Annotated in this window: 55 protein-coding genes and 2 pseudogenes (1 of these 57 only partly in view); 41 read left to right on the top strand and 16 right to left on the bottom strand. The window is 66.0% G+C overall.

The genetic code is table 11. The features are described from left to right. A protein-coding gene (locus RBB31_RS18120) for an LON peptidase substrate-binding domain-containing protein (RefSeq protein WP_306130662.1) crosses the window boundary here: on the top strand, nt 1-223 show its 3' end. The gene continues 422 nt to the left of window position 1, outside the view; the window shows 223 of its 645 coding nt (coding positions 423-645); the start codon falls outside the window, past its left edge; the stop codon is at nt 221-223. Further along, nucleotides 220-414, top strand: coding sequence for a Trm112 family protein (locus tag RBB31_RS18115; protein ID WP_306130661.1), 195 nt, complete (start codon nt 220-222; stop codon nt 412-414). Before RBB31_RS18120 ends, RBB31_RS18115 begins: the two co-directional genes overlap by 4 nt. A 226-nt stretch (nt 415-640) precedes the next feature. Here the strand turns inward: RBB31_RS18115 and RBB31_RS18110 are convergent, their stop codons facing one another. Further along, nucleotides 641-1381 carry a FadR/GntR family transcriptional regulator gene (locus tag RBB31_RS18110; protein ID WP_306130660.1) on the bottom strand — a complete coding sequence of 247 codons (741 nt, stop codon included), beginning with the start codon at nt 1379-1381 and terminating at the stop codon, nt 641-643. A 68-nt stretch (nt 1382-1449) separates the two neighbouring features. On the opposite strand from RBB31_RS18110, the gene RBB31_RS18105 reads away from it, so the two are divergent. From RBB31_RS18105 to murD, 17 genes and pseudogenes are all read left to right on the top strand, one after another. Further along, on the top strand, nt 1450-2286 hold the full coding sequence (locus tag RBB31_RS18105) for a DUF2182 domain-containing protein (RefSeq protein ID WP_306130659.1): 837 nt from the start codon (nt 1450-1452) through the stop codon (nt 2284-2286). Between the two features lie 3 nt (nt 2287-2289). Further along, on the top strand, nt 2290-2994 hold the full coding sequence (locus RBB31_RS18100; protein WP_306130658.1) for a DUF1326 domain-containing protein: 705 nt from the start codon (nt 2290-2292) through the stop codon (nt 2992-2994). Nucleotides 2995-3005: 11 nt separating this feature from the next. Next, on the top strand, nt 3006-3515 hold the full coding sequence (locus tag RBB31_RS18095; RefSeq protein ID WP_306130657.1) for a DinB family protein: 510 nt from the start codon (nt 3006-3008) through the stop codon (nt 3513-3515). A 4-nt stretch (nt 3516-3519) separates the two neighbouring features. Continuing rightward, on the top strand, nt 3520-3768 hold the full coding sequence (locus tag RBB31_RS18090; protein ID WP_306130656.1) for a hypothetical protein: 249 nt from the start codon (nt 3520-3522) through the stop codon (nt 3766-3768). Next, nucleotides 3768-4871 carry a dimethylsulfoniopropionate demethylase gene (locus RBB31_RS18085; RefSeq protein ID WP_306130655.1) on the top strand — a complete coding sequence of 368 codons (1104 nt, stop codon included), beginning with the start codon at nt 3768-3770 and terminating at the stop codon, nt 4869-4871. Before RBB31_RS18090 ends, RBB31_RS18085 begins: the two co-directional genes overlap by 1 nt. Nucleotides 4872-5080: 209 nt before the next feature. Then, a complete protein-coding gene (gene acuI / locus RBB31_RS18080; RefSeq protein WP_306130687.1) occupies nt 5081-6070 on the top strand; it encodes an acryloyl-CoA reductase in 990 nt (329 codons plus the stop codon). Further along, nucleotides 6057-6563: a GNAT family N-acetyltransferase gene (locus RBB31_RS18075; protein WP_306130654.1), complete on the top strand. Its 507-nt coding sequence runs from the start codon at nt 6057-6059 to the stop codon at nt 6561-6563. Before acuI ends, RBB31_RS18075 begins: the two co-directional genes overlap by 14 nt. A gap of 365 nt (nt 6564-6928) precedes the next feature. Next, nucleotides 6929-7297 (top strand): annotated as a pseudogene (locus tag RBB31_RS18070) (imm11 family protein); the annotation flags it as partial. Between the two features lie 829 nt (nt 7298-8126). Next, nucleotides 8127-8630 (top strand): division/cell wall cluster transcriptional repressor MraZ, encoded by a 504-nt coding sequence (locus RBB31_RS18065; protein WP_306130652.1) that lies wholly within the window; start codon nt 8127-8129, stop codon nt 8628-8630. 3 nt (nt 8631-8633) lie between these two features. Next, complete coding sequence (gene rsmH / locus RBB31_RS18060) at nt 8634-9623, top strand: 16S rRNA (cytosine(1402)-N(4))-methyltransferase RsmH (protein WP_306130651.1); 990 nt, start codon at nt 8634-8636, stop codon at nt 9621-9623. After that, nucleotides 9623-9967: a cell division protein FtsL gene (locus RBB31_RS18055; protein ID WP_306130650.1), complete on the top strand. Its 345-nt coding sequence runs from the start codon at nt 9623-9625 to the stop codon at nt 9965-9967. Before rsmH ends, RBB31_RS18055 begins: the two co-directional genes overlap by 1 nt. Continuing rightward, nucleotides 9964-11748: a penicillin-binding protein 2 gene (locus RBB31_RS18050; protein WP_306130649.1), complete on the top strand. Its 1785-nt coding sequence runs from the start codon at nt 9964-9966 to the stop codon at nt 11746-11748. The genes RBB31_RS18055 and RBB31_RS18050 overlap by 4 nt, the downstream gene beginning before the upstream one ends. 24 nt (nt 11749-11772) lie before the next feature. Next, nucleotides 11773-13272, top strand: a complete 1500-nt coding sequence (locus RBB31_RS18045) for a UDP-N-acetylmuramoyl-L-alanyl-D-glutamate--2,6-diaminopimelate ligase (RefSeq protein ID WP_306130648.1) — start codon at nt 11773-11775, stop codon at nt 13270-13272. Next, nucleotides 13269-14711: a UDP-N-acetylmuramoyl-tripeptide--D-alanyl-D-alanine ligase gene (gene murF / locus RBB31_RS18040; protein ID WP_306130647.1), complete on the top strand. Its 1443-nt coding sequence runs from the start codon at nt 13269-13271 to the stop codon at nt 14709-14711. The genes RBB31_RS18045 and murF overlap by 4 nt, the downstream gene beginning before the upstream one ends. Next, nucleotides 14712-15794: a phospho-N-acetylmuramoyl-pentapeptide-transferase gene (gene mraY / locus RBB31_RS18035; protein WP_306130646.1), complete on the top strand. Its 1083-nt coding sequence runs from the start codon at nt 14712-14714 to the stop codon at nt 15792-15794. After that, nucleotides 15794-16201 (top strand): ACT domain-containing protein, encoded by a 408-nt coding sequence (locus RBB31_RS18030; protein WP_306130645.1) that lies wholly within the window; start codon nt 15794-15796, stop codon nt 16199-16201. Before mraY ends, RBB31_RS18030 begins: the two co-directional genes overlap by 1 nt. Nucleotides 16202-16273: 72 nt before the next feature. Further along, nucleotides 16274-17671 (top strand): UDP-N-acetylmuramoyl-L-alanine--D-glutamate ligase, encoded by a 1398-nt coding sequence (gene murD / locus RBB31_RS18025; RefSeq protein WP_306130644.1) that lies wholly within the window; start codon nt 16274-16276, stop codon nt 17669-17671. Nucleotides 17672-17826: 155 nt separating this feature from the next. On the opposite strand, the gene RBB31_RS18020 is transcribed toward murD, so the two are convergent. Further along, complete coding sequence (locus RBB31_RS18020; RefSeq protein WP_306130643.1) at nt 17827-19008, bottom strand: NAD(P)/FAD-dependent oxidoreductase; 1182 nt, start codon at nt 19006-19008, stop codon at nt 17827-17829. A 126-nt stretch (nt 19009-19134) separates the two neighbouring features. Between RBB31_RS18020 and thpD the strand changes: the two genes are divergently transcribed. The 14 genes from thpD (at nt 19135) to recN (ending at nt 34318) form a co-directional block, all read left to right on the top strand. Beyond that, nucleotides 19135-20079, top strand: coding sequence for an ectoine hydroxylase (thpD, locus tag RBB31_RS18015; protein WP_306130642.1), 945 nt, complete (start codon nt 19135-19137; stop codon nt 20077-20079). A 109-nt stretch (nt 20080-20188) separates the two neighbouring features. Beyond that, nucleotides 20189-21355, top strand: a complete 1167-nt coding sequence (ftsW, locus tag RBB31_RS18010) for a putative lipid II flippase FtsW (RefSeq protein WP_306130641.1) — start codon at nt 20189-20191, stop codon at nt 21353-21355. Then, nucleotides 21352-22455, top strand: coding sequence for a UDP-N-acetylglucosamine--N-acetylmuramyl-(pentapeptide) pyrophosphoryl-undecaprenol N-acetylglucosamine transferase (locus RBB31_RS18005; protein WP_306130640.1), 1104 nt, complete (start codon nt 21352-21354; stop codon nt 22453-22455). Before ftsW ends, RBB31_RS18005 begins: the two co-directional genes overlap by 4 nt. Before the next feature lie 29 nt (nt 22456-22484). Further along, entirely contained in the window at nt 22485-23882 is a 1398-nt protein-coding gene (gene murC, locus RBB31_RS18000) for a UDP-N-acetylmuramate--L-alanine ligase (protein WP_306130686.1), read from the top strand. A 97-nt stretch (nt 23883-23979) separates the two neighbouring features. Further along, nucleotides 23980-24231: a DUF2484 family protein gene (locus tag RBB31_RS17995; protein ID WP_306130639.1), complete on the top strand. Its 252-nt coding sequence runs from the start codon at nt 23980-23982 to the stop codon at nt 24229-24231. After that, on the top strand, nt 24228-24497 hold the full coding sequence (locus RBB31_RS17990) for a DUF2484 family protein (RefSeq protein WP_306130638.1): 270 nt from the start codon (nt 24228-24230) through the stop codon (nt 24495-24497). Before RBB31_RS17995 ends, RBB31_RS17990 begins: the two co-directional genes overlap by 4 nt. A 69-nt stretch (nt 24498-24566) precedes the next feature. Then, nucleotides 24567-25499 (top strand): UDP-N-acetylmuramate dehydrogenase, encoded by a 933-nt coding sequence (gene murB / locus RBB31_RS17985; protein WP_306130637.1) that lies wholly within the window; start codon nt 24567-24569, stop codon nt 25497-25499. A gap of 96 nt (nt 25500-25595) precedes the next feature. Next, nucleotides 25596-26474: a D-alanine--D-alanine ligase gene (locus RBB31_RS17980; protein ID WP_306130636.1), complete on the top strand. Its 879-nt coding sequence runs from the start codon at nt 25596-25598 to the stop codon at nt 26472-26474. Continuing rightward, a complete protein-coding gene (locus RBB31_RS17975) occupies nt 26462-27343 on the top strand; it encodes a cell division protein FtsQ/DivIB (RefSeq protein ID WP_306130635.1) in 882 nt (293 codons plus the stop codon). The genes RBB31_RS17980 and RBB31_RS17975 overlap by 13 nt, the downstream gene beginning before the upstream one ends. 1 nt (nt 27344) lies before the next feature. Continuing rightward, nucleotides 27345-28679, top strand: a complete 1335-nt coding sequence (gene ftsA, locus RBB31_RS17970; RefSeq protein ID WP_306130634.1) for a cell division protein FtsA — start codon at nt 27345-27347, stop codon at nt 28677-28679. A 179-nt stretch (nt 28680-28858) separates the two neighbouring features. Further along, nucleotides 28859-30493 (top strand): cell division protein FtsZ, encoded by a 1635-nt coding sequence (gene ftsZ / locus RBB31_RS17965; protein ID WP_306130633.1) that lies wholly within the window; start codon nt 28859-28861, stop codon nt 30491-30493. A 223-nt stretch (nt 30494-30716) separates the two neighbouring features. Beyond that, on the top strand, nt 30717-31640 hold the full coding sequence (lpxC, locus tag RBB31_RS17960) for a UDP-3-O-acyl-N-acetylglucosamine deacetylase (RefSeq protein ID WP_306130632.1): 924 nt from the start codon (nt 30717-30719) through the stop codon (nt 31638-31640). A 163-nt stretch (nt 31641-31803) separates the two neighbouring features. After that, nucleotides 31804-32655, top strand: coding sequence for an outer membrane protein assembly factor BamD (locus RBB31_RS17955; protein ID WP_306130631.1), 852 nt, complete (start codon nt 31804-31806; stop codon nt 32653-32655). Between the two features lie 16 nt (nt 32656-32671). Then, on the top strand, nt 32672-34318 hold the full coding sequence (gene recN, locus RBB31_RS17950) for a DNA repair protein RecN (protein WP_306130630.1): 1647 nt from the start codon (nt 32672-32674) through the stop codon (nt 34316-34318). A 108-nt stretch (nt 34319-34426) separates the two neighbouring features. Here the strand turns inward: recN and RBB31_RS17945 are convergent, their stop codons facing one another. Next, complete coding sequence (locus RBB31_RS17945; RefSeq protein WP_306130629.1) at nt 34427-35803, bottom strand: FAD-binding oxidoreductase; 1377 nt, start codon at nt 35801-35803, stop codon at nt 34427-34429. Between the two features lie 135 nt (nt 35804-35938). Between RBB31_RS17945 and RBB31_RS17940 the strand changes: the two genes are divergently transcribed. Further along, nucleotides 35939-37603: a chloride channel protein gene (locus RBB31_RS17940; protein ID WP_306130685.1), complete on the top strand. Its 1665-nt coding sequence runs from the start codon at nt 35939-35941 to the stop codon at nt 37601-37603. A gap of 40 nt (nt 37604-37643) precedes the next feature. Here RBB31_RS17940 and RBB31_RS17935 read toward each other — a convergent pair whose 3' ends face one another. The 3 genes from RBB31_RS17935 to cobS form a co-directional block, all read right to left on the bottom strand. Beyond that, nucleotides 37644-38285 (bottom strand): imm11 family protein, encoded by a 642-nt coding sequence (locus RBB31_RS17935; protein WP_306130628.1) that lies wholly within the window; start codon nt 38283-38285, stop codon nt 37644-37646. 207 nt (nt 38286-38492) lie between these two features. Further along, a complete protein-coding gene (locus RBB31_RS17930) occupies nt 38493-39713 on the bottom strand; it encodes a lytic murein transglycosylase (RefSeq protein WP_306130627.1) in 1221 nt (406 codons plus the stop codon). A gap of 157 nt (nt 39714-39870) precedes the next feature. Then, the gene (gene cobS / locus RBB31_RS17925) at nt 39871-40857 is read right to left on the bottom strand and encodes a cobaltochelatase subunit CobS (protein ID WP_306130626.1); all 987 of its coding nucleotides are present in this window, start codon (nt 40855-40857) and stop codon (nt 39871-39873) included. 141 nt (nt 40858-40998) lie between these two features. On the opposite strand from cobS, the gene RBB31_RS17920 reads away from it, so the two are divergent. The 4 genes from RBB31_RS17920 (at nt 40999) to msrB (ending at nt 43443) form a co-directional block, all read left to right on the top strand. Then, nucleotides 40999-41547: a sigma-70 family RNA polymerase sigma factor gene (locus RBB31_RS17920; RefSeq protein WP_306130625.1), complete on the top strand. Its 549-nt coding sequence runs from the start codon at nt 40999-41001 to the stop codon at nt 41545-41547. Continuing rightward, the gene (locus RBB31_RS17915; protein WP_306130624.1) at nt 41544-42239 is read left to right on the top strand and encodes an anti-sigma factor domain-containing protein; all 696 of its coding nucleotides are present in this window, start codon (nt 41544-41546) and stop codon (nt 42237-42239) included. Before RBB31_RS17920 ends, RBB31_RS17915 begins: the two co-directional genes overlap by 4 nt. Before the next feature lie 105 nt (nt 42240-42344). After that, a complete protein-coding gene (locus RBB31_RS17910; RefSeq protein ID WP_306130623.1) occupies nt 42345-42899 on the top strand; it encodes a fasciclin domain-containing protein in 555 nt (184 codons plus the stop codon). 73 nt (nt 42900-42972) lie between these two features. Continuing rightward, nucleotides 42973-43443 carry a peptide-methionine (R)-S-oxide reductase MsrB gene (msrB, locus tag RBB31_RS17905; protein ID WP_306130622.1) on the top strand — a complete coding sequence of 157 codons (471 nt, stop codon included), beginning with the start codon at nt 42973-42975 and terminating at the stop codon, nt 43441-43443. 79 nt (nt 43444-43522) lie between these two features. Here msrB and RBB31_RS17900 read toward each other — a convergent pair whose 3' ends face one another. The 5 genes from RBB31_RS17900 to moaA all read right to left on the bottom strand — a co-directional run bounded on the left by RBB31_RS17900 (nt 43523) and on the right by moaA (nt 48113). Continuing rightward, entirely contained in the window at nt 43523-44146 is a 624-nt protein-coding gene (locus RBB31_RS17900; protein WP_306130621.1) for a DnaJ domain-containing protein, read from the bottom strand. A 106-nt stretch (nt 44147-44252) separates the two neighbouring features. After that, entirely contained in the window at nt 44253-44666 is a 414-nt protein-coding gene (locus RBB31_RS17895) for a DUF4177 domain-containing protein (RefSeq protein ID WP_371931344.1), read from the bottom strand. 78 nt (nt 44667-44744) lie between these two features. After that, the gene (locus RBB31_RS17890) at nt 44745-45785 is read right to left on the bottom strand and encodes a glycosyltransferase family 4 protein (RefSeq protein ID WP_306130620.1); all 1041 of its coding nucleotides are present in this window, start codon (nt 45783-45785) and stop codon (nt 44745-44747) included. A 34-nt stretch (nt 45786-45819) separates the two neighbouring features. Continuing rightward, nucleotides 45820-47106 (bottom strand): 3-deoxy-D-manno-octulosonic acid transferase, encoded by a 1287-nt coding sequence (locus RBB31_RS17885; protein WP_306130619.1) that lies wholly within the window; start codon nt 47104-47106, stop codon nt 45820-45822. Continuing rightward, entirely contained in the window at nt 47106-48113 is a 1008-nt protein-coding gene (gene moaA / locus RBB31_RS17880) for a GTP 3',8-cyclase MoaA (protein ID WP_306130618.1), read from the bottom strand. The genes RBB31_RS17885 and moaA overlap by 1 nt, the downstream gene beginning before the upstream one ends. Before the next feature lie 86 nt (nt 48114-48199). On the opposite strand from moaA, the gene RBB31_RS17875 reads away from it, so the two are divergent. After that, nucleotides 48200-48697 carry a hypothetical protein gene (locus RBB31_RS17875; protein WP_306130617.1) on the top strand — a complete coding sequence of 166 codons (498 nt, stop codon included), beginning with the start codon at nt 48200-48202 and terminating at the stop codon, nt 48695-48697. Between the two features lie 15 nt (nt 48698-48712). On the opposite strand, the pseudogene RBB31_RS17870 reads toward RBB31_RS17875, so the two are convergent. The 3 genes and pseudogenes from RBB31_RS17870 to glmU all read right to left on the bottom strand — a co-directional run bounded on the left by RBB31_RS17870 (nt 48713) and on the right by glmU (nt 52563). Then, nucleotides 48713-49388, bottom strand: a pseudogene (locus RBB31_RS17870) (DNA alkylation repair protein). After that, complete coding sequence (glmS, locus tag RBB31_RS17865) at nt 49385-51208, bottom strand: glutamine--fructose-6-phosphate transaminase (isomerizing) (protein ID WP_306130616.1); 1824 nt, start codon at nt 51206-51208, stop codon at nt 49385-49387. Before glmS ends, RBB31_RS17870 begins: the two are co-directional and overlap by 4 nt. Beyond that, on the bottom strand, nt 51208-52563 hold the full coding sequence (gene glmU, locus RBB31_RS17860; RefSeq protein WP_306130615.1) for a bifunctional UDP-N-acetylglucosamine diphosphorylase/glucosamine-1-phosphate N-acetyltransferase GlmU: 1356 nt from the start codon (nt 52561-52563) through the stop codon (nt 51208-51210). Before glmU ends, glmS begins: the two co-directional genes overlap by 1 nt. 146 nt (nt 52564-52709) lie before the next feature. Here glmU and RBB31_RS17855 point away from each other — a divergent pair, with 146 nt between their 5' ends. After that, nucleotides 52710-53387 carry an HAD-IA family hydrolase gene (locus tag RBB31_RS17855; RefSeq protein ID WP_306130614.1) on the top strand — a complete coding sequence of 226 codons (678 nt, stop codon included), beginning with the start codon at nt 52710-52712 and terminating at the stop codon, nt 53385-53387. A gap of 85 nt (nt 53388-53472) precedes the next feature. Further along, complete coding sequence (locus RBB31_RS17850) at nt 53473-54672, top strand: DegT/DnrJ/EryC1/StrS aminotransferase family protein (protein ID WP_306130613.1); 1200 nt, start codon at nt 53473-53475, stop codon at nt 54670-54672. A 170-nt stretch (nt 54673-54842) separates the two neighbouring features. On the opposite strand, the gene RBB31_RS17845 is transcribed toward RBB31_RS17850, so the two are convergent. Together RBB31_RS17845 and RBB31_RS17840 are read right to left on the bottom strand one after the other, a co-directional pair. After that, nucleotides 54843-55310: a CreA family protein gene (locus tag RBB31_RS17845; protein WP_306130612.1), complete on the bottom strand. Its 468-nt coding sequence runs from the start codon at nt 55308-55310 to the stop codon at nt 54843-54845. After that, a partial coding sequence (locus RBB31_RS17840) for a pyridoxamine 5'-phosphate oxidase family protein (RefSeq protein WP_306130611.1) occupies nt 55310-55704 on the bottom strand: 395 nt, incomplete at its 5' end. The genes RBB31_RS17840 and RBB31_RS17845, both read right to left, overlap by 1 nt.

The following is a 55704-nucleotide window of genomic DNA, read 5'->3' as shown; positions in this document are numbered from 1 at the left end:
GTCGCGCTATTTCGATGCGCGGGAGTTGTCGACCGACTGGGAGGCGCTGAAGGAGGCGGAGGATGAATTGCTGATCAATTCGCTGTCTATGCTGCTGGGGTTCGAGCCGGAGGACAAGCAGGCGCTGCTGGAGGCGCCGAGCCTTTCGACGCGCCGCGAGACTTTGGTCACGCTGATCGAGTACGATCTGCGCGGCGGGGATGACAGGGAGATGATGCAATGAGCGATGCGGACATGCCTGCGCCGGAGTTCGACCGGCACATGCTGGAGGCGCTGATCTGCCCGCAGACGCATTCGGTGCTGGAATACGATAGCGAAGCGCAGGAACTGGTGAGCCGCAACGCCGGGCTGGCCTTTCCGATCCGGTCGGGGATTCCGATCCTGCTGATCGACGAGGCGCGCAGGCTGGACTAGCGGGGTGCGCGCGCGGCGCGCACGCTGGTTGTCTCGGCGTCGGCCGGGGGCCGCCGCCTCGGGGCTGGTTCAGGCGCGACGCTGCATCCGGCTGGTGCGCCGGCCGCAGGCGTCTGAGCCTCCGGCGGGGATATTTATGGCCAGAAGAAGAGGGGGGCGCGCCACGACGACGCCCGTCTTTTCATTGCTGGAACCACTCACACTCCGAAGCGTGCGGTGCGCGGTGTCATTTGCCGTGTCGCGACCGGCTGGCCATCACGTCGCGGCCCAACGTGAGGGTGTAGGCCTCGAGCCGGTGCAGCGCGGTGTCGGCGGCGGCGGCGTCCTGAGCCTCGAGCGCGTCGGCGAGGGCGGTGTGCAGGCCGACGATTTCGCCGCGCGAGCGGGCGGTGAAGGTGATCATGTTCATCAGCGGCTGCATGGCCTCGACCGCGCCGGCCAGTTGGTAGCTGAGCACGGGGTTGCCCGCGGCGTCGACGAAGGCGCGGTGCAGGGTGACGTCGGAGGCGCAAAAGGCTTCGTCCGACAGGTCCGGCTGCGACTGGCGAGCGATCTCGGCGCGCATGGTGGCGAGGTACTCGTCGGTGCGGCGCCGGGCGGCGAGGGGGGCGCAGGCGCGTTCGAGCGTGTAGCGGGCCTCGCAGGCGGTCTCGAAGCTGACGGCGTTCATCGACAGAAGCAGCGTGGAGGTGGTGATCTGCTGGCTGTAGGCGCCCTCGTAGCTGAGGCGGTTGACGAAGGCGCCGCCGAAGGCGCCGCGCTGGGTGCGGATCAGCGATTGCGCGGCCAGGCGTTTGAGGGCCTCGCGTACGGTGGAGCGGGAGACGCCGAATTGCTCGGCCAGTTCCGCCTCGGAGGGCAGGCGTTCGCCGGTGATCATCCGGCCCTCGACGATGGCGTCGCGGATCGCCTCGGCGATCTGGGCCGAGAGGTCCTGGCGCGGTGTGGCGGGGCTGGCGGTTTTCATTTGTCAGACCTTTAATTGTCTGACATTCATAAGGGCAATCGTGACTCGAACCAAGGGTGTTCTTCGGCATGTCGGCTCTTTCCCTGCGCACCGTGGCCTGGCTGGCGTTTTTCGCGGCGATCCTGGCGGCATGGGTGGTGATGTACCTGATGGCGACGGGGATGGACCTGGACCTGATCGGGCGGCCCGGGCCGATGGGGGAGAAGATGCGGGAGATGCGGCCCGGCATGGAGATGGGCATGGGCGCCGGGATGTCGGGCGGGATGTCGGGCGGCATGGACATGATGGCGATGGACCGGTTCGGGCCGCTGTTCGCCATGTGGGCGATCATGATGGCGGCGATGATGCTGCCGACCATGGTGCCGACGCTGCGCTGTTACGACGACCTTATCCGCAGTGCCGATGGCACGACCGCCGGATGGCTGGGCGTGCTGACGGGCTATTCCGTCGCCTGGGTCGGCTTTGCCGCCGTGATCGCTTGGGTACAGGTGGCGCTGCTCTATGGTGGGGTGATCGACATGCTGGGGATCGCGAAGTCGTCCGCCATTGCCGGCGGGCTGCTGATCGTCGTGGGGGCGTTTCAGTTTACCCGGGCCAAGGAGGTGTGTCACGGGGTCTGTCACAGCCCGATGACCTATTTCCTGGGGCATTGGCGCACCGGCTTTCGCGGGGGTGTGCGCATGGGGCTGGGGCTGGGCGCGTTCTGCGTGGGCTGCTGCTGGGGCTTCATGGCGCTGGGGTTCGTGGGCGGGGTGATGAGCCTGCTTTGGATGGGCCTGGCGACGCTTTTCATGGTATTGGAGAAACTGCCGCAGATCGGGCACCGGGTGATCCGGCCGATGGGTGTGGCGCTGATCGCGGGCGGGGTGGCGGTTCTGGCCGCGCCGCTGGTAAATGGAGGATAGAGCATGGCTTTGACACGCCGGAAGGACGCCGACAAGCTGCCGGTGTCGCAGCGGATCGACAACCGGATGGCCAACCCCAAGCGGCGCAAGATGACGCCGACCGAATGGGCGATCAAGGGCGAGCTGTTCCTGAACTGTTCCTGCACGGTGTTCTGCCCCTGCGTGGTCAGCCTCGGGGCGCATCCGCCCACGGAGGGGCATTGTCATGCGTGGATGGCGATTGCGATCGACGAGGGGCATTACGAGGGCGAGGACCTGTCGGGTCTGAACGTGGGGCTGCTGGTGGATATCCCCGGGCGCATGGGCGAGGGCAACTGGAAGGTGGCGGCCTATGTGGACGAGCGCGCCTCTGGCCGCGCCTATAACGGAATTTTGCAGATCTTCAGCGGGGCGGCGGGGGGCACGACGGGCCTCTTCACCATGCTGGTGAGCGAGATCATCGGGGCGGAGCGCGAGAAGGTCGAGATCGTGCGCGACGGCAAGAAGCGCGGGCTTTATATCGGGCGCAAGATCCAGGGCGAGATCGAGATGATCGACGGGGCAAGCCCCGATCACCCGGTGATGGTGACGAACTCGAAATACTGGATGGGGCCGGATATCATCGCCGCAAGGGGCACCAAGAGCCGGGTGCGGGATTACGGCCGGGTCTGGGATTTCGGCGGCATGTCGGCGGAGGTGTGTCCGATCGACTGGAAAGGGCCGAAGTAGGGGCGCCGGCGATGATCACTCCCGAATATTGCCGCAGGATGGCGCGGTACAACGCGTGGCAGAACCGGCAGCTGACCGAGGCGCTGGACGGACAGTCGCTGGAGGTGCTGACCGAGGATCGTGGCGCGTTTTTCGGTTCGATTCTGGGGACGCTGAACCATCTGCTGTGGGGTGACCGGATGTGGATGGCGCGGTTCGATCCATCGGTCGAGGCGCCGAAGGTCGGCGTGAAGCAGAGCGTGGAGATGCATCCGACGCTGGGGGCGTGGAGCGCGGAGCGGTATCACGTGGACGGCAAGATCGGCCATTGGGCCAATTCGTTGCGCGCGATGGATCTGACCGGCGAGTTGCGGTGGTATTCCGGCACGCTGGGGCGGGACATGGTGACGCCGCGCGCCTTGTGCGTGAGCCACATGTTCAACCACCAGACCCATCACCGGGGGCAGGTGCACGCGATGATGACCGCCGCCGGGCTGGAGGCGCCGGTGAGCGACCTGTTCCTGATGCCCGGGGAGGGCTGAGCCGATGCTGGCCTTTGTCCTGGCGCTGGTGGTGATCGTGGCTGTCGCCCTGAGCCTGGGGCGGGGCCACATGGGCGAGCGCCTCGGCGGGCCGGGGAAAAAGCCGCCCAAAAGGGCGTGCAAGTGGAGCGAGACAGGCAACAGCAATGGCCGGTTCGTCGAGTATCGCTGTGCGGCCTGCGGGGTGTCGGCCTATTCCGCCACCGGTGCTGCGCCGGCGATCTGCAAGAGCAACCTGAAGGGGTCTGCCTGATGCCGATGATTTCCCTGTCGCGCCGGTTGCGGCGAACGCCTTTTTCCGACGGGGTCGAGGCCGCCGGGGTCAAGGGCTACACGGTCTACAACCACATGCTTTTGCCGACGGTGTTCCGCTCGGTCGAGGAGGATTACCGCCACCTGAAGGACGCGGTGCAGGTCTGGGACGTGGCCTGCGAGCGGCAGGTGGAGTTGCGAGGGCCGGATGCGGGGCGGCTGATGCAGATGCTGACGCCGCGCGACCTGCGGGGGATGACGGCGGGGCAGTGTTATTACGTGCCCATCGTGGACGAGACGGGGGGCATGCTGAACGACCCGGTGTCGGTGAAGCTGGCCGAGGATCGCTGGTGGATTTCGATTGCCGACAGTGACCTGCTCTACTGGGTGAAGGCCACGGCGCATGGCTGGCGGCTGGACGTGCTGGTGGATGAGCCGGACGTGTCGCCCCTGGCGGTGCAGGGGCCGAAGGCGGAAGAGCTGATGGCGCGGGTCTTTGGCGACGGGGTGCGCGATATCCGGTTCTTCCGCTTCGGCGTGTTCGATTTCCAGGGGCGGGACATGGTGATCGCGCGGTCGGGCTATTCCAAGCAGGGCGGCTTTGAGATTTACGTGGAGGGCGCGGATATCGGAATGCCGCTGTGGAACGCTTTGATGGAGGCGGGCAAGGATCTGGATGTACGTGCGGGTTGTCCGAACCTGATCGAGCGGGTGGAAAGCGGTCTGCTGAGCTATGGCAACGACATGACCGACGACAACACGCCGCATGAATGCGGGCTGGGACGGTTCTGCAACACGCAGAGCGCCATCGGCTGTATCGGGCGCGATGCGCTTTTGCGGGTGTCGAAGGAAGGGCCGGTGCAGCAGATCTGCGCGATTGCCATCGACGGGCCGAAAGTGCCGGGCTGTGACCGGTGGTGGCCGGTAACGGCAAATGGCAAGCGGGTGGGGCGGGTGAGTTCCGCCGCGTGGAGCCCGGATTTCAACATTAACGTGGCCATCGGCATGGTGCGGATGACCCATTGGGACGCGGGCACCGAATTGCAGGTGGAGGCGCCGGATCAGGTCCGGCGCGGGGTGGTGCAGGAGACGTTCTGGAACTGAGCGGGATTTGACGGCGGAGCGAGGGGCCAGCCCCTCGCGCTCCCCGGAGTATTTCGCGAACAATGAAAGCGGCGTGCGCTGGACGGACCCTACACGCCTTGCGGGCGTTTTGCCTTTGACGCGGGAGACGCGCTGAGGGTCGGGGGCGCCTGAGTATTTTGGAAGGATGAAAGCGGGGGAGCCTCGCTATGCAAGACAGGAGACTGGACATGTTCAACGCACTGGTTGTCGAGAAGGACGAAGAGAGCGGCAAGACCTCGGCGGAGGTAAAGCAGATCGGGATGGACGACCTGCCCGAGGGCGAGGTGACGGTCGCGGTCGAGTATTCGACGGTGAACTACAAGGACGGGCTCTGCATCGGGCCAGGCGGGGGGCTGGTGCGCAAGTACCCGCATGTGCCGGGGATCGATTTTGCCGGAACGGTCGAGGAAAGCTCGGACGACCGATACAGCCCCGGCGACAAGGTGGTGCTGACCGGCTGGCGCGTGGGCGAGGCGCATTGGGGCGGTTATGCCCAGAAGGCGCGCGTGAAGGCCGACTGGCTGGTGCCGCTGCCCGAGGGGCTGGATACGCGTCAGGCGATGGCGGTGGGGACCGCCGGGTTCACCGCGATGCTGGCGGTGATGGCGCTGGAGGACCAGGGGCTGGGCAAGGGCCCGGTGCTGGTCACCGGGGCGGCCGGTGGCGTGGGCAGCGTGGCGACGGCGATCCTCGCCAAGTTGGGACATGAGGTGGCGGCCGTCACCGGGCGGCCGGAGCAGGAGGGCTATCTGAAGAGCCTTGGGGCAAGCCGGATCGTGCCGCGCGAGGAGCTGGCCGAGGTCACCAAGAAGCCGCTGGAGGCGGAGGCCTGGGGCGGCTGCATTGATGCGGTCGCGGGCGCCATGCTGGGCCGGGTGTTGAAGCAGATGGAGTATGGCAGTTCGGTCGCGGCTATCGGCCTTGCGGGCGGGGCGGCGATCGAGGGGGCGTTGATCACGCCGTTCATCCTGCGCGGTGTGAACCTCTTGGGCATAGACTCGGTCATGCAGCCTTATGACAACCGGCTGCGCGCGTGGGAGCGGATCGCCAGGGACCTGCCGATGGACAAGCTGGACGAGATGGTGCAGCCCGCGACCCTGTCGGACCTGCCGGGGCTGGGGCGCGACATCCTGAAAGGCCAGGTGAAGGGCCGTGTCGTCGTCGATGTCAACGCGTGACGCCCTGACCATAAGGCTGGTGCGCGACGGCGATGCCGACGCGCTCTGGCCGATCCTCCGCGAGGTGGTGCGCGCGGGCGACACCTATGCCATCGAGCCGGACCTGTCGCAGGGCCGGCTGATGGCCTATTGGTGCGAGGCCCCGCGCGCGACCTATGTGGCGGAACTGGATGGCCAGATCCTGGGGACCTATTACATCAAGACCAACCAGGCGGGCGGAGGCAGTCACGTGTGCAATTGCGGCTACATCACGGCCCCGGCGGCGCGGGGGCGGGGTGTGGCGCGGGCGATGTGCGAGCATAGCCAGGACGTGGCACGCGCCCTGGGCTACGAGGCGATGCAGTTCAATTTCGTCGTGACCAGCAATGTGGGGGCCATCGCGCTGTGGACGAAGCTGGGCTTCGAGACGGTGGGGCGGTTGCCCAAGGCGTTCCGGCATCCCAAGCAGGGGCTGGTGGATGCGCTGGTGATGTTCAAGTGGCTGGGGCGCTGAGGCGGCATGCTCTCCGCGCGCTCGTTGGAGAGGCGGCGGTTGACGATGAAGTGCTACTTGCTTGAAGCAAATTACGGCACGCCGGATTTCCTGGATTACGTGTTCGCGCGTGCACCGGACTATGGTGAGCGGATCCACTATGACGATTACGAAGGCGAATGGGTCCCTGGCCGCGACATGAAATACGAGCATGGCGGACCAATGTCGTACGGTGCCACGGTCAAGGGTGGCAGGTTTACCGACAAGACCCGTGCCGAGTTTCAGAAGATCTGGTGCGTGAGCAGGCCCAAGGCAGATCGAAGGTTCGACGTCATCAAGCCGTTCGATGCAATCCTTGATTCCATCCCCCGTTTTCAGAGCGTCTCAAGGACGCGATCGAGGCGGTCGATCCTGCGTTGTTCGAGTTCGTGCGCATGGAGCGCACCTGGGATGATGTCCACCACAGCCCGATTGCGGGTGGGCCGTTTTATCTGGCCAATCTTCTGGCGCGCCGGGATTGCTGGGATCAGGACCGCACGCGGATCGTGCCTCAGAAGCGGGGCGACGGCAGCTATTTCAACACGATTTCGGGGTCCGGGCGCGCGGTGCTGCGGTCGCGTGTGGCAGATGCGCTGATCTGGCGTGATACCCTGACCAAGACCGTCGTCTGCGCCGATGCGTTCAAGGAGATGGCAGAGACCGTTGGCTGTAAAGGATGGCGGTTTCGGGAAATTGCGGTGACGGACGACAGGTAGGGCGGTTTTAGGGAATCCGCGACGGGGCGTTGTCGCGCGACGGTATGGACGCAGGCGGGTCGACCGTGGAGACGCGTGGGTTTTCACCCACCCTACTGGACATGTTTGGGAGTAGGGTGGGCGAGAGCCCACGCGTCGGGCGCGAGGAGGCGGGGCCCGGCGGGCGTGCGTGGGTTTCACCCATGCGTACGATGGCCCTCCATTCCGGGAAATCATGGGAATGGATGCAAGGTGGTCCTTGGGACCTCATGGATTCCTCGGCGGAATCGTGCGAATCGTTGCTGATCATGGCATGGAACTCGCGTGGGATTCGTTGAAAAAGTCGGCGATGCATCCCAGATCTCGAGGGATTGGAGAAAAAAATTGGGAAAGCGTGGGAAAACTACATGGAGCTTCTGCGCTACCATATTTTGCGTTCAATATTCGGCAGTGCGCTAGGTGCTGCGTCAAAATGGCTTAAGATGGCACAGGATGTTGATCGGGAGGGGGCTTGAAATCAACATTCTGTAGCTCAATACGCAAATTTATTATTGAGTTCCATGAAGTACCATGTCATACCTTTAACCACGATGAGGACGGACACAGGGGCACACAACGACCCCGAAAAACAACAAAGACCAGAGCAGGTTTCATACAGGTACCCGCTTCATCAGAACGAAGAGATCCGGCGCGCGGGCGAGCAGACATCCCCCCAGGTGGCGCGCGCAGCTGGACACCCCGCGAGAGCGGGACGAGGGCGGCGGATTGGGCAGTGGCAGCAGCTCAATCCGCCGTTTCGTGTTTCGGGCGGCACTTTTGAAACGCGGGGGAACGAGGGACGGGCCGGACAGTGGTTCTGAGCTTCAGAGGCGAGTTCAACCAGAAGGTTGACGGCAAGGGTCGGATGTCGATCCCTGCCGATTTTCGCGTTGTGCTGGCCGATGGCGATCCGCGCTGCCCCGAAGCCCCGCTGCCGCGTATCGTCGTGCTGCACGGGCCGCACCTGAAAAACTGTCTTCACGCCTACACGATCGACGCCATGGCCGAGATCGAAGAGGGCATCCGCAAACTTCCGCGCGGCTCGGACGCGCGCAAGCGCGCCAGCCGCATGATCCTGGGCAAGTCCTGGGACACGGAAGTGGACAAGGACGGGCGCATCGTGCTGCCCCAGCGTTTGCGTCAGCAGATCGGGCTGGAAGGCGAGGCGGTGATGGTCGCGATGGGCGATTATTTCGAGATATGGAACGCGGCGACCTATGATGAGGTCGAGGCGGCGGAGACCGCGGCCTTCCTGGAAGAGCAGGACGGCGATTTCGATCCGCTGACCCTGATAGATCCGCCCGGGGAGGAATGAGCGATGGGGAATGCTGCCGCAAACCATCCCCATGTTCCCGTTCTCATAGAACCGATTCTTCGCGCCGTGGCGCCGGTGACCGGCACGTGGCTGGACGGCACTTTGGGGGCGGGCGGTTATACCCGCCGCCTGCTGGAGGCCGGGGCCAACACCGTGATCGGCGTGGATCGCGACCCGCTTGCCATAGAGTTGGCCACCGAGTGGGCCGACGACCGGGTGGAACTGGTGCAGGGGACGTTTTCCAAGCTGGATGAGTATGGGACGGAGCTGGATGGCGTGGTCCTGGACCTGGGCGTGTCGTCGATGCAGCTGGACCGGGCCGAACGGGGGTTTTCCTTCATGAAGGACGGGCCGCTGGACATGCGGATGAGCCAGGAGGGGCCGAGTGCCGCCGATATGGTGAATGCCATGGACGAGGCGGACCTGGCCGATATCCTGTTTCTTTATGGCGAGGAGCGGGCGAGCCGGCGGATCGCGCGGGCCATCGTGAAGAAGCGCGAGGACGTGCCGATCGTTACCACGCTGCAACTGGCGGAGATCATCGAGGGATGCCTGCCGCGCCCGAAGCCGGGGCAGGTGCATCCCGCGACGCGCAGCTTTCAGGCGATCCGGATTGCGGTGAACGACGAGTATGGCGAGCTGGTCGAAGGGCTGGAGGCCGCCGAGCGCGCCTTGAAGCCCGGCGGGCAGCTGGCCGTGGTGACGTTTCATTCCATCGAGGACCGGATGGTGAAACGCTTTCTGGCCGAAAAGACCGGGAATACCGGCGGTGGCAGCCGGCACGCGCCGGTAATCGAGCAGGACCCGCCGACATTCCGGCAGGACACGCGCAAGGCCATCGGGCCGGACGAGGCGGAACTGGCGGAAAACCCGCGGGCGCGCAGTGCCAAGCTGCGTGTCGCCCAGCGGACCGATGCCGCGCCGCGGCCGGTGGACAGGGGCCGCATCGGGATGCCGATGCCGAAGACGCATAATCGACGAGGGGACAGGTAATGCGCAGTTTTTTCTACGTCATGACCGCCGTCATGGTCATCGCACTGGCCTTCTGGGCCTACCGGGAAAACTATGAAACGCAGGCCGCGCTGTCGCGGTCGGAAGCGGTGCAGCAAAAGATAGCGGACCAGCGCCAGCGTCTGCGCGTGCTGAACGCGGAATGGGCCTATCTGAACCGGCCCGATCGGCTGCGCGACCTGGTCGAAATCAATTTCGATCAGCTGGGGCTGTTGCCGTTCCAGCCCTACCAGTTCGGCAAGATCGATCAGGTGGCCTATCCGTCCGAGGGGCCCTTGCCGATTTCCAATGTCATCGACGTGATGGAACGGGAGCAGCAGCCATGATCCGCACCCCCTTGCGCCCGCTGGCGCGTATCCTCAAGGCCCGGGAAGCGGGCGAGAACCCCGACGCCATCGAGCGCGAGAACATCCGCCTGCGCCACGAGGAGATGCGCGACCGTGCGCGGATGCGCGCCGAGGGACGCCTGTTGGTGATGGGGGCGTTCTTTGTCTGCGCCTTTGCGGTCATTGGCGGGCGCATGGGCGTGCTGGCCAATACCGACCCCGAAGAGCCGCGCACCGGGTTCGCGGGCGCCGATATCGTGGCGCAGCGGGCCGATATCGTGGACCGCGAGGGGCGCATCCTGGCCACGAATTTCGAGACCTACAGCCTGTATGCCCAGCCCCAGCAGATGGTCGAGCCCGAGCGGGCGGCCGAGGCACTGGCGGCGATCTTCCCGGATCTGAAGGTCGATCGGCTGAAGCGGGATTTCACGGGCAAGCGCAAGTTCCTGTGGGTGAAGAAGAAGCTGAGCCCCGAGCAGCGCCAGGCGGTGCATGACATCGGCGAGCCGGGGCTGCTGTTCGGGCCGCGCGAAATGCGGCTTTATCCCAACGGCAAGCTGGCCGCGCATGTCTTGGGCGGCGCGAGTTTCGGGCGCGAGGGCGTGCACGCGGCGGAAGTCATCGGTGTCGCGGGCGTCGAGAAATTCTATGACAAGCGGCTGCGCGATCCGGCGATGGGGCACAAGCCTTTGCAACTGTCGATTGACCTGTCGGTGCAGTCGGCGGTCGAGCGGGTGTTGCAGGGCGGCATGATGCTGATGAACGCCAAGGGTGCTGCGGCGGTGCTGATGGAGGTGCAGACCGGCGAGGTCGTGGCTCTGGCCAGCCTGCCGGATTTCGACCCCAACGACCGCCCCCGCCCGCCGATTGCCGGGGAAAAGCCCGGCGACAGCCCGCTGTTCAACCGGGCGGTGCAGGGTGTCTATGAGCTGGGCTCGGTTTTCAAGGCGTTCACCGTCGCGCAGGCGCTCGACCTTGGGCTGGTGAATCCGTCGACGATGATCGACACCAAGGGGCCGCTGCGCTTCGGCAAGTACAGGATTCGCGATTTCCGCAATTACGGCAACGAGCTGGATGTCAAAACGGTGCTGGTCAAGTCATCCAATATCGGCACCGCGCGCATCGCGCAGATGATCGGAATCGACCGGCAGCAGGATTTCCTCAAGTCACTGGGCTTTTTCGAGCCGACGCCGTTCGAGATTGTCGAGGCGGAGGGCGGCAAGCCGCTTTTGCCCTCGAAATGGACCGATCTGTCGCTGATGACGATCTCCTACGGGCACGGGTTGTCATCGAGCCCGCTGCACCTGGCGGCGGGATATGCGACCATCGCCAATGGCGGGCGGTTGGTGAAACCGACGGTGATCAAGCAGCCCAAGGGGCAGCTGGGGCCTCGGGTGATGTCGGAGCGTGCGGCGGCCGAGACGATGCAGATGCTGCGCGATGTGGTCACCGAGGGCACGGCCTCTTTCGCCGAGGTCGACGGCTACGCGGTGGGTGGCAAGACGGGGACAGCGGACAAGCCGAAGCCCAGCGGCGGGTATTACGAGGACAAGGTGATCGCCACCTTCGCCAGCGTGTTCCCGGCGCATGATCCGCGCTACGTTCTGGTGGTGACACTGGACGAGCCGGTGGAGACCACGGGCCCCGAGCCGCGCCGGACGGCAGGCTGGACCACGGTGCCGGTGGCGGCGGAAATCACACGTCGCGTCGCGCCGCTTCTGGGGCTGCGGCCCGAGATTGAACCCGCGCCATTAACAGGTATAACGCTGACATCGAATTGACGGGTTGAGACAAAGGCCGAAGGCGTGGGGCAGAGCAAATCCTTGGCAGAGCTGGGCCTGACCGCCCAGGGGGGCCGGCGGGCCGAGATCACCGGGCTGGCGGTGGACAGCCGCGAGGTGAAGGACGGGGTCCTGTTCGCGGCGTTGCCGGGAAGCCGCGTGCATGGCGGCGAGTTCATTTCCTACGCGCTGCGCATGGGGGCGGCGGCGATCCTGACCGACCCCGAGGGCGTGGCGCTGGCCGCCGAGGAACTGGCCGACAGCGATGCCGCGCTGGTGGTGGCCGAGGATCCGCGCCAGACGCTTTCGTTTGCCGCCGCATTGTGGTTCGGCGCGCAGCCCGAGACGATGGTGGCGGTGACAGGCACCAACGGCAAGACATCGGTGGCGAGTTTCACGCGGCAGATCTGGATGGCGCTGGGGCTGGAGGCGGTGAACCTGGGCACCACGGGCGTCGAGGGTGCGTGGGAGGCGCCGCTGGCGCATACCACGCCCGAGCCGATCACGCTGCACCGGGTGCTGGCCGAGGCCGAGGCAAACGGCATCACCCATGCGGCGATGGAGGCGTCGAGCCACGGTTTGGCGCAGCGGCGACTGGACGGTGTGCGTCTGGTGGCGGCGGGGTTCACGAACCTGAGCCAGGATCACCTGGATTACCACGCCGATTTCGACGACTACTTCAACGCCAAGGCGGGCCTGTTCGAGCGGGTCCTGCCCGAGGACGGCGTGGCCGTGATCAACGTCGATGACCCGCGCGGGCCGGGCATGGCGGACGTGGCCCATGGCCGGGGGCAGGACGTGCTGGCCGTGGGCCGGGCCGAAGGGGCGGACCTGCGGATCCTGAACCGGGTATTCTCGCCCACCGGGCAGACCTTGCGGTTTTCCTGGCGCGGGCAGGTGCATCAGGTTGAACTGAACCTGATCGGGGGCTTTCAGACCGACAACGTGATGCTGGCCGCGGGACTGGCCATCGGCGCAGGCGCGGACCCGGATCGGGTGTTCGCCACGCTACCGGTGATGCGCACGGTGCGGGGCCGGATGCAGCTGGCCGCGACGCGCTCCAGCGGGGCGGCGGTGTTCGTGGATTACGCCCATACGCCCGAGGCGGTGTCGACCGCGCTTTACGCGCTGCGCCCGCATGTGCTGGGCCGGATGGTGGCGATCGTGGGCGCGGGCGGCGACCGCGACCGGGGCAAGCGGCCCCTGATGGGCCGGGCGGCGGCGGAAAATGCCGACGCGGTGATCGTGACCGACGACAACCCCCGCAGCGAGGCGCCGGGCGACATTCGCGCCGCCGTGATGGAGGGCGTGCGCCAGGCGGGGGGCGAGGACCGGGCCATCGAAGTGGGGGACCGGGCCGAGGCGATTCTGCGCGGCGTCGACATGCTGGGTCCGGGCGATGCGCTGCTGATCTGCGGCAAGGGGCACGAGACCGGGCAGGTCGTGGGCGATGACGTTTTCCCTTTCGACGATTGCGAACAGGCCAGCGTGGCGGTCTCGGCCTTGGACGGGGGCGTGGCGTGAGCGACTTGTGGACAGCGCAGGAGGCCGCGGCGGCCACGGGCGGGCGCAGCACTTGCGACTGGACCGCGACGGGCGTGTCGATCGACACCCGGACGCTGGCGCAGGGCGATCTGTTCGTGGCTTTGAAGGATGTGCGCGACGGGCATGACTTCGTGGAGCAGGCGCTGGAGAATGGCGCGGCGGCTGCATTGGTTGCGCGCGTCCCCGAGGGCGTGGCCGCTGATGCGCCGCTTCTGATCGTGGACGAGGTGCTGCCGGCGCTCGAGGACCTGGGCCGGGCGGCGCGGGCGCGAACGGATGCGAAGGTGGTGGCGATCACCGGGTCGGTGGGCAAGACCTCGACCAAGGAGATGATGCGCGCCGCATTGCAGGGGCAGGGCAAGACACATGCCGCCGAAGCGAGTTACAACAACCATTGGGGCGTGCCGCTGACGCTGGCGCGGATGCCGCGCGACACCCAGTTCGCGGTGATCGAGATCGGGATGAACCATCCGGGAGAGATTTCGCCGCTGGCCGTGATGGCGCGCCCGCACGTGGCGCTGATCACCACCATCGCGGCGGCGCATCTGGAGGCGTTCGAGAATATCGAGGGGATTGCGCGGGAGAAGGCTGCGATATTCGACGGGTTGGAGCCGGGCGGCACGGCGGTGATCAACGCCGACGTCGGCACGGCGGATATACTGGAAGACGCGGCACGCGCGAAGGCCGGGACGGTGGTGCGGTTCGGAACCGCGGAGGGGGTCGAAATCCGGCTGACCGACGTGACGGTGCATGACGCCGCCACCGTGGGCAAGGCAGAGGTCGCGGGCGAGGAGATCCTGTTCAAGGTCGGCACGCCGGGCCGGCATTTCGCGCTGAACGCGCTGGCGGTCATCGCCGCCGCGCAGGCGATGGGGGCGGACCGGGACGTGGTGGTCTGCGACCTGGGCCTGTGGCGGCCGTACAAGGGGCGCGGCACGCGCGAGGTGCTGGTGCTGGACGCGGTCGAGGAGGCGATGTCGATCGAGCTGATCGACGACGCGTTCAATGCCAACCCGACCTCGATGGCCGCGGCGCTGGAAGTTCTGGCCGCCGCCAGGGTGCGCGACGACATCGGGCGGGTGTCCGCGGGGCGGCGGATCGCCATTCTGGGCGACATGCTGGAACTGGGCCCGGACGAGGCGCGGATGCACCGCGACATCGCGAAACTTCCCTTCATGGACCAGGTGCAGGTCATCCATTGTGTCGGTCCGCGCATGAAAACCCTTTACGACGCGCTGCCGGAGGCGCAAAGGGGCCGCTGGACGGAAACCGCGGCGGACCTGGCCGCCGAGGCGCACCGTCTGGTGGATGCGGGCGACGTGATCCTGGTGAAGGGCTCGAAGGGCAGCCGCGTCAGCGAAGTTGTCACCGCGCTGCGCCGTCTGGCGCAGGCCGTCGCGGAAAAAGAGGACGTTTGAATGCTTTACTGGTTAACCGAATTGTCGGATGGCGGCGACGTCTTCAACCTGTTTCGCTATATCACCTTCCGCTCGGGCGGGGCGTTCCTGACCGCGCTGGTTTTCGGCTTCATCTTCGGACCTCCGCTGATCAACGTGCTGCGCCGGACCCAGGGCAAGGGCCAGCCCATCCGCAGCGACGGCCCCGAAGGGCACCTGGCGAAGTCGGGCACGCCCACGATGGGGGGGCTGCTGATCGTCGGCGCGCTGCTGACCGCGACGCTGTTCTGGGCGCGGCTGGACAACCCCTTTGTCTGGCTGGTGCTGTTCGTGACCATGTGTTTTGGCCTGATCGGGTTCTGGGACGACTACGCCAAGGTCAGCAAGCAGAACCACAAGGGCGTGCCGGGCAAGGTAAGGCTGGCTCTGGGGTTTCTGATCGCAGGCGTGGCGGCCTATTGGGCCAGCATGTACCACCCCAGTGAATTGCAATACCAATTGGCGCTGCCGGTGTTCAAGGACACGCTGATCAACATGGGTCTGTTCTTCATCCCCTTTGCGATGTTCGTGATCGTGGGGGCGGCGAATGCCGTCAACCTGACCGATGGCCTTGATGGGCTGGCGATCATGCCGGTGATGATCGCCGCCGTGACGCTGGGGATCATCGCCTATGCCGTGGGACGCGTCGACTTTACCGAGTACCTCGATGTGCACTACGTGCCGGGGACGGGGGAGATCCTGGTCTTCGTGGCGGGGCTGGCCGGGGGCGGACTTGGGTTTCTGTGGTACAACGCGCCGCCGGCGGCGGTCTTCATGGGCGACACCGGGTCGCTGGCCCTGGGCGGCGCGCTGGGGGCCATCGCGGTGGCGGCCAAGCACGAGATCGTGCTGGGCATCGTCGGCGGCATCTTTGTGGTCGAGGCGCTGAGCGTCATCATCCAGGTGATGTATTTCAAGCGCACCGGCAAGCGTGTGTTCCTGATGGCGCCGATCCACCACCATTACGAGAAAAAGGGCTGGGCCGAGCCGCAGATCGTCATCCGCTTCTGGATCATCGCGCTGATTCTGGCGATGATCGGGCTGGCGACGCTGAAGGTGCGGTGATGGCGACGGTCCGCGACACCAGGGGCATGATCAAGGGCATGGCGCCGGTGCACGACGCCGAGACCTGGCATTTCTGCACGACGGATGACCGGGACCTGGCGGAGCGCGCGCGGCCGCATGCGCTGGCGGTCTTTGGCGAGGATGAGGGCGTGTCGCTGATCCTGCCGGATGAAGTGGCGCGGGATCTGGATTTCCCCGTGGAGATGCCGATGAGCCGGATCACCCTGTCGGTGCATTCGGCGCTCGACGGCGTAGGGCTGACGGCGGCAGTGGCCGGCGCTCTGGCCGAGGCGCTGATCCCCTGCAACGTGGTCGCGGCCTATCATCACGATCATGTCTTCGTGCCCGAGGAGCTGGCCGGGAAGGCGATGGCGATCCTGCAGGACGTGGCGCGGCAGGCGGAGTGACATCGGCGATCTCTGGTCACGCGGGCGGGGATCGGGTAGCCAATTCGAAACACCAGTTCGGAGGCGTTGGACATGATACCGGTTCGGGGAGTGGAAGGGCAATGCGTGGCGGTGCTGGGCCTGGGGCGGTCGGGGCTGTCGGCGGCGCGGGCGCTGCGGGCGGGCGGCGCGGACGTGCTGTGCTGGGATGACAACCCGGCGGCGCGGGAGGGCGCGGCCGAGGAAGGGTTCGACATCCGGCAGTTTCGCTCGGCGGAGGATTTTGCCGATGTCGCCGCGCTGATCGTAAGCCCCGGCATTCCGCATCTCTACCCTGAGCCCAACAAGATCGTGGCCGCCGCCCAGGAAGCGGGCGTGCCGGTGGACAACGATATCGGCCTATTTTTCCGGTCGCTGGCGACGAATGAGTGGGACAGTTTCGACGCGCCGCCACGGGTGATTGCCGTGACCGGGTCGAACGGGAAGTCGACGACCTCGGCGCTGATACACCACATATTGCAGGAGGCGGGGCGCGAGGTGCAGTTGGCCGGGAATATCGGGCGCGGCGTGCTGGATATCGACCCGCCCGGGGATGGCGGCGTGGTGGTGCTGGAACTGAGCAGCTATCAGACCGAGCTGGCGCGCGCGCTGACGCCGGATGTGGCGGTGTTTACCAACCTCAGCCCCGATCACCTGGACCGGCATGGCGGGCTGGGCGGCTATTTCGCGGCCAAGCGGCGGCTGTTCGCGGAAGGCGGACCGGACCGGGCCGTGATCGGCGTGGACGAGCCCGAGGGGCTGTTCCTGGCGGGGCAGTTGGCAGAAGGGCCGGGCGACGACCGGGTGATCCGGGTGTCGGTGGACCGCAAGCTGACCGGGCCGGGATGGCAGGTCTTTGCCCGCAAGGGGTTCCTGTCGGAATACCGCAAGGCGCGGCAGGTGGGGTCGATCGACCTGCGGAAGATCAAGGGCCTGCCGGGGGAGCACAATCACCAGAACGCCTGCTGCGCCTTTGCCGCCTGCCGGACGCTGGGGCTGAACCCCAAGGTGATCGAGGGCGCGATGCAGACATTCGCGGGCCTGCCGCATCGCAGCCAGCTGGTGGCCGAGAAGGACGGCGTGAGTTTCGTCAACGACAGCAAGGCGACGAACGTGGACGCCGCGCTGATGGCGCTGCTGGCGTTCGACCGGATCCGCTGGATCTGTGGGGGGCTGGAGAAAGAGGGCGGGTTGGCCGGGCTAAAGCCGGGCCTCGAGCACGTGACCAAAGCCTATGTCATCGGGCGCGAGGCGGCGGGGTTCGCGCTGCAGCTTGGCGATGTCGATGCGGAGGTCTGCACGACGATGAGCCATGCGGTGATGCGGGCGATGGAGGATGCGCAGCCCGGCGAGACCGTGTTGCTGGCACCGGCGGCGGCGAGTTTCGATCAATATGACAGCTTCGAGCGGCGAGGCGAGGACTTCATCGCGGAGGTCAAGGCGCGGCTTTGACGGGGCGCGCCTAGAGGGAGGTGCCCCCGGGTCAAGCCCAGGGCAGGCAGGGTCAAGCCCGGGACGGGGTGGTTCTGGTGTGAGCGTCGCGCCGGCGAGGGGCCAGCCCCTCGCGCTCCCCGGAGTATTTCTGGAACAGTGAACGTGTTGCGGCGTCAGGTGGTGGCGGCGATGGCGGTGCCGGCGGCCCAGCCGGAGGACCAGGCCCATTGGAAGTTGTAGCCGCCGAGCCAGCCGGTGACGTCGACGGCCTCGCCGATCATGTAGAGGCCCGGGACGTCGCGGCTTTGCATGGTCTTTGACGAGATGCGGTCGGTGGCGATGCCGCCCAGGGTGACCTCGGCGGTGCGGTAGCCTTCGGAGCCGGTGGGCTTGAGATGCCACTGGCGCAGGGCGTCGGTGATTTCCGCGAGCCGGGCGTCGGACTGGTCGGCAAGATTGCCCGAAAGGGACAGCGCGGGGGTGAGGTGCTCGACGAGGCGGGCGGGCAGGTGGCGGGCAAGCTCGGTGGTGAGGGCGCGGCGGCCCTGGGCCTGGCGCTGGGCGCGGAGGGTGTCGTAGAGGCTGGCGTCGGGGTCGAGGTCGAGGGTGATGGCCTCGCCTTCGTGCCAGTAGGAGGAGGCTTGCAGGATGGCGGGGCCGGAGAGGCCGCGATGGGTGAAGAGGACGGCCTCGGCGAAGCTGGTATCGTTTGCCGTCACGCGGGCGGGGGCGGCGATGCCGGAGATGGGCGCGAAGCGCTTGTCGGAGAAGGTGAGCGGGACGAGGGCCGGGCGCGTGTCGGTGACGGCATGGCCGAACTGGCGGGCGATGTCGTAGGCGAGGCCAGTGGCGCCCATGGCAGGGATGGACTTGCCGCCCGTCGCCAGCACGAGGTTGTGGGCGGTGACGATGTGGCGCGTGCCTTCGCGGTCGAGCGTGACGTTGAAGTGGGTGCCGTCATGGGTGATCTCGCCCACGGTGGTTTGCAGCCAGAGGTCGGCGCCGACCGCCGCAATCTCGTCGCGCAGCATCTGGATAATCTGGGGGGATTTGCCGTCGCAGAAGAGCTGTCCCAGCGTCTTTTCGTGCCAGGTGATGCCGTGGTGGGCGAGAAGGTCGATGAAATCCCACTGGGTGTAGCGGCTGAGCGCGGATTTGTGGAAATGCGGGTTCTGGCCGAGAAAATTGCCGGGCGCGGTATGCAGGTTGGTGAAGTTGCAGCGCCCGCCGCCGGAGATGCGGATCTTTTCGCCGGGGGCGCGTGCATGATCCACGACAAGCGTCTCCGGCCCCGAATGAGCCGCGCACATCATGCCGGCGGCGCCGGCGCCGAGGATCAGGGTGATGACGTTCATGCCGTTCCCGTGCCCCAGCGAAGGACGGGCGTCAAGATGGCGGTGCTGGGTACGGTGCCTGTCATTGGAACATGGGGCGCTTGGCGGGGTTGACGTCTCGCAACCCAATACGAGTGGAGGAGTCACATGAATATCCAGACAAAACCCGACGTGCTGACTGCTCAGGACGAGTATCCGACCCGCGTACCGGGCGAGGAACGACTGAGTGAGCGCAAGGACCCCGTGCTTTGGTCCGACTGGTCTGAAGACGCGCCGATCGCCAAGGAGGAGGCGGAGCACTATGCCGAGCACGGTTTTCTGGTACGGCACGATATGTTCGAGAAGGACGAACTGGCACTGCTGACCGAAACCGCGGACAAGCTGCGCGAAGGCGGCGGGGACATTCCCGACGACGACCTGATCCGCGAGCCCGACAGCGAGGCGGTACGCACCGTCTTCCGCCTCGACGACCACTCCAAGGCATTCCGCCGTCTGGCCTGCGATCGCCGCCTGGCTGGCGTGGCCGAGTTCCTTCTGGGCGACCAGGTGTACCTGCACCAGTCGCGCCTGAACTACAAACCGGGGTTCGCCGGCAAGGAGTTCTACTGGCACTCGGATTTCGAGACCTGGCATGCCGAGGACGGGATGCCGCGGATGCGCGCGGTGTCGGCCTCGGTGCTGCTGACGCCGAACGGGCCGCACAATGGCCCGCTGCTGCTGGTGCCGGGATCGCAGAACGTGTTCATCAGCTGCGTGGGCGAGACGCCCAAGGACAACCACGAGACCTCGCTGAAAGAGCAGAAGGTCGGTGTGCCGCAGCCCGAGACGATCGACCGGATGGCGCGGGAGGCCGGTGGCATCGCGTCGGCGCAGGGGGACACCGGTACGGTGATCTTCTTTGACTGCAACACGCTGCACGGCTCGAACGGGAACATCACGCCCGATCCGCGGGCCAATGCGTTCTTTGTCTACAACGCGATGTCGAACGCGCTGACCCGGCCTTATGCCGCCCGTGGTCCGCGGCCCGACTTCCTGGCCAACCGCGCGACGCCCGAGGCGATCCGCACGGTTTCCGGCAATCTGAACGGGTAAAGGCGACCCGGTGGGATGCAGAATGCTTCCCACCGGGCAAAACTGCTGCTATACTGGACCGAACGCCCCCGGCAAAAGAGGGGCAAGAGGCAGTGTTCGGCGGATTCAAATGACAGAAATGGTGTATGGTGCGGCCCCCGTGCAGGGCGGCGAACCGATCCTCCCCAAATGGTGGCGGACCCTCGACAAGTGGTCGATTTCCTGCGTGCTGATCCTGTTCGGGATCGGGCTTCTGCTGGGGCTGGCGGCCTCGGTGCCGCTGGCGGAAAAGAACGGGTTCGAGCAGTTTCATTACGTGAAACGGCAAGCGGCCTTCGGCTTCATGGCATTGGGGGCGATGCTGCTGACGTCGATGATGAGCCCGCTACTGGTGCGGCGGTTGTCGGTGCTGGGCTTCGTCGTGGCGTTCCTCGCGATGGCGATGCTGCCGTTTTTCGGCACGGATTTCGGCAAAGGGGCGGTGCGGTGGTACAGCCTCGGGTTCGCCAGCCTGCAACCCTCTGAATTCCTGAAACCCGGTTTCGTGGTGGTGACCGCCTGGATGCTGGCCGCGAGCAAGGAGATCAACGGACCGCCGGGGGTGCGGCTGAGCTTTGTCCTGGCGGTGATCATCGTGGCCCTGCTTGCGATGCAGCCGGATTTCGGGCAGGCGTGCCTGGTGCTCTTCGGCTGGGGCGTGATGTATTTCGTGGCCGGGGCGCCGATCGTGCTGCTGGTGCTGATCGCGGGGATCGTGGTGTTCGCGGGCTCGCTGGCCTACTCCAATTCGGAACACTTCGCGCGGCGGATCGACGGGTTCCTGAGCCCGGACGTGGACCCCAATACGCAGCTGGGCTTTGCCACCAACGCGATCCGCGAGGGCGGGTTTTTCGGCGTGGGCGTGGGCGAGGGGTCGGTGAAATGGTCGCTGCCCGACGCGCATACGGATTTCATCATCGCCGTGGCGGCCGAGGAATACGGGCTGATCCTGGTGCTGGCGATCATCGTGCTTTACGCCAGTATCGTGGTGCGGTCGCTGAGCCGCCTGATGCGCGAGCGCGATCCGTTCATCCGGCTGGCGGGCACGGGCCTTGTGGCGATGTTCGGCGTGCAGGCGATGATCAACATGGGCGTCGCTGTGCGGCTGTTGCCGGCCAAGGGTATGACCCTGCCATTCGTGAGCTATGGCGGCTCGTCGCTGATCGCGACGGGGATCGCGGTGGGGATGCTGTTCGCCTTTACCCGCAGCCGTCCGCAGGGCGAGATCAACGACATCCTGAGGGCGCGTCCGAGATGAGCGAACGTTCCCCCCTTCTGGTGATCGCGGCGGGCGGCACGGGTGGGCACATGTTTCCCGCGCAGAGCCTGGCCGAGGCGATGCTGCGGCGGGGCTGGCGGGTGAAGCTGTCGACCGATGCGCGGGGCGCGCGCTATACCGGCGGCTTTCCGCATTCGGTCGAGATCGAGCAGGTGGCGAGCGCGACCTTTGCCCGGGGCGGAATTTTCAACAAGCTGGTGGCGCCGTTTCACATCCTTGGCGGTGTGCTGGGCGCGACGTTGCGGATGCTGCGCGACAGGCCCGCCGTTGTTGTGGGCTTCGGCGGGTATCCGACGATCCCGGCGCTGAGCGCGGCGATGATCCTGCGGCGGCCCCGCATGATCCACGAACAGAACGGCGTGCTGGGGCGGGTGAACAAGCTGTTCGCCAAGCGTGTCGACAAGGTGCTGTGCGGAACGTGGCCCACGGCCTTGCCCGAGGGTGTGGAGGGCACGCATGTGGGCAACCCGGTGCGGCTGGCGGTGCGTGAGCGCGCGGGCGCGGGATACATTCCGCCGGGCGATTACCCGATGTCGATCCTGGTGATCGGCGGCAGCCAGGGCGCGCGCATCCTGAGCGACGTGGTGCCGCCCGCAATCGCCAACCTGCCGATGGACGTGCTGCGCAACATCCGCGTCAGCCACCAGGCGCGCGACGAGGATGCCGAACGGGTGGCGAAGCTATATGCCGAGAACGGGATCGATGCCGACGTGCAGCCGTTCTTCCGCGACGTGCCGGCGCGGATGTCCGAGGCGCAGCTGGTGATCAGCCGGGCGGGGGCGTCTTCGGTGGCCGACATCTCGGTCATCGGACGGCCCGCGATCCTGATCCCCTTTGCCGCCGCCACGGAAGACCACCAGGCGGCCAATGCCAAGGGACTGTCCAAGGCCGGGGGCGCGATCGTGATCCCGGAATCGCGGCTTGAGGTCGACGCACTTTCGGAGCAGATAGCCTCGGTGCTGACGAATCCCGATGGCGCCTTGCAGATGTCACGGGCGGCGCTGAGCGTGGGCATGCCGGATGCGGCGCAGGCGCTTGCGGATATAACAGAAGAACTGGCACGGAGCAGACAGTCATGAGGGACCTTTCATTCGAAGGAGCCAAACCGATGAACGCGGCATTGAAACTTCCGGGCGACGTGGGCCCCATTCATTTCGTGGGCATCGGGGGGATCGGCATGTCGGGCATTGCCGAGGTGCTGCTCAACCATGGCTATACCGTGCAGGGATCGGACCTGAAGACGTCGAAGATCACCGACCGGCTGGAAAAGGCCGGCGCGACGATTTTCGAGGGCCAGGCGGCGTCGAACCTGGACGACGCGCAGGTGGTGGTGATCTCGTCGGCAATCAAGCCGGGCAATGCCGAACTGGACGAGGCGCGGCGGCGCGGATTGCCGGTGGTGCGCCGGGCCGAGATGCTGGCCGAGCTGATGCGGCTGAAATCGAACGTGGCGGTGGCGGGGACACATGGCAAGACCACGACCACGACGATGGTCGCGGCGCTGTTGGACCATGGCAAGTACGACCCCACGGTGATCAATGGCGGGATCATTCACGCTTACGGCTCGAACGCGCGCGTGGGGCAGGGCGAGTGGATGGTGGTGGAGGCCGACGAGAGCGACGGCACCTTCAACCGCCTGCCCGCGACCATTGCCATCGTGACCAATATCGACCCCGAGCACATGGAGCATTGGGGCACGGAAGAGGCGCTGCACCAGGGGTTCCTCGATTTCGTGTCGAACATTCCGTTTTATGGCCTGGCGATCTGCTGCACCGATGATCCGGACGTGCAGACTCTCGTTGGCAAGATCAGCGACCGGAGGGTGATTACCTTCGGATTCAACGCGCAGGCCGACGTGCGGGCGATGAACCTGACCTACGAGGCCGGCGTGGCGCATTTCGACGTGGCGTTGCAGGCCGAGGGCAAGGTGATCGAAGGCTGCACCCTGCCGATGCCGGGCGACCATAACGTGTCGAATGCGCTGAGCGCGGTGGCCGTGGCGCGATCGCTTGGCATGAAGCTGGACGAGATCCGCGAGGCGCTGGCGGCGTTCGGCGGCGTGAACCGTCGATTTACCCGCGTGGGCGAGGTGGACGGGGTGACCATCATCGACGATTACGGCCACCACCCGGTGGAGATCGCCGCCGTGCTGAAGGCGGCGCGGCAGGCCACCAAGGGACGGATCATCGCGGTGCATCAGCCGCACCGGTATTCCCGCCTGCATTCGCTTTTCGACGATTTCTGTGCGTGCTTCAACGATGCCGACGTGGTCGCCATCGCCGAAGTCTATGCCGCCGGCGAGGACCCGATCGACGGGGCCACGCGCGACGATCTGGTGGCAGGACTGATTGCCCATGGCCACCGGCACGCGCGGGCGATCCTGGGCGAGGACGACCTTGTGCGGCTTGTGCGCGAACAGGCGAAACCGGGCGACATGGTGGTGTGTCTGGGCGCGGGTACGATCAGCGGCTGGGCGAACGGGTTGCCGGAAAAGCTGAAGGTTTGATGGTGGCGGTGGCCGGAATTCTCGGAAAATTCCGGGCCGGAAAATGCGCATTTTCCGGTACGTTTTTCGCGCGAAAAACGTACCCCGGAGGTCGGTCATGACACTTGTTGTCCTGTGCTGTCTCTGGGTGATCGCGGGCACGCTGGTGGCGATGTTGCCGATGCGGCATCAATACGCGCCGGGGATCTTTCTGCTGGCTCTGGCGCCGGTGCTGATCTGGCTGATCGGGCGGGATCACGGGGTCATCCCCGCCGCGCTGGCGGTGCTCGCGTTTTTGTCGATGTTTCGCAATCCGCTGCGCTATTTCACGCGGCGTCTGGCGGGGGAAAAACCGGAGGTACCTAAATGAGCATGTCCCTGGTCCTGTTCTTTATCTGGGCCGTTGCCGCGAATTTGCTGGCGATGATCCCCAGCCGCGACAACCATTGGCGCCGGGCCTATGTGCTGATCGCCATGGGCATTCCGCTGCTGGGCTACGTGACCTGGCAGAACGGGCCCTGGGTGGGGCTGTTGGTGCTGGCCGCGGGGATGAGCCTGTTGCGCTGGCCGGTCATCTATCTGGGCCGGTGGGCGCGCCGGGTCGCCGGAGGGAATGCGGACGGCGGTGGGAAGTGAGTATTTCCGGCAAGAAAAAGCATAATGTCCGCCTTTCGGTTCGGGGCGTAATCGGGCACAAGCTGGCGCATGAATGATCTTCCCCAACCCCGTGGCCGTCTGAGCGAGAAGCGCATGCTGGCCGATCTGACATGGCTGCGCGTGGGCGGGCCGGCGGATTGGCTGTTTCAGCCGGCGGACCTTGAGGATCTGGCCGCGTTCCTGCGCGATCTGCCAGCCGGAATGCCGGTCTTTCCGATGGGGGTTGGCAGCAACCTGATCGTGCGGGACGGGGGCTTGCGCGCCGTGGTGATCCGCCTGGGGCGCGGGTTCAATGCCATCGAGGTGGACGGCACGCGCGTCACCGCCGGGGCGGCGGCGCTGGATGCGCATGTGGCCCGGCGCGCGGGCGAGGCGGGGGTGGACCTGACCTTTCTGCGCACCATCCCCGGTGCCATCGGCGGGGCTGTGCGGATGAACGCGGGATGCTATGGCAGCTACGTGGCGGACCATTTCGTCGAGGCCGAGGCTGTGAGCCGGGCGGGCGAGGTGGTGACGCTGACCGCCGAGGACCTGAAGTTCCAGTACCGCCAGACCGATCTGCCCGAGGGCTGGGTGATCACACGCGCCACGTTCGAGGGCGGAAAGGGTGATCCCGACGAACTGGCTTCGCGGATGGCGACGCAGCTGAAAAAGCGCGACGAGACGCAGCCGACCAAGGACCGGACGGCCGGAAGCACGTTTCGCAATCCGGCCGGGTTTTCCAGCACCGGGCGGGCCGACGACACCCACGAGTTGAAGGCGTGGAAGGTGATCGACAACGCCGGGATGCGCGGCGCCGCGCGGGGCGGGGCGCAGATGAGCGAGAAGCATTCGAACTTCCTGATCAACACCGGGGGCGCCACGGCGGCGGACCTGGAAGGTTTGGGCGAGGAGGTGCGAAAAAAGGTTTTCCAAGACAGCGGAATAGAGTTACATTGGGAAATCATGAGGGTCGGCGAAACGGCCCCTCCCGCGGATTGAGGCGGACACAATAAAACAAGGGTCGATAACGACCCGGGACATTGAGGCAGTAAGGTGGTTTCTTCGAGCGGAAACGCCCCGACTGTTGCGGTGATTATGGGTGGCCCCTCGGCCGAGCGCGAGGTGTCGCTTTCGTCAGGACAGGAATGCGCCGCAGCACTCCGGGAGGCAGGCTATGAGGTGGTCGAGGTCGATGCCGGCCGCGACCTTGCCGTGGTTCTGGCCGATCTCAAACCCGACGTGGTGTTCAACGCCCTGCATGGCCGCTGGGGCGAGGATGGCTGCGTGCAGGGGATGCTGGAGTGGATGCAGATCCCCTATACCCATTCGGGCGTTCTGGCCTCGGCGCTGGCGCTGGACAAGCAGCGGACCAAGGCGGCCTATCGTGCCGCGGGCCTGCCGGTGGTCAACAGCGTCATCGTGGACAAGGACGAGGTGGGAAAGGCGCATGTGATGCCGCCCCCTTACGTGGTGAAGCCCAATAACGAGGGCTCGTCGGTGGGCGTCTATATCGTGCACGAGGCCGCGAACGCGCCGCCGCAACTGTCCGAGGACATGCCGCAAACCGTGATGGTCGAAGCGTTCGCGCCTGGGCGCGAACTGACGACCTCGGTGATCGGCGACCGGGCGCTGGGGGTGACGGATATCATCACCGATGGCTGGTACGATTATCACGCGAAATACGCCGCCGGTGGGTCGCGGCACGTGATCCCGGCCGACATTCCTCAGAAAATTGCCGATGCCTGCGAGGATTATGCGCTGCGCGCCCACGCGGTGCTGGGATGCCGCGGGCTGAGCCGCACGGATTTCCGCTGGGACGAGGCGAAGGGGCTGGAGGGGCTGATCCTGCTGGAGACCAATACCCAGCCCGGAATGACTCCGACCTCGCTGAGCCCCGAGCAGGCGCAGGCGGCGGGCATGAGCTTTCCGCAATTGTGCGACTGGCTGGTGAAGGACGCGTCATGCAACAGGTGAAACCATTGGAGCCCAAGGCCGATCCGGCGCCGTCGCGGTGGTCGTACCGCTATCAGCGGCTGATGCTGACGCCGCTTTTCCGCAAGCTGTTGCGGGTGGGGGTGCCGTTCTGCCTGATCATCGGCCTCGGCACGGCGTATTTTTCCAACCCCGAGCGGCGCGAAGCGATCGCACTGGCGGTGATCGATCTGCGCGAGCAGATCGAGACACGGCCGGAGTTCATGGTGAACCTGCTGGCGGTGGAAGGCGCGAGCGCGACGGTCGAGGAGGATATCCGCGAGATCTTCCCACATGACCTGCCGGCCAGTTCGTTCGACATCGACCTGGACGCGGTGCGCCTGTCAATTGCCGGTCTGCCGGCGGTTGCCAGTGCGTCCGTCCGGGTGCGGCAGGGCGGCGTGCTGGTGGCGTATGTGCAAGAGCGCCAGCCGGTGGCGATCTGGCGGTCGCGCGATGGCTTGGGCGTGGTGGACATCGAAGGCGTGGTGATCGGCGATATCATGCAGCGCGCCGACCGCGCCGATCTGCCCGTGATTGCCGGCAAAGGCGCGACCGACGCCGTCCCCGAGGCGATGGCGATCCTGCAGGCGGCGGCGCCGCTGCGGTCGCGGCTGCGCGGGCTGGTGCGCATGGGCGAGCGGCGGTGGGACGTGGTGCTGGACCGCGGCCAGCGCATCCTGCTGCCCGAGACCGATCCGGTGCGGGCGCTGGAGCGGGTGATCGTCTTGGCCGAGGTGCAGGACATGCTGGAGCGTGACCTTGCGGCGGTGGACATGCGCCTGGCCTCCCGGCCGACCATAAGAATGAACGAAAACGCGGTGTCCGAATGGTGGCGCGTGACAAAAATGACCGTAGGGGCGGAAGAGTGACATGATCGAGCTTTATGAATCGCAAAGGGCGATGCGGAACATGCGCCGGGCGGCGATGCAGCGCGGTGTCGTGGCGGTTCTAGACGTGGGCACGTCCAAGATCGCCTGCCTCGTGCTGCGCTTCGACGGCAGCGACCGGCTGCGTGAAACCGAGGGTGTGGGCGCGTTGGCGGGCCAGGCCGGGTTTCGTGTGATCGGGGCGGCCACGACGCGGTCGCGGGGCGTGCGCTATGGCGAGATCACCACGATGACCGAGACCGAGCGGGCCATTCGCACAGCCCTGCAGGCCGCGCAGAAGATGGCCAATATCCGGGTCGATCACGTGATCGCCTGTTTCTCGGGTGCCGAGCCGCGCAGCTATGGGCTGGCCGGGCAGGTGTCGCTGGAAGCCAGCACCGTGTCCGAGCAGGACATCAGCCGGGTGCTGTCGTCCTGTGACGTGCCCGATTTCGGCGAGGGTCGCGAGGTGCTGCACGCCCAGCCGGTGAATTTCGCGCTGGACCACCGCTCGGGCCTCAGCGACCCGCGGGGGCAGCTGGGGCAGGACCTGGCGGTGGACATGCACATGTTGACGGTCGATGGCACGGCGATCCAGAACCTGGCGCATTGCGTCAAGCGCTGCGACCTTGAGCTGGCGGGGCTGGCCAGTTCGGCCTACGTGTCGGGCATCTCGGCGCTGGTCGAGGACGAGCAGGAGCTGGGCGCGGCCTGCATCGACATGGGCGGCGGAAGCGCGGGCGTGTCGATCTTCATGAAGAAACACATGATCTATGCCGACTCCGTGCGGATCGGTGGCGAGCACGTCACCGGCGACATCTCGATGGGGTTGCAGGTGCCGCACGCCACCGCGGAGCGGATCAAGACATTCTACGGCGGCGTGGTGGCCACGGGCATGGACGACCGCGATATAATCGAGATTGGCGGCGAGACTGGCGACTGGGAACATGACAGGCGGACGGTAAGCCGCGCGGAACTGATCGGCATCATGCGCCCGCGGGTCGAGGAGATCCTGGAAGAGGTGCGCGCGCGGCTGGATGCCGCCGGGTTCCAGCATCTTCCCAGCCAGCAGATCGTGCTGACCGGCGGCGGCAGCCAGATCCCCGGACTGGACGGGCTGGCGACGCGCATCCTGGGACAGCAGGTGCGGCTGGGACGGCCCCTGCGGGTGCACGGCTTGCCGCAGGCGGCGACGGGGGCGGGCTTTGCCAGCGCCGTGGGGATGTGCCTGTTTGCGGCGAATCCCCAGGACGAATGGTGGGACTTCGAGATTCCGGTGGATCGCTACCCGGCACGATCCCTGAAAAGGGCGGTAAAATGGTTCAAGGACAACTGGTGATCGCAAAATCTGGGGGTTTCGGCGAAATCCCGCGTGAAAGCGCGAAAAAAGACCCATATTTTGTGGTATTTTCGTGTTTTTTGGGTGACGTAAGGGCGCCGGGACGGTACTGTTAATACAATTTAGGCGGATCAAGCCTGCGCGAGGCGGGCACAACAGCAGGCAAAGAAGGCGGAGCTATGACACTTAACCTCAGCATGCCAGGTCAGGGACAGGACCAGGAACTCAAGCCGCGCATCACCGTTTTCGGTGTCGGCGGGGCAGGCGGCAACGCCGTCAACAACATGATCGAGAAACAGCTGGAAGGCGTCGATTTCGTCGTCGCCAACACCGATGCGCAGGCGCTGTCCCAGAGCAACGCGCCGAACCGGATCCAGCTGGGTGTGAAAGTCACCGAAGGGCTGGGCGCCGGCGCGAAAGCCGCCGTGGGTGCCGCAGCCGCCGAAGAGAACATCGAGCAGATCGTCGACCAGCTGGCCGGCGCGCACATGTGCTTCATCACCGCCGGGATGGGCGGAGGCACGGGCACCGGCGCGGCCCCGATCATCGCTCAGGCAGCGCGTGAACTTGGCGTGCTAACCGTCGGTGTCGTCACGAAACCTTTCCAGTTCGAAGGCGCCAAGCGGATGCGCCAGGCCGAGGAAGGCGTCGACACGCTGCAAAAGATGGTCGACACGCTGATCATCATCCCGAACCAGAACCTGTTCCGCCTCGCGAACGAGAAGACGACCTTCACCGAGGCGTTCTCGATGGCCGACGACGTTCTGTACCAGGGTGTGAAGGGCGTGACCGACCTGATGGTGCGCCCGGGCCTGATCAACCTCGACTTTGCCGACGTTCGCGCGGTGATGGACGAGATGGGCAAGGCGATGATGGGCACCGGCGAGGACGACGGCGAAGAGCGCGCCATCCAGGCTGCCGAGAAGGCGATAGCGAACCCGCTGCTGGACGAGATCAGCCTGCGCGGGGCGAAAGGTGTCCTTATCAACATCACCGGCGGGCACGACCTGACGCTGTTCGAACTGGACGAAGCGGCCAACCGCATCCGCGAGGAAGTGGACGCCGACGCCAACATCATCGTGGGCAGCACGCTGGATCCGACGATGGAAGGCTTCATGCGCGTGTCGGTCGTGGCCACCGGCATCGACGCCAGCGACGAAAGCAAGGAAATCCCGGTGCCGCGCCGCAAGCTGGCAGAGCCGCTGAAGCCGGCCGAAGAGGTCGAGATCGAGGCGGTCGAGACCTACGAGGAAACGGTCGAGCCGGCAGCGGAGCCTGTCGTGGCGGCTAGCACCGAGTCTGCGGACGAACCCAGCCTGTTTAATGCCTTCGACGCGCAGCGCGCGGCGGCGGAAGAGCAGATGGAAGAGATTTTCGACGCCGAGGGTAGCGACCGCGACGTGCCGCCGCCGGCATATACGCCGCGCCCCGAGCCCGAAACCTTCGTGGCGCAGGCGGAAGAGCCCGAGACCTTCGTTGCGCCGAAGGCGCCTGCGCCGGGCACCCCGTCTCAGGACGCGCTGGCCCGGCTTCAGGCTGCGGTGCAACACCGTGGCAGCGGCACGCCCCAGCGGCAGGCGCCGACACCAGCAGCGGCCCCGGAACATGCCGCCGAGAGGCCGCGTTTCGGTATCAACTCGCTGATCAACCGGATGACGGGCCACGGCGCGGAAGGCGCACAGCAACCGCCGCGCCCGGCGCGCCAGCAACCTCCGATGCAGGCCACGGCGCCACAGCCGGAGGTGCGTGACGAGCGCGAGGAAGAGGACGACCAGATCGAAATTCCCGCCTTCCTGCGCCGCCAGGCGAACTGAGCCGGACAACAAATCAACCAGTAAAAGGGCCGCGATCCGCGGCCCTTTTGCGTTGCGGAACAGGGGGTTGAACGGGGTCTTTCCCCGGTCGGCAAAAATTCGCCAAGCCTTGCAACATTGATGTTTCAGCGCGTTGCAAAGAGTGAATTGAGCATCTGCGTCCCGCGCAATAGATGTGGCCCAGTTGAATTAAATGAGCCGATAATCGGCCTGAGGTAAGCACGTGCAGAATACGGTCAAAACTCCGGTTTCGTTCGATGGCGTCGGCCTGCATTCAGGTGCTTTCGCCCGTGTGACAATCCTGCCGGCGCCTGCGAACCGCGGCATCGTCTTCCGCCGGATCGATTGCGAACTGCGCCATTGCGAGATCCCGGCCCGCTGGGACATGGTGAACCAGTCGCCGCTCTGCACGCTGCTGGAAAACGCCGCGGGCGTGCGTGTCTCGACGGTCGAGCACATCATGGCGGCGCTGTCGGGCTGTGGCGTGCACAACGCGGTGATCGAGGTCAATGGCCCCGAGGTTCCGATCCTCGACGGAAGCTCTGCCCCCTTCGTGCATGGTATCCTGTCCACCGGGCTGCGCCGTCAGCACGCGCCGGTGCGGGCGCTGAAGGTTCTGAAACCCGTCGAAGTGAGAAAAGGCGACGCGTCGGCGCGGCTGGTGCCGCATGACACGCTGTTGCTGGAATTCGCGATCGAGTTCGAGGATGCCGCGATCGGGCGGCAGAAGAAGATCCTGAACATGTCGAACGGCAGTTTCGTGCGCGAATTGTCGACCGCGCGCACCTTCTGCCGCAAGGCGGATGTCGATGCGATGCAGGCCAACGGCCTCGCGCTTGGGGGCAATCCAGGCGAGAACGCCGTGGTGTTCGACGGCGACCGTGTCCTGAGCCCTGGCGGCTTGCGCCAGCCTGACGAGCCGGTGCGGCACAAAATGCTGGACGCGCTTGGCGACCTGGCGCTGGCGGGCCTGCCGATCCTCGGGCATTACATCGGCCTGCGGGCCGGCCACGCGATCACCAACGACCTGCTGCGCGCGCTTTTTGCCCGGCCCGATGCGTTCGAGATCGTGACCTGCGACGCCGAAACCGCCGCGCGTCTGCCCGGGGCGGGCGTGCATTGGGGCGAGATCTCTGAGGTTGCCTGACCACAGGCGCGGGCTTTGTGACGGGCAATCGGGTCTAAGGCGTTTTGCCGCGGAAAATTATGTGCTAGGACGCCCTTGGTAATGCGGATATGATCCTGCGAAATCAAGCGGCCTTAAGGCCTGAACACAAGTTTAGCACAGGCTTTTGGGGGTACGTGCGAGCATGACAGGCGGCAGAATCGGGATCGGTTTGGCAGCGGCCCTCGTGGCCTCGACGATGCTTGCGGGCTGCGGCGGCGTGAACTCGCGCATCGAACGCGGCGAGGTCGATTACGAACAGTTCACCGCAGAGCAGATCTTTGGCCGCGCCGAATATGACCTTGCGCGCGGCGATCCGGAACTGGCGGCCGAGCTTTTTGCCGAGGTCGAGCGGCTCTACCCCTATTCGGAATGGGCCAAGCGGGCCGTGATCATGCAGGCCTTCGCCTATCACAAGGACGAGGATTACGAGAACAGCCGGTCCGCCGCGCAGAGGTATCTCGATTTCTATCCCGCCGACGGCGACGCGGCCTATGCGCAATACCTGCTGGCACTCAGCTATTACGACCAGATCGACGAGGTGGGCCGCGACCAGGGCCTGACATTCCAGGCGCTGCAATCGCTGCGGCAGGTGATCGAACAGTATCCCGACAGCGAATACACCAGCTCGGCGATCCTGAAGTTCGACCTGGCTTTCGACCATCTGGCGGCCAAGGAAATGGAGATCGGGCGCTATTACCTGCGGCGCGATCACTTCACCTCGGCCATCAACCGCTTCCGCGTGGTGGTGGAGGATTTCCAGACCACGACCCACACCGCGGAGGCGCTGCACCGGCTGGTCGAGGCGTACCTGTCGCTGGGCCTGACGAACGAGGCGCGCACGGCGGGGGCGATCCTGGGCCACAACTTCAAGAGCACCGAATGGTACGAGGACAGCTACAAGCTGTTGACCGGGCAGGGGCTGACACTGGAAGCGGTGGGCGACAGCTGGCTGCGGCAGGTCTATCGTCAGACGATCCTCGGACGCTGGCTATAACCCGCGGGAGCCTTGAATGCTCCGTGCGCTGGAGATTCGCGACATTCTGATCATCGACCGGCTGGAGCTTGCGTTTCAGCCCGGGCTGAACGTGCTGACCGGCGAGACCGGGGCGGGCAAATCGATCCTGCTCGACTCGCTGGGCTTCGTGCTGGGATGGCGCGGCCGGGCCGAGCTGGTGCGGCAGGGGGCCGGGCAGGGCGAGGTGGTGGCCGAGTTCGACCTGCCGGAGGGGCACGCGGCACGGGCGGTTCTGGAAGAGGCGGGGCTGCCGGTGGAGGACACGCTGATCTTGCGGCGCGTGAACACCGGGGACGGGCGCAAGACCGCGTGGGTCAATGACCGGCGCTGTTCGGGGGATGTGCTGCGGGCGCTGTCGGACACGCTGGTGGAGTTGCACGGGCAGCATGACGACCGGGGCCTGCTGGACCCGAAGGGGCACCGCGACCTGCTCGATGAGTTCGGCGGGCTGGCGGGGCAGTGCGACAAGGTGCGCATCGCGTGGAAGGCGCGCAGCGCGGCGCGTAAGGCGTTGAACGAGGCCGAGACGAAGCTGGCCGAGATGCGCGCCGAGGAAGAGTTCCTGCGTCACGCGGTCGAGGAACTGGACGCGTTGTCGCCCCAACCGGGCGAGGAGGCGGAGCTGGATACCCGCCGCCGCCTGATGCAGCAATCCGAGCGCATCCGCGATGATATCGCCAGAGCGCAGGCGGCCCTGCGCGACGGGGCCGAGGGGCAGGCACAGGATGCGCTGCGCTGGCTGGAAGGGGCTGCCGACAAGGCCGAGGGCCGGCTGGAAGAGGCGCTGGCGGCGCTGTCGCGCGCGATGGTCGAGCTGGACGAGGCGGCAAGCGGGGTCGAGGACTGCCTTGAGGCGCTGACCTTCAACCCGCTGGAGCTGGAGGAAACCGAGGAACGGCTGTTCGCGATCCGGGCGCTGGCGCGCAAGCATGGCGTGGCGCCGGACGAGCTGGCCGGCTTTGCCGAGGACGTGCGGGCGCAGGTCGCACGTCTTGAACAGGGGGATGCGGACCTCAAGGCGTTGCAGGCGGCGGTTGCCGAGGCCGACGCGGCCTATGCCGACGCCGCCGGCGCGCTGAGCGACGCGCGCGCCAGGGCGGCGGGCAAGCTGGACAAGGCCGTGATGGCAGAGCTGGCCCCGCTGAAGATGGACCGCGCGGTCTTTGCCACCCAGGTGACCCAAACCGATCCGGGCGAGACCGGGCAGGACGCGGTGACCTTCACTGTGGCCACCAATCCCGGCGCGCCGGCAGGCCCCTTGGGCAAGATCGCCTCGGGCGGGGAGTTGAGCCGCTTCCTGCTGGCCCTCAAGGTCTGCCTGACCGGTGGGCAAAGCGGGCTCACGCTCATATTCGACGAGATCGACCGCGGCGTGGGCGGGGCCACCGCCGATGCGGTGGGCCGGCGGCTGGCGGGGCTGGCGTCGGACAATCAGGTGCTGGTGGTCACGCATTCGCCGCAGGTGGCCGCACGGGGCGCGCATCACTGGCGCGTCGAAAAGCGCGTCACCAAGGGGCAGACCCTGTCGACGGTCACGGCCCTCGATGCCCCCGCCCGCACCGACGAGATCGCACGGATGCTGTCGGGCGAGACCATCACCGAAGAGGCCCGCGCCGCCGCCGAAGCGCTTATGGCGGGCTGACCCACCCCTTTTCCTCTGGCCGGAAATATCCCTGGGGGGAGCGGTGAACCGCAGGTTCGCCGTGGGGGGCAGCCCCCCCCTCTCTGAGGCGTCACAGGCGCCGCGCCGTCAGTTCCGCGGCGGCACCAGCTTGCCGGGATTCATGATGTTGTCGGGATCGAGCGCCTGCTTGATCGTGCCCATGAGGCCCCAGGCGGGGCCGTGCTCGCGCTCCATGTAGCCCAGCTTGCCCACGCCGATGCCATGCTCGCCCGTCGCGGTGCCGCCCAGCGACAGGGCCAGCTCTACCAGGTGTTCCGAGGCGCTCAGCACGCGGGCCTTGTCGGCGGCATCTTCGGGGTCGAATTGCAGGATGGCGTGGAAATTGCCGTCGCCCACATGGCCGAGGATCGGCCCCTCGATGCCTTGGGCATCCAGGTGGCTGCGCGTTTCCTCGAGCGCGCGGGCAAGGTTCGAGATCGGCACGCAGATGTCCGTGACCAGCGCCTTGGTGCCGGGCCTGTGAGCGACGATGGCGTGGTAGGCGGCGTGGCGCATGGCCCAGAGCGCGGTGCGCTCCTCGGTCTTGCGGGCCCAGTCGAAGCCCTTGCCGCCGAACTCCTGCGCCAGCGCGCCGAAGGTTTCGGCCTGTTCGGCCACGCCTGCGTCCGAGCCGTGGAATTCCAGCAGCAGATGCGGGCAGACGGGCAGGGCGGCGCCGGAATAGGCATTTACCGCCTCGACGCTTTGCGTGTCCATCAACTCGATCCGGGCAAGCGGAAGGCCCATCTGCACGGAGGCCATGACTGCCTCGACCGCGTCGCCCACGGACTCGAAGGCGCAGACGGCCGCCGAGATCGCCTCGGGCGTGCCCTGCAGGCGCAAGGTGATCTCGGTAATGAGGCCCAGCGTGCCCTCGGAGCCCACGAACAGCGCCGTCAGGTCGTAGCCGGCAGAGGACTTGCGGGCGCGGGTGCCGGTGCGGATGACCTCGCCAGTGGCGGTGACCACTTCGAGCCCCAGCACGTTGTCGCGCATCGTGCCATAGCGCACGGCCGTGGTGCCGCTGGCGCGGGTCGAGGTCATGCCGCCGATCGAGGCATTGGCGCCGGGGTCGACCGGAAAGAAAAGGCCCGTGGCGCGCAGTTCCTCGTTCAGCGCCTCGCGGGTGAGCCCGGGCTGCACGCGCACGTCCATGTCGCCCTGCGAGACCTCGAGGATACGGTTCATGCGCTGGAAGTCGACGCAGATCCCGCCCGAGAAGGCCTGGGCCTGTCCTTCGAGCGAGGTGCCGGTGCCCCAGCCGATCACCGGCACGCCGTGGCGGGCGCAGGCCTGCACGATCCGGCGCACCTCGTCGGTGTTTTCGGGATAGGCCACGGCGTCGGGCGGGGCGTTCGCAAAATGCGTTTCGCTCCGACCATGCTCTTGCAGATCGGACTTGGACAGGCTGAGCCGTTGCCCTAAAACGGGCGATAACTCTGAAATGGCGTCCCTAATACCCATGTCGAACCCCCGCATTCCCCTAGAGCCGCACAGTATGCGAAGCGGTGCCTACAGGGAAGCGCCCTGCGCCACAAGGTTGGGGGCAAGCAGTTGACCGATACCGGGACAGCGCAGCACGGGGTCGGTCCGGGCCGGTTGCGACGCGGATCGCGACGGGCCAGGAGGGTCAGCCGGAACGCGTGGCGGGTGCTGCGCGACAAGGGGCCGAGCCAGTTCCAGTTCTGGCTGATCGCGCTCGGGATCGGCATTGCCGCGGGGTTTGCCGCGCTGTTCTTCCGCAAGGGCATCAATGCGTTGCAGCTTTTGCTGTACGGCTCTGAAGACCCGTCGCTGATGCACAGCTGGGTGTCGACCCTGCCGTGGTACTGGGTGTTGGTGATCCCGGTGGGCGGCGGGCTGGTGGTGGGAGCGATCCTGCACCGTTTCACGCCCGATGGCCGTGTGCGGTCGGTGGCCGACGTGATCGAAGGCGCGGCGCTGAACGAGGGCCGGGTGGAAACGCGGGCCGGCCTGGCCTCGGCGCTGGCGTCGATGATCACGCTGGGCACGGGCGGCTCTTCGGGGCGCGAAGGGCCGGTGGTGCACATGGCCGGCGTGATCTCGACCTGGGTCAGCAACCGGATCAATGCCAACGGGATCACCGGCCGCGACCTTTTGGGCTGTGCCGTGGCGGCGGCGGTGTCGGCGTCGTTCAATGCGCCCATCGCCGGCGCGCTCTTCGCGTTGGAGGTCGTGCTGCGGCACTTCGCGCTGCATGCCTTTGCGCCGATCGTCATCGCCTCGGTTGCGGGCACGGTCATCAACCGGCTGGAATTCGGTGACGTCACCGAGTTTGCCCTGCCCGTGGCCAGCATGCTGGAATTCTATGTGGAACTGCCCGCCTTCCTGATCCTGGGGCTGCTGTGCGGGATCGTGGCCTTTGCGTTGATTCGGGGGATCTTCTTTGCCGAGGGCTTTGCCGACCGGGTGCAGGCGCGCACGGGTCTGCCGCGCTGGCTGCGCCCCGCGGTGGCGGGGCTGATGCTGGGCGTGCTGGCGATCGGGTTTCCGCATATCATCGGCGTGGGGTACGAGACCACCTCGAAGGCGCTGACCGGCAAGCTTCTGTGGAACGAGGCGGTGGTGTTCTGCATCCTCAAGGTCATCGCGGTGGCGATCACCATCGGCGGGCGCATGGGCGGCGGGGTGTTTTCGCCTTCGCTGATGGTCGGCGCGCTGACCGGGCTGGCCTTTGGCCTGGTGGCGACGGCGCTCTTGCCGCAATGGTCGGGCGCGCCGACGCTTTACGCGTTGGCCGGGATGGGGGCGGTGGCCGCCGCGGTGCTGGGCGCGCCGATATCCACCACGCTGATCGTGTTCGAACTGACGGGCGACTGGCAGACCGGACTGGCGGTGATGGTGGCGGTGTCGATGTCCACCGCGCTGGCGTCGAAACTGGTGCGGCACTCGTTCTTCCTCACGCAGCTGGAGCGGCGGGGGGTGCGGCTGGCGGCCGGGCCCCATGCCTATCTGCTGACCATGTACCGTGCGGGGCGGGTGATGCGCGAGACCGGCGCCGAGCGGAGCGCGCGCGAGGACGCCTGCTGGGAGTTGATCGAGGACGGGGTCTATATCGACGCCAACGCGACGCTGGACGTGGCTATGCCGATCTTCGAGCGCACGGGCGTCGCGTTCATCCCGGTGGTCACCCTGACGGGCGAGGATTCCAAGCCCGAATTGCAGGGGGCGCTGTTCCACGTCGACGCGCTGAAGGCCTATAACCGCGCCCTGACGGCGGTTTCGGCGGAAGAGCATAGCTGAGGTCGGGTGCCTATTTGGGTCGCCTAAGCGCGATAGCGCTTCAAACGATGTTGATGTCGCGAAAAGCGTATGTACCCGGCGTGGCGTTTTCGATGGCCTCGCGAAACACATCATCGCAGAACCATACCGAGGTCGCCGCATCCCGAAGCAGGTGATGGCCCTCAAAACTCTCTTTGCGGACAAACATTTTGTTCAAGCTTCGCGAAGCTGGGGAAAATGGGTGTCCCATTTTAGGGTTCTTGACCTCTCGCACTTCGGTTTTGTCCAAGTCGATAACGGGCGCGGCGTTGTAGACATTGGCCACAAAGTAAAGCTCTGTTACTTCTGCATCGTCTTTCAAGGACCAGAGTTTCTTGATCGGCACGATCTGGCAGTTGCCTTCCGAATACATCTCGAACACGTCACAGATATGTCTGCGGGCGAACGGGGCGCCGGTGAAATGCGCCGACTTAAGTCGACCGATGGTATCGGGAGGGGAATCCATTTTTCCTAGGCTTAGAGCCCAGTGCGCATTTATCTTTGCCAGAATTTCTTGGGGAAAAGGTCCAAGCGGGGCTCGATCAGCGTCCGTTGCAAACCACCGTTCAAGATTACTTGCGGGTATTCGAGGTTTTGTCGTTTCCGACCAATTAACCCCCGCTACGACAGCATCAGTATGAGTTTGCAGCCAATAAATCGACATTCTAAGCTAACCCCTTCTCGCCCGCTCCCTTCGCCCCCGCCAAAAGCCGCTGCCGGAACACTGGGCTGCAAGAGAAACGTTGTCGAAAAGATGTCTGTCACAGTTGATACTCTGTTTGTAGAGTGATTTCTGGACGTGACTTCTTACATTGCAGGGCAAAGCGGTCAGATCATTGATGGCCTGGAAGCTTGAGAATAGTCGTGTGGCCTAGCGGACCAGTTGCGCTTTCATCCCCGGTTCGGGAAAGCAGGTGGCGGGCCGGCCGGTCGCCTTTTGCCAGCGGCCGATGGAGCGGCGGGTCTTGAAGCCGGGCAGCCCGTCGGCGCCGCCAACGTCGTGGCCCATGCCCTCGAGTGCGCGTTGCATGGCGGCGATGTCGGAGCGGTACATCTTGCCGACAGCCCCCCAGGGGGCCGCGAAATCACCGACGCCGTACTGGATGCGGTCGCCGACATGGCCGACATAAAGCGCATAGAGGTCGGACATGTTGTAGTCCTTGAGCACGTAGAAATTGGGTGTGACCACGAAGGCCGGACCGTTGCGCCCGGCGGGCATCATCAGGAAGCCTTCGCCGCTGCGTTCATGGGCGGGGAAGGGGCGGTTTGAGACGCGGGTGATGCCCATGGCTTCCCATTCCGCGATGGGGCGGCCCTGGTCGGGACCTTCGAGGGAACAGGAGACGGAGGCCGGTACGGTCACCTCGAAGCCCCAGTCGCGGCCCGCGACCCAGCCGTGGCGGGCGAGGTAGTTGGCGATCGAGGCCAGCGTGTCGGGGACCGAGCCCCAGATATCGGCGCGCCCGTCGCCGTCGCCGTCGGCGGCGTATTGCAGAAAGCTGGACGGCATGAATTGCGGCTGGCCGAGCGCGCCGGCCCAGGAGCTGCGCAAGGGGCCACTGGCGTGGCCGGCCTCGGCGATTTGCAGGGCGGCGATGAGTTCCTCGCGGAAATAGGCGGCGCGGGTGGCCATGAAACCCTTGGTGCCAAGGACCTCGAACACGTTGTGGGGGATTTTCGCCCGGCCATAGGCGCTTTCGCGGCCCCAGATGCCCAGCAGGATGCGACCGGGCACGCCGGTTTGTTTCTCGATCCGGGCGAGGGTGGATGCGTGGCGGCGGGCGAGATCGCGGCCGATGGCGGCGTCGCCCGAGACGCCGCGGAAATAGCGGCCCGGCGCGCCGAACTCGGACTGGGTCTGGCGTTTGGGCGTGGTGGCCTCGGACCCCGGCGGGACGAGGTCGGGCAGGTCCCAGTTGAGGCGGACGCCACTCATGGCCCGCTCGAACGTGGCGCGGGAGACGCCTTTGGCCCGGGCGGCGGGCCAGATGTCTTGTTCGAGCCAGCTGCGGAACTGCTGTTCTATGGCGGCGCGGTCTTGCGCCGAGGCGGGCAGGGCGAGGATCAAGAGCAGGAGGGCGAGGCGGATCATGGGGATGACGGTTTCATATCGTCCGTCCGGGCGCAAGATGCGGGGGCAGGCGGGATGAAATCCCGCCCTACACAAGGAGATAACGCATCCCGGATTTGATCCGGGATCTCGTTGCGGGAGAGATCCTCGGATCAAGCCGGAAGGTGACGGATGCGCGTTAACCCAAACTTACGCTCGCCGCGCTTTCGGGCAGTTCCTCGTCGAAGCAGCGCTGGTAGAATTCGGCCACGGTCTGGCGCTCCAGCTCGTCGCACTTGTTGAGGAACGTGAGGCGGAAGGCGTAGCCTACATCGCGGAAGATGCGGCTGTTCTGGGCCCAGTTGATGACGGTCCGGGGGCTCATGACGGTCGACAGGTCGCCGTTCATGAAAGCGGTCCGGGTAAGGTCGGCGACGGTGACCATCTGGCTGATCGTGCGGCGCCCGGCCTCGGTGTTCATCTGGGGGGTCTTGGCGATGACGATGGCGGTCTCGGCGTCGTGGCTGAGATAGTTCAGCGTGGCCACGAGCGACCAGCGGTCCATCTGTGCCTGGTTGATCTGTTGCACGCCGTGGTAGAGCCCCGTGGTGTCGCCCAGGCCCACGGTGTTGGCCGTGGCAAAGAGGCGGAAACAGGGGTGGGGCGTGATGATCTCGTTCTGGTCCAGCAGGGTCAGCTTGCCGTCATGTTCCAGCACGCGCTGGATGACGAACATCACGTCGGCGCGGCCCGCATCGTATTCGTCGAACACGATGGCGACGGGATTGCGCAGCGCCCAGGGCAGGATGCCCTCGTGGAACTCGGTCACCTGCACGCCTTCGCGCAGCTTGATCGCGTCCTTGCCGATCAGGTCGATCCGGCTGATGTGGCTGTCGAGGTTGACGCGCACGGCGGGCCAGTTGAGCCTTGCTGCGACCTGTTCGATATGGGTCGATTTGCCGGTGCCGTGATAGCCCTGTACCATGACGCGGCGGTTGTGGGAAAAGCCCGCGAGGATAGCCAGCGTCGTGTCGGGGTCGAACTTGTAGGTACTGTCGATGTCCGGCACGCGCTCGCTTTTGTCGGAGAATCCCTTGATGACCATGTCCGTGTCGATCCCGAAAACGTCGCGGACCGAAAGCTCCTCGGTCGGTTTCATGTCGTGATCCATGTTGCCGTCGGCCATCTGGCATGTCCTTCAATCGTCTGTTTTCCGCTCGCCCTTCCGTGCAACATATCGCCGGGAAGGGCAAGGGAAAGGGAAAGAATTACTGGCGCTCGCCATATGCCTGCCCTAGTTTCCGGTTTCGAAAGGAATGCGCGTTCCATGAAAGACCTCGACGCTATTGAACACCTTATCGGCCGGTGCGCCCTGAAGGACAGGAGCGCATTTTCCGATCTTTATTCCGCGACGTCTGCGAAACTATTCGGCGTGATCCTGCGTGTGTTGAACAACCGGGCCGAGGCCGAAGAGGTGTTGCAGGAGGTCTATGTCAAGATCTGGCGCAACGCCGATCGGTACAGCACGGGCGGGTTCAGCCCCATGACGTGGCTGATCACCATCGCGCGAAACGCGGCCATCGACATGCTGCGCAAGCGCAAGGGGACGGGCGAGCAGATGCCGGAGGGACTGGCTGAAGCGATGCCTGATTCCGCACCGGGGCCGGAGGCGCAGGCCGTGCAGGCCTCGGAGCGGAAAAAGTTGGACGGGTGCTTTGACGAGCTCGAGGCCGACCGCGCGCAGGCCGTGCGCGGGGCGTATCTTGACGGAGAGACCTATGCCGACCTGGCGGCGCGGTTTGACGTGCCGCTGAACACGATGCGAACCTGGCTGCGCCGCAGCCTGTTGAAACTGAGGGAGTGCCTGTCGCGATGAGCGGGGTGCCGGAAAAAGACGACGACGTGGTCCTGGCGGGTGAATACGCGCTGGGATTGCTGTCGGCCGAGGAGGCCGCGGCCTTCGAGGCGCGTCTTGGCGCCGAACCCGCGTTGCGCGCGCTTTACGTCCAATGGGCGGAAGATTTCGCCCTGCTGGCCGAGGAGATTCCGGAAGAGACCCCGCCGGCGCGGGTGAAGGCGACGCTGGACCGCCGCCTGTTCGCGGACGAACGTCCGGCGCGGCGCGGATTGTTCGGGTGGTTCGGACTGACAGGACTGGCCGCGGTGGCGCTGGTGGCGGCGCTCTTCTTCGTGGTGGACCTGCCTGGTACGGGCGTGCAGCCCCCCGAAAACCCGGTCTATCATGCCGATTTGCGGGCCGAAGGTGAGGAAGAGATCATCCTGGCGGCCGGCTATGACGCCACCACCCAGGAGATGTATGTCGAACGGCGCGGTATGCAGGACCGCCCCGACCGCGATATCGAGATGTGGCTGATCGCTGGGGAGAACCCGCCGGTGTCGCTGGGCGTGCTGCCCGACGATGAACGCATTCGTCTGCCGATGACGCCGGAACAGATCGAGGTGTTGCAGGGCAGCACCTTGGCAATTTCGGATGAACCCGAGGGCGGCTCGCCCACCGGGGCGCCGACGGGCGACATCCTGGCTACTGGTCCGCTCGAGGACGTCTGACAAAATTTCCGAAGACAGCTGAAACTTTCCGCACACCGCTTCCGTGACTGCGTGTGAGTTGGGCAAAAAGCCCGGCTTGAGTGCATTAAGTTAGGGAGTAGAGATATGTTTAACCTGAAATCCATGACCGCCGCCGCGGCCGTCGCGACCACCGCGACCGTTGCCCATGCCGACAATCCGATGGTCGGCGGCGCGGCGATGTATGCCGACAGGACGATCGTCGAGAACGCCGTGAACTCGGCCGATCACACCACCCTGGTCACTGCTGTAAAGGCTGCGGACCTCGTCGATACGCTGTCCGGTGACGGCCCGTTTACCGTGTTCGCGCCGACAAACGCCGCCTTTGGCGAGCTGCGGGAAGGTTCCGTCCAGGCTTTGCTGCAACCGGCGGCGAAGAAACAGCTGACCGAGATCCTGACCTGCCACGTGGTGTCGGCTGATGCGATGTCGACGGCGATCAGGGGCATGGTCGACGATGACGGTGGCGCGCACATGGTGCCGACCGTGGGCGGCTGCATGCTGAAGGCCACCTACCAGGGCAACACCATCATGCTGGAAGACGAGCGCGGCCGCGTGGCGAACGTGACCATCGCCGATGTCGAGCAGTCCAACGGCGTGATTCACGTGATCGACACGGTGATGCTGCCTGCCAGGCAGTAACAACCTCGCTAGCTGGGGAACGGGGGGCATCCGCCCCCCGTTGACGTCCGAACGACCACCTAAGGAGGATACGATGCAACGACGCAAATTCATTCTGTCGGCCCTCTCGGGGGGGACCATCCTGGCCGCTTTGCCGGGCTTTGCCGCGCCGGGATCGTTCGAGGTGACACGCACCGAGGCGGAGTGGCGCGAGATGTTGACCGATCTGGAATATGAGGTCATGCGCGAGGAAGGCACCGAACGCGCCTTCAGCAGCCCGCTGCACGATCTGTACGAACCGGGGACGTACCATTGCCGCGGTTGCGACCTGCCGCTTTATTCGTCCGAGACCAAGTATGACAGCAAGACCGGCTGGCCCAGTTTCTGGAAGGCGATGCCGAACGCCATCGGCACCAAGCCTGATCGTTCGCTCTTCGCGACGCGGACCGAATGCCATTGCCGCCGTTGCGGCAGCCACCTTGGGCATATCTTCGACGACGGGCCGCAGCCGACGGGCAAACGGCACTGTCTGAACGGCGTCAGCCTGACGTTCCGCGAAGCCTGAATTCCGGGCCCGAATGCGCGCCGGGGAGTTTCAGGGCCCGGAACGGTACGAGTGACCCGGCGCGCCCCTTCGATGGCATCTACTTGAAGTTGCGGCTCTGCTTGATCTGGTCCCAGGCCCAGACAACCTGTTGCAACTGCTCTTCCTGGCTGCGGTCGCCGCCGTTGATGTCGGGGTGCAGCACCTTGATCAGCGCCTTGTAGGCCTTGCGGATCTCGGCCTTGGAGGCGTGCTCGCTGGCCTCGAGAATCTCGATCGCGCGACGTTCGGTGGGGGGCAGCTTGCGCTGGCCGCCGCGGTTCTTGCCGGGGTTCTGCGTGGCATTGCCGCCCAGCACCTGATGCGGGTCCTCGATGCCGAGGCGCGCCCAGGCCCGGGCCTCGGGGTCGTTGAACGCCTTGGTCTTGCGCTCCCACACCTTGTCCGAGGACATCTGGGCATTCATCTCGGCCTCGGTGGTGCCGTTGAAGAAATTCCATTTCAGGTTGTACTCGCGCACATGCTCCTGGCAGAACCAGTAATAGTCGTCGAGCACATCGGGCGCCTTGGGGGCACGATAGACGCCCGGCTTGTCACAGCCATCGTGGTCGCAGATGCGCGTCGAGGTTTCGGACGCGCCCGACATGCCCCGCCGACCGCGCGGATTTTTCTTTTTCGCGGACGAAACGGACATGTCGAAACCAAACGGATCGGATTTAGCCATTGGCATTCCCTTTGCGACTCGAGGCCAAGAGTGTATGTGATTGCGCGGCAAATTGAAGAGGAAAGATCGGGAATTTCCCCGCTTGCTTCGATCTGCCTCGCCCGGGTTACTCGCGCGGTTTGTCGGGGTCTTGGGGCAGGTCGGGTTCGTCGTCCCCGGTGTCGGTGTCGTCGATGCTATCCTCTTGCGAGGACTGAATTTGTTCTGCCTCGCCTTCGGTCTCCAGCGTCTCTTCCTCATATTCGTCCCAGGGCAGCGGCGGCGGGCTGTCGACGCCTTCAAGCTCCAGTGGGCGGCGGAATACCAGCATGCTGCGATAGACCGTCTGCGACGAGGTCAGGCCCTGGCGCTCTTCGCTGGGCAGGATGTCGGCGCGCAGGTATTCCCAGCCCTCGAGCGCCAGTTCGTTGATCACCGTTTCGAGCCCGTGGGCGAAACGGCCCTCGGCGCCCTTGACGCCGGGGCCCTTGCGGCCCTTGGCGGGGGCGGGGATGACCTTGTACTCGTATTTCTGGATCACGGGGAAACCTCCGAAAATTGGCAGGACATCGTAACGTTCCTGAGCCCGGGTGCAACATCAAACCTGAGGGGGCGGCGGTCAAGCGCCGGACCAGAGATCCTCGTAGACCTGTGCAATAATCCCGGCTTCTTGCGCGACGCTGAAATGGGTGCAGGCAATGTCGCGGGCGGCGTGCGACATGGCAGCGTGGCGATCGGGGTCTGACAGGAGGGCGGCCAGCGCGTCGGCGACCTGGCCCGGGTCATCGGGGACGATGATGCCGGTCTGACCCTGGCTGGAAAAGCTGCGGTAATAGCCCGTGTCGGTGGCGACGAACGGCACGCCCGAGGCCATGCCCTCGAGCGGGGTCATGCCGTAGCCTTCGTAGCGGGGCAGCTGGACGATGGCGGAAAGTGACCGTGTGAGCGCGGGCAGGGCGTCGGGCGCGACCTCGCCGGGAAAGAGGATGCGATCGGTGAGGCCGGCGGCGGCGATCTGTGCCTTGAGCTTGTCGAGGAAGGGCTGGTCGGACCTGGCGGCGCGGCCGATGACAAGAGCGGTGAGGCCGGGTCGTTGTGGCAAGAGGCGCAGCATGGTGGCGACGAAGCGGTCGGTGCCTTTCTCGGGCCGGATGCGGCCGATGGTGGCAACGCCATGCGTGCCGGGATAGCCGGTGGCGGCCCATGCGGCGGCTCGGTCGGGGGCAGGCGTGAAACGGGCGGTGTCGACGCCGTGGGGCGCGACGGCGCGGACATGGGGGACAAAGCCGGCAGCGGCCTCGGTCGTGGCGATGACGGCATCCATGCGCGAGATCAGCCAGCGGGGGAAGGCCGAATGCCGCCGGATCGCGGCGGACGTAAAGACGATGCGGATGGGGCGGCGCAGCACGTCGCGGACCCAGAGGGCCGCGCGCATTTCGGGATTGCGGCGGACGTGCCAGATGGTGAAGGGGCGAGCCGGTGGCGGGGTTTTCGACAGGGCCGCGGCCTGCGCCCTGGTGATCGGGTCGGGGCAGCCGGGCAGGCGGTGGCCCGCGAGCGCGAGGTCGTATTGGTCGACCTGGCAGCGCACGACGCTGGCGGCGGTCGAGGACACGCCGGTGAAATTGCGGTTGAAATTGGTGACGATGAGGTCCGGCACGCGGATCGGCTTTCCTTGAGGCTCGGGGATCGTGCTAGCGCAGGCCGAGCGCCTTGGAAAGGGTGGCAGCAAAGTCGTCCAGCACATCGGCCTGCGTGGCGGCGAAAGTGCGGGTGCGGTCGCGCAGGGCGTCGAGTGCGGCGGGGTCGTCCAGATAGGTGGTCAGCTTGGCACCGAGGTCATCGGAGTCGGCCACTTCGATACAGGCGTCTCTGGCCTGCATCTGGGCGTAAGCCTCGGCAAAGTTGGCGTAGCGGGGCCCGTGCAACACGGCAGAGCCGGCATGGGCGGGCTCGAACGGGTTGTGGCCGCCGACGTCGGAGAACGTGCCACAGACACAGGTGAGCGGGCTGAGGGCGTACCACAGGCCCATCTCGCCCAGCGTGTCGGCGAGGTAGACGCGGGTCTGTCCGGTGATGGTCATGCCCGTGGAGCGGCGGGCGCCTTCGAAGCGGTGCTCGGCGATGAGGCGCTCGATATCGTGGGCGCGTTCGGGATGGCGCGGCACGAGGATCAGGAGCGCGTCGGCGTTGCCGCCGGTCATGGCGCGGTGCGCCTTGAGAACGACCTCGTCCTCGCCCGGATGGGTGGAGGCGGCAAGCCAGACCGGGCGGCCGGCGATGATCGCCTGCATCCGGTTCAACTCTTCGCGGTTATAGGGCAAAGCGCCGGCGACGGATTTGAGGTTGAGCCCCGGCTCTGCCTGGGCAAGGCCGAGGTCGCGCAGGTGGTTTGCGGTGCGCTCGTCCTGGCAATGGATCAGGCGGAAATGGTTCATGAGATGTCGCGCGGTGCGGGGAAACCTCTTCCAGTTGCGGGCGGAGGTGTCGGAGATGCGGGCGTTGACCAGCGCCAGCGGGACGCCGGCCTGGTGGGTGAGGCGCAGCATCTGGGGCCAGAGCTCGCTTTCGACGAAAACCGCGGCCGAGGGGCGCCAGTGGTCGAGGAAGCGGGTCACGACGCGGCGGGAATCAAGTGGTGCGAACTGATGCGTGGTGCGCGGCGGCAGACGGTTGCCGACGATCTGGGCCGAGGTGGCGGTGCCGGAGGTTATGAGGAAGGACAGGCCGGTATGGGTTTCGCCCAACTGCTCGATCAGGCGCAGGACCGAGAGGCTTTCGCCGACCGAGGCCGCGTGGAACCACAGCAAATCGCCCTCGGGCCGCGGCGCGGTGGCGTGGCCCAACCTTTCGGTCAGGCGGTTTGCCGGAATACCCTGCCGCGACAGGTTTTCCGAGACGCGGCGATAGGCCAGCCGCTCAAGCAGATTGGCCGCCACGCCGTAAAGACGCACGGGCAGGGGCGCGGCAGTGTGGGGCATCAGCCGCCGGTGTGGCTCATGTGGCGGGAGACGCGCCCGTCCACTGTCTGGCGGGAGTAGTCGAAATCGTGGCCCTTGGGCTTGCGGGTGATGGCCTCGCGGATGGCGGCCTCGAGCGGGGCGTCATCGTTCGGCGTGTTGCGCAGGGGCGGGCGCAGGTCGGCCATGTCTTCCTGGCCGAGGCACATGTAAAGCTCGCCGGTGCAGGTCAGGCGCACGCGGTTGCAGCTTTCGCAGAAGTTGTGGGTGAGCGGCGTGATGAAGCCGATCTTCTGGCCGGTTTCTTCCAGCCGCACATAGCGGGCGGGGCCGCCGGTACGCTCGGTCAGTTCGGTCAGGGTGTATTGCTCTGCCAGGGTGCGGCGCAGGTCGGACAGCTTCCAGTACTGGTCCAGCCGGTCCTCGTTGCCGATATCGCCCATCGGCATGACCTCGATAAAGGTCAGGTCCATGTCGCGGGATTTGCACCATTCGACGATGTCGAAAAGCTCGTCCTCGTTGAAGCCCTTGAGGGCGACGACATTTATTTTGATGCGCAGGCCCGCCGCCTGGGCCGCGTCGATGCCCTTGAGCACCTGCGGCAGGCGGCCCCAGCGGGTGATGTCGGCGAATTTCTTCTCGTCCAGCGTGTCGAGCGACACGTTTACCCGGCGGACACCCGCAGCATAGAGGTCTTCGCTGAACCGGGCGAGTTGCGAGCCGTTGGTGGTGAGCGTGAGTTCCTTGAGGTCGCCGCTGTCGAGGTGGCGTTTCATGCCGTGGAAGAAATGCATGATGTTGCGCCGCACCAGCGGTTCGCCGCCGGTGATCCGCAGCTTTTCCACGCCCAGGCGCACGAAGGTCGAGCACATGCGGTCAAGCTCTTCCAGCGTCAGAAGTTCCTTCTTGGGCAGGAAGGTCATGTTCTCCGACATGCAGTAGACGCAGCGAAAATCGCAGCGGTCGGTGACGGAGACGCGCAGGTAGGAGATCGCGCGCTGGAACGGGTCTATCAAAGGTGCGGTCATGAGGCAGAACGTATGCAAACCGCCCATGAACGGCAAGGGGCATCTTGGGAATTGATGCCGGGGCGCAGGGGCCATAAGGTGAGCGTATGAAACGATTTGTAAGCCTTTTTGCCTTCGCCGCCGTCCTGACGGGCTGTGATATGTTGCCCACAATGCAGCAGCAGGCGCCGCCGCCGGATCCCGCGCCCGAGAGCGCCGAGGCCGAAGCGGAGGTGCAGACCGCGGGTATCGCCCCGCCGGCCAATGCGCAGACCGCCGATCAGTTCGACACCACCACCGAAGAAGAACGTACGGCGGCGGTCGAAGAGGCGCAGGGCGGTGGCGGCGACAGGGACCTTGGCACCACGGTCGCGTCGCTGGGCGCAGTGGCCGAGCCGGGCATCTGGATGAAGACCCCGCTGGTCTCGGCCCCCGGCAAGGGCCGGGTGGAGTATCCCGCGAAGGGAACCACCGTGGCTGTGGACCTGATCCCACTGGACGGGGAGGCGGGATCGGGCAGCCAGATGTCGCTGGCGGCGATGCGGCTGTTGGAAGCGGATTTGACGGGGTTGCCCGAGGTAAGGGTTTTCGCGACAGGCGAGTGAACCCTGCCGCTGAAACTACAGCAGCTTTTCGGCTTCCTTTCGGGCGAAGGGCTTCATGTGGCGGCCGTTCTCGGCCATGAAGGCGCGGACGCGGTCCGGGTCATGCTTGGACAGGTCCCGCAGCCACCATGCGACGGATTTCTGAATGAACCACTCGCTGTCCTGCACGTAGGCCGCGGCCCAGGCCAGCACGCGTTCGCGCGCTTCGGCCTCAGTCGGTCTGAGATTGTTGATCTTGGCCAGAGGCAGGGTGACGACCATCGCGGCGCGGCGGATCCAGTGGCTGTCGGAGGTGGTCCAGGTCTCGACCTCGTCCATGCGGGTGAGATCGGCCATGATCCGCCTTTTGCCCGGCCGTCATGGCGTGGTCGGCGATGGCCCAGCTGTCGAGGTCGGGCAGCCACGCGGTGATCAGCGCCCAGACGGCATCGTCGGGCGTGATCCGGGCTTGCGTCAGCAGCTTGGCGGCGGCGAGGCGGGCCTCGAAGATGTTCGTGCGCCAGAGCGCGTCGGCCAGCGCCACACGTTCCTCGACGCCAAGCGCGCGGCGCCATTCGGTCGTGAGGTCATTGATCGCCGGGTTGGGCACACCGAGATAGTCGCGCGGCACCTTGTGATAGTCGGCCATCCCTTCGGCCCGGCCGGGTTCGGCATGGGCGCGAAGCTGGTCCAGGGCGTTTTCGAGCGTCATTCCACGGTCACGGACTTTGCGAGGTTGCGCGGCTGGTCCACGTCGGTGCCCTTGGCGACGGCGGTGTGGTAGGCCAGAAGCTGGGCCGGAATGGCGTAGAGAATGGGTGACAGCACCGGGTCGACCTGTGGCAAGACCAGCGTCATCCAGGTGTCGTCGGCGGCCGCCTCGGCGCCGGGGGCGTCGGTGATCAGCATCACCTTGCCGCCGCGGGCCATGACCTCCTGCATGTTGGACACCGTCTTGTCGAACAGCCCGTCGCGCGGGGCCATGACGATCACCGGCATCTTCTTGTCGATGAGCGCGATGGGTCCGTGTTTCAACTCGCCCGAGGCATAGGCCTCGGCGTGGATGTAGCTGATTTCCTTGAGTTTCAAAGCGCCTTCGAGGGCCAGCGGATACATCAGGCCGCGCCCGAGGAAGAGCGCGTTGTCGGCCGTTGCCAAGCGATTGGCGGCCTTGTGGAAATCGGCGTTCAGTTCCAGCGTGTTGTTGATGGTCGAGGGCAGGCCGCGCAGGTGCGACAGCAGGTCCGAGATGCGCGCAGGATCAAGCGTTTCGCGGTCGGACGCGGCCTTGATCGCCATCAGCAAGAGCACGGTCAGCTGGCAGGTGAAGGCCTTGGTGGAGGCCACGCCGATTTCGACGCCCGCATGGATCGGCAGGGCAAGGTCGCTTTCGCGGGCGATGGAGCTTTCGGGGACGTTGATGATCGACAGGATCTTGGCCGCGCGCCCTTCGCAGAAACGCAGGGCGGCGAGCGTGTCGGCGGTTTCGCCCGACTGGCTGACGAAAATGGCGCCGGTCCTGGCGGGGATCGGCGGCTCGCGGTACCGGAACTCGGACGCGATATCGACATCGACGGGCAGGCCGGCCAGTTGCTCGAACCAGTATTTCGCGGTCAGGCAGGCGTAATAGGCGGTGCCGCAGGCCACCATGGTCAGGCGGTCGTACTGGGTGAAGTCGAGTTCCGGCTGCGGCAGGGTAAGGCCGTTTCCGGCCTCGGACAGATAATGGCGCAGGGTGTCGCCGATCACCGCGGGCTGTTCGGCGATTTCCTTGGCCATGAAGTGCTTGTGCCCGCCCTTGTCGACATGGGTGCTGTCGATCTGGATGGTACGGACGGCGCGGTTGGCGCGGTTGCCGTGGGTGTCGATGATATCGAGCGTGGTGCGGGTGACGACGGCGATGTCGCCCTCCTCGAGATAGGTGATGCGGTCGGTGAGGGGGGCGAGCGCGATGGCGTCGGAGCCCACGTACATCTCGCCGTCGCCATGGCCGATGGCCAGCGGGCTGCCCTTGCGGGCGGCGACGATCAGGTCGTCCTCGCCATCGAACAGGAACCCGAGCGCGTAGGCGCCTTCCAGCCGGGCGATGGCGGATTTGGCGGCCTCGACAGGGGTCTGGCCTTGCTGCATCAGGTGATGGACCAGCATGGCGACGGTCTCGGTGTCGGTGTCGGTCTCGTGCGCAAGGCCGGCGGCGGCCAGTTCGCTGCGCAGTTCGCGGAAGTTCTCGATGATGCCGTTGTGGACCACCGCCACCGGCCCGGCCTTGTGCGGGTGGGCGTTGACGGTGTTGGGTGCACCATGCGTGGCCCAGCGGGTGTGACCGATGCCGGACTTGCCGCGCAGGGGCTCGTGGACCAGCAGGTCAGACAGGTTCACCAGCTTGCCGACGGCGCGGCGGCGGTCCAGCCGCTTGCCGTTGATGGTCGCGATTCCGGCGCTGTCATAGCCGCGATATTCAAGGCGTTTCAGCGCCTCGACGAGGATGGGCGCGGCTTCGTGCTTGCCGAGGACCCCTACAATTCCACACATTATCCTGCCTCTTTCGCTTGCTTGGCCCGTCTGGACTTTAGCATTTCGAACAATTTGCGCGCCATGCCCGGCTTGTTGGCCTGCGGGCTGCGGGCGATGGCGAGCGCGCCTTCGGGCACGTCGCTGGTGATGACCGAGCCGGAGCCTGTCATCGATTCGTCGCCCAGTTTCACCGGCGCGACCAGCATGGTGTTGGAGCCCACGAAGACCCGCGCGCCGATCTCGGTGCGGTGCTTCATCACGCCGTCGTAGTTGCAGGTGATGGTGCCCGCGCCGATGTTGCTGGCCTCGCCCACCGAGGCGTCGCCGATATAGCTGAGGTGATTGACCTTGGCGCCTTCGCCGATGAGGGCGTTCTTGACCTCGACGAAATTGCCGATGCGGGTGTCCTCGGCCAGTTCCGCGCCGGGGCGCAGGCGGGCATAGGGGCCGACGATGGCGCCGCGCGAGACGTGGCAGCCTTCGAGATGCGAGAAAGCGCGGATCGTGGCGCCGGATTCGACGGTGACGCCGGGGCCGAAGACCACGTTGGGTTCGACGATCGTGTCGCGGCCCAGCACGGTGTCATAGGCGAAATGGACGGTCTCGGGGGCCGTCAGCGTGATGCCGTCATCGAGCGCCGCAGCGCGGGCGCGGGCCTGAAAGGCGGCCTCGGCCACGGCCAGTTCGGCGCGGGAATTGATGCCCATCGTCTCGGCCTCGGCGCAGGCGATGGCGGTGGCCGAGAGGCCCCGGTCGTGGGCGATGCCGACGATGTCGGTGAGGTAGTATTCGCCCGCCGCGTTGTCTTTGGTGACGGCGCGAATGAGGTCGAACAGCATCGGCGCGGAGGCGGCGATGACGCCGGAATTGCAGAAGGTGATGGCGCGGGTGCTGTCGTCGGCGTCCTTGAATTCGACAATTTTTTCAAGGCGGTCGCCGGACATGACCAGACGGCCATAGCGTCCCGGATCGGCAGTGTCGAACCCCAGGACCACCACGTCGTGCCGGGTGCGGGCCTCGACCATGCGGTGCAGCGTCTCCTCGGAGATGAAGGGCGTGTCGCCGTAGAGGACGATGGCGTCGCCCTCGTAGCCCGCGAGCGCGGCCTCGGCTTGCGCAACGGCGTGGGCGGTGCCGTCCTGGGTGGCCTGATGCGCGGTCAGGATGTCCGGGTCATAGTCGGTCGCCGCCGCCGCGACGGCCTCGGACCCGTGGCCGGTGACCACGACGGTGCGATCGGGGGACAGGGCCGACCCGGCCCGCAGGGCGTGGACCAGCATCGGCGCACCGGCGATCTGGTGCAGCACCTTGGGCAGGTCCGATTTCATGCGGGTGCCCTGGCCCGCGGCCAGGACGATCAGGCTTATGCTCATATGGTTTCTCTTTCCTTCCTGACGCGCCCGTTTTATCCGGTTGCGCAAGCCGTGCAAGGCTGGGCCGTATCAAAGATGATTGCGGGATGTGACAGGGGCGGGCGGAATTGTGCCGACCGTTGCAGGATGACAAGAGGGGGCGAAGTATGGGTGATGGTCCGGGCACGGTGGTGTTCGATCTGGACGGGACGCTGGCGGATACGAGCGGCGACCTGATCGCGGCAGCCAATGCCTGTTTCCGGAGGATGGGCGTCGGCGATCTGCTGGACCCCGTGGCGGATGCGGGCACCGCGCTGCGCGGGGGGCGGGCGATGCTGACGCTTGGCATGAAGCGGCTGGGGCGGGCAGATGATTTTGACGAGATCGACCGGCAATATCCAATTCTTCTGGAGGCTTACGGCGAGGCGATCGACACGCACACGGTGTTCTATCCCGGTGCGATGGACGCGGTGGAGACCCTGCGGCTGGCCGGGCATCCGGTGGCGATCTGCACCAACAAGCCCGAGGCGCTGGCGCTGAAGCTGATGACGTCCCTGGGCGTGCTGGACCGCTTTGGCGCGTTGGTGGGGGCCGACACGCTGGCCGTGCGCAAGCCCGATCCCGAGCCGTTGCGCGAGGTGGTGCGGCGGGTGGGCGGCGATCCGGGCCGCTGCCTGCTGGTGGGGGACTCGGTAACGGACCGCGAGACGTCGAAGGCGGCCAAGGTGCCGTCGGTGCTGGTGACGTTCGGGCCGGGCGACGAGGATGTGCGGGCGCTGGAGCCCGAGGCGACGATCGACCATTTCGACGAGTTGCCCGAGGTAGTGCGCAGGCTCTTCGCCTGAAACCCGGTTTCGGGAAAGCGAAATGCCGCTTTTCGGCAGGTGCTTCGCGATTGACCTGCGCCGCGCGGAACCGCAATAAATGCCCATGACCGAGGTTTTCACACGCAGTTTCACCCAGCAGGAGCCGATCCCAGAAGAGGGGATTCGTGCCGCGATGGAGGTGATGCAGAGCGGGCGGCTGCACCGCTATAACCTGGCGCCCGGCGAGCTGGGCGAGGTTGGTCTGCTGGAGCAGGAATTCGCGGCCTACACGGGCGCGAAATACGCGCTGGCCGTCGCCTCGGGCGGGTACGCGATGGCCACGGCGCTGCGGGCGCTGGACGTGCAGCCTGGCGAGAGGGTGTTAACCAATGCTTTCACCCTCGCGCCGGTGCCGGGGGCGATTGCCAGTGTCGGTGCGGTGCCGGTTTTCGTCGGCGTGACCGAGAGCCTGACCATCGACCTTGAAGATCTGGTTAACAAGGCGGGCGAGGCGCGCATCCTGATGCTGAGCCACATGCGCGGACATCTGTGCGACATGGACCGGGTGGTGGAGATCGCCTGCGCGCATGACCTGACCATCGTGGAGGATTGCGCCCACACGATGGGGGCGGCGTGGAACGGGGTTCCGTCGGGGCGGCACGGGTTGATCGGGTGCTATTCGACGCAGACCTACAAGCACATGAATTCGGGCGAGGGCGGCCTGCTTGTGACGGACGACCCAAGCGTCATGGCGAAGGCCGCGATACTGTCGGGGTCCTATATGCTGTATGGCCGGCACGGGACGGTGCCGCCGGAGGAGGAATTCGAGAAGGTAAAGTACGACACGCCCAATGTCTCGGGCCGGATGGACCACCTGCGCGCGGCGATTTTACGCCCGCAACTCAAGGCGTTGGACGACCAATGCGCCAAGTGGAACGCGCGGTATCGCGTGGTCGAGGAGGGCCTGCTGGGCACGCCCGGACTGACGTTGGTGGAGCGGCCGGAGGCGGAGACCTATGTTGGCTCTTCGATCCAGTTCCTGTTGCTGGACTGGAGCGACGGGGCCATCGCGGAGGTGGTCGAACGGTGCGCGAAACGGGGCGTGGAACTGAAGTGGTTCGGGGGCGCGGAGCCGGTGGGGTTCACCAGCCGCTACGACAGCTGGCGCTATGCGCAGAGCATGCCGATGCCCGCAAGCGACAGGGTGCTGAAAGGCATTCTGGACATGCGCCTGCCGCTGACCTTCACCCTGGACGATTGCGCGCTGATCGCGCGAATCATCCGGGCGGAAGTGGGGGCGGTGCAACAGGCCGCTGCGTCCTGAGCCGACAAGGTTAACGGCGAATCCGAGGGCAGTTCCGGACGTCGGTATCACGTCGGTATCCGGGTGGCGGCGCGTCGGTGCGATTGTCAGACGTTGGCGGGATTAACGGAACGCACGCGGTTAATGCACCGTGCGGTCGTCCGGCCTTGCTGCCGGCCTGGCTTGGTGGGTCATTTCTGTGAAATATCTGTTGGAATCGGGACCGTGGAGATCGAAACCTTGGCCGAGCCTTGCGACAGTTCGCGACCGTGCGAAATGTAGACCAGCGTGTTGCGGTCGGCATCGAGGATGCGTTTCACGCGCAGGGTCTTGAAGATGATCGAGCGGCTGGCGCGGAACACATCCTCGCCGTCTTCGGAGCGGTCGATGTCGCCGATCGTGATCGGGCCGGTCTGCTGGCATTCGATGGCGCTGTTCGAGGGGTCCTCGAACCAATTGCCGTTGGCAAGACGGTCGATGAACCCACGCTCGAAATAGGCGAGGTGGCAGGTGACGCCCTGCACGTCGGGGTCCTCGATCGCCTCGACGATGATGTCGTTGCCGGCCCAGTCGACGCCGATCTCGCCCACCTGCTCGGCGCGGGCGGGCGAGATCATGGGAATCGTCAGCGCGGCGATCCCGAGAAGCGCGAGGCGCATCAGAACGTGACCGTGCCGTGGGTGCCCACGTCGGGCTTGTCGTTCTGGAGCGAGGCGCGGGCGAACTCGAAGAGCGACTTGGCATTGCCGTCGGTGGCCCAGACGGCGGCCTTTTTCGGGCGCATGGACACAAGCACGATGTCGTCGTCCTGACGACCGTCCTCGAACCATACGGCGGCCATGGGCGACCAGATCTCGTCCAGCTTGGCCTCGCTGGTTTCGACTGACAGCGCGCCGTCGATATCGGCGTAGAGCTGCGCATCGGGGCAGGCGGCGATGAACTTGCAGGTCTCGCCCTTGGCCGCGGCATCGGCGATGTCGGTGCCCTTGGCGGTCACGAACCAGATCGCGTTGTCCTCGTCGGTGATGCTGGGGGCCATGGGGCGGGGCGGGG

This window comes from Roseovarius sp. MMSF_3350, from assembly GCF_030733425.1.
In the GTDB taxonomy this organism is placed as follows: Bacteria; Pseudomonadota; Alphaproteobacteria; order Rhodobacterales; family Rhodobacteraceae; genus Roseovarius.
The sequence above is the reverse complement of the archived record's forward strand: the minus strand, read 5'-3'. Positions and strand labels throughout refer to the sequence as shown.

Bases quoted from the DNA above. Each gene is read 5' to 3' on its own strand.
- RBB31_RS18115 (WP_306130661.1), top strand. From the start codon at position 220: ATGAGCGATGCGGACATGCCTGCGCCGGAGTTCGACCGGCACATGCTG.
- RBB31_RS18110 (WP_306130660.1), bottom strand. From the start codon at position 1,381: ATGAAAACCGCCAGCCCCGCCACACCGCGCCAGGACCTCTCGGCCCAG.
- RBB31_RS18105 (WP_306130659.1), top strand. From the start codon at position 1,450: ATGTCGGCTCTTTCCCTGCGCACCGTGGCCTGGCTGGCGTTTTTCGCG.
- RBB31_RS18100 (WP_306130658.1), top strand. From the start codon at position 2,290: ATGGCTTTGACACGCCGGAAGGACGCCGACAAGCTGCCGGTGTCGCAG.
- RBB31_RS18095 (WP_306130657.1), top strand. From the start codon at position 3,006: ATGATCACTCCCGAATATTGCCGCAGGATGGCGCGGTACAACGCGTGG.
- RBB31_RS18090 (WP_306130656.1), top strand. From the start codon at position 3,520: ATGCTGGCCTTTGTCCTGGCGCTGGTGGTGATCGTGGCTGTCGCCCTG.
- RBB31_RS18085 (WP_306130655.1), top strand. From the start codon at position 3,768: ATGCCGATGATTTCCCTGTCGCGCCGGTTGCGGCGAACGCCTTTTTCC.
- acuI (WP_306130687.1), top strand. From the start codon at position 5,081: ATGTTCAACGCACTGGTTGTCGAGAAGGACGAAGAGAGCGGCAAGACC.
- RBB31_RS18075 (WP_306130654.1), top strand. From the start codon at position 6,057: ATGTCAACGCGTGACGCCCTGACCATAAGGCTGGTGCGCGACGGCGAT.
- rsmH (WP_306130651.1), top strand. From the start codon at position 8,634: ATGGGGAATGCTGCCGCAAACCATCCCCATGTTCCCGTTCTCATAGAA.
- RBB31_RS18055 (WP_306130650.1), top strand. From the start codon at position 9,623: ATGCGCAGTTTTTTCTACGTCATGACCGCCGTCATGGTCATCGCACTG.
- RBB31_RS18050 (WP_306130649.1), top strand. From the start codon at position 9,964: ATGATCCGCACCCCCTTGCGCCCGCTGGCGCGTATCCTCAAGGCCCGG.
- mraY (WP_306130646.1), top strand. From the start codon at position 14,712: ATGCTTTACTGGTTAACCGAATTGTCGGATGGCGGCGACGTCTTCAAC.
- RBB31_RS18030 (WP_306130645.1), top strand. From the start codon at position 15,794: ATGGCGACGGTCCGCGACACCAGGGGCATGATCAAGGGCATGGCGCCG.
- murD (WP_306130644.1), top strand. From the start codon at position 16,274: ATGATACCGGTTCGGGGAGTGGAAGGGCAATGCGTGGCGGTGCTGGGC.
- RBB31_RS18020 (WP_306130643.1), bottom strand. From the start codon at position 19,008: ATGAACGTCATCACCCTGATCCTCGGCGCCGGCGCCGCCGGCATGATG.
- thpD (WP_306130642.1), top strand. From the start codon at position 19,135: ATGAATATCCAGACAAAACCCGACGTGCTGACTGCTCAGGACGAGTAT.
- ftsW (WP_306130641.1), top strand. From the start codon at position 20,189: ATGACAGAAATGGTGTATGGTGCGGCCCCCGTGCAGGGCGGCGAACCG.
- RBB31_RS18005 (WP_306130640.1), top strand. From the start codon at position 21,352: ATGAGCGAACGTTCCCCCCTTCTGGTGATCGCGGCGGGCGGCACGGGT.
- murC (WP_306130686.1), top strand. From the start codon at position 22,485: ATGAACGCGGCATTGAAACTTCCGGGCGACGTGGGCCCCATTCATTTC.
- RBB31_RS17995 (WP_306130639.1), top strand. From the start codon at position 23,980: ATGACACTTGTTGTCCTGTGCTGTCTCTGGGTGATCGCGGGCACGCTG.
- RBB31_RS17990 (WP_306130638.1), top strand. From the start codon at position 24,228: ATGAGCATGTCCCTGGTCCTGTTCTTTATCTGGGCCGTTGCCGCGAAT.
- murB (WP_306130637.1), top strand. From the start codon at position 24,567: ATGAATGATCTTCCCCAACCCCGTGGCCGTCTGAGCGAGAAGCGCATG.
- RBB31_RS17980 (WP_306130636.1), top strand. From the start codon at position 25,596: ATGGGTGGCCCCTCGGCCGAGCGCGAGGTGTCGCTTTCGTCAGGACAG.
- RBB31_RS17975 (WP_306130635.1), top strand. From the start codon at position 26,462: ATGCAACAGGTGAAACCATTGGAGCCCAAGGCCGATCCGGCGCCGTCG.
- ftsA (WP_306130634.1), top strand. From the start codon at position 27,345: ATGATCGAGCTTTATGAATCGCAAAGGGCGATGCGGAACATGCGCCGG.
- ftsZ (WP_306130633.1), top strand. From the start codon at position 28,859: ATGACACTTAACCTCAGCATGCCAGGTCAGGGACAGGACCAGGAACTC.
- RBB31_RS17955 (WP_306130631.1), top strand. From the start codon at position 31,804: ATGACAGGCGGCAGAATCGGGATCGGTTTGGCAGCGGCCCTCGTGGCC.
- recN (WP_306130630.1), top strand. From the start codon at position 32,672: ATGCTCCGTGCGCTGGAGATTCGCGACATTCTGATCATCGACCGGCTG.
- RBB31_RS17945 (WP_306130629.1), bottom strand. From the start codon at position 35,803: ATGGGTATTAGGGACGCCATTTCAGAGTTATCGCCCGTTTTAGGGCAA.
- RBB31_RS17935 (WP_306130628.1), bottom strand. From the start codon at position 38,285: ATGTCGATTTATTGGCTGCAAACTCATACTGATGCTGTCGTAGCGGGG.
- RBB31_RS17930 (WP_306130627.1), bottom strand. From the start codon at position 39,713: ATGATCCGCCTCGCCCTCCTGCTCTTGATCCTCGCCCTGCCCGCCTCG.
- cobS (WP_306130626.1), bottom strand. From the start codon at position 40,857: ATGGCCGACGGCAACATGGATCACGACATGAAACCGACCGAGGAGCTT.
- RBB31_RS17920 (WP_306130625.1), top strand. From the start codon at position 40,999: ATGAAAGACCTCGACGCTATTGAACACCTTATCGGCCGGTGCGCCCTG.
- RBB31_RS17915 (WP_306130624.1), top strand. From the start codon at position 41,544: ATGAGCGGGGTGCCGGAAAAAGACGACGACGTGGTCCTGGCGGGTGAA.
- RBB31_RS17910 (WP_306130623.1), top strand. From the start codon at position 42,345: ATGTTTAACCTGAAATCCATGACCGCCGCCGCGGCCGTCGCGACCACC.
- msrB (WP_306130622.1), top strand. From the start codon at position 42,973: ATGCAACGACGCAAATTCATTCTGTCGGCCCTCTCGGGGGGGACCATC.
- RBB31_RS17900 (WP_306130621.1), bottom strand. From the start codon at position 44,146: ATGGCTAAATCCGATCCGTTTGGTTTCGACATGTCCGTTTCGTCCGCG.
- RBB31_RS17885 (WP_306130619.1), bottom strand. From the start codon at position 47,106: ATGCCCCACACTGCCGCGCCCCTGCCCGTGCGTCTTTACGGCGTGGCG.
- moaA (WP_306130618.1), bottom strand. From the start codon at position 48,113: ATGACCGCACCTTTGATAGACCCGTTCCAGCGCGCGATCTCCTACCTG.
- RBB31_RS17875 (WP_306130617.1), top strand. From the start codon at position 48,200: ATGAAACGATTTGTAAGCCTTTTTGCCTTCGCCGCCGTCCTGACGGGC.
- glmS (WP_306130616.1), bottom strand. From the start codon at position 51,208: ATGTGTGGAATTGTAGGGGTCCTCGGCAAGCACGAAGCCGCGCCCATC.
- glmU (WP_306130615.1), bottom strand. From the start codon at position 52,563: ATGAGCATAAGCCTGATCGTCCTGGCCGCGGGCCAGGGCACCCGCATG.
- RBB31_RS17855 (WP_306130614.1), top strand. From the start codon at position 52,710: ATGGGTGATGGTCCGGGCACGGTGGTGTTCGATCTGGACGGGACGCTG.
- RBB31_RS17850 (WP_306130613.1), top strand. From the start codon at position 53,473: ATGACCGAGGTTTTCACACGCAGTTTCACCCAGCAGGAGCCGATCCCA.
- RBB31_RS17845 (WP_306130612.1), bottom strand. From the start codon at position 55,310: ATGCGCCTCGCGCTTCTCGGGATCGCCGCGCTGACGATTCCCATGATC.